This is a genomic window from Ancylobacter defluvii, from assembly GCF_018390605.1.
Classification (GTDB): domain Bacteria; phylum Pseudomonadota; class Alphaproteobacteria; order Rhizobiales; family Xanthobacteraceae; genus Ancylobacter; species Ancylobacter defluvii.
On the sequence record NZ_JAHBGD010000028.1, the window covers coordinates 208368 to 265119 of the forward strand.

General features: G+C 67.9%; 51 protein-coding genes, 1 tRNA gene and 1 pseudogene (2 of these 53 only partly in view). 27 read left to right on the forward strand and 26 right to left on the reverse strand.

Annotated elements, in window-relative coordinates:
- Window positions 1-774, reverse strand: partial view of a helicase-related protein gene (locus KHC24_RS24360; protein ID WP_213366936.1) — the start only. Its footprint begins 2820 nt before the window's first position; 774 of the gene's 3594 nt are visible here — the first part of the coding sequence; its start codon is at window positions 772-774; its stop codon lies beyond the left edge, outside the window.
- Between the two features lie 131 nt (window positions 775-905).
- Here KHC24_RS24360 and KHC24_RS24365 point away from each other — a divergent pair, with 131 nt between their 5' ends.
- The gene (locus KHC24_RS24365) at window positions 906-1403 is read left to right on the forward strand and encodes a DUF4269 domain-containing protein (protein WP_213366938.1); all 498 of its coding nucleotides are present in this window, start codon (window positions 906-908) and stop codon (window positions 1401-1403) included.
- Window positions 1404-1477: 74 nt separating this feature from the next.
- On the forward strand, window positions 1478-2056 hold the full coding sequence (locus KHC24_RS24370; RefSeq protein WP_213366940.1) for a fasciclin domain-containing protein: 579 nt from the start codon (window positions 1478-1480) through the stop codon (window positions 2054-2056).
- A 142-nt stretch (window positions 2057-2198) separates the two neighbouring features.
- Here KHC24_RS24370 and KHC24_RS24375 read toward each other — a convergent pair whose 3' ends face one another.
- Entirely contained in the window at window positions 2199-3113 is a 915-nt protein-coding gene (locus KHC24_RS24375; protein WP_213366942.1) for a DUF3108 domain-containing protein, read from the reverse strand.
- Window positions 3114-3458: 345 nt separating this feature from the next.
- Between KHC24_RS24375 and rpmB the strand changes: the two genes are divergently transcribed.
- Window positions 3459-3755 (forward strand): 50S ribosomal protein L28, encoded by a 297-nt coding sequence (gene rpmB / locus KHC24_RS24380; protein ID WP_213366944.1) that lies wholly within the window; start codon window positions 3459-3461, stop codon window positions 3753-3755.
- Window positions 3756-3770: 15 nt separating this feature from the next.
- Window positions 3771-4406: a queuosine precursor transporter gene (locus KHC24_RS24385; RefSeq protein WP_213366946.1), complete on the forward strand. Its 636-nt coding sequence runs from the start codon at window positions 3771-3773 to the stop codon at window positions 4404-4406.
- Window positions 4407-4486: 80 nt separating this feature from the next.
- On the opposite strand, the gene KHC24_RS24390 is transcribed toward KHC24_RS24385, so the two are convergent.
- Complete coding sequence (locus KHC24_RS24390) at window positions 4487-5590, reverse strand: esterase-like activity of phytase family protein (protein ID WP_271180539.1); 1104 nt, start codon at window positions 5588-5590, stop codon at window positions 4487-4489.
- On the opposite strand from KHC24_RS24390, the gene rutR reads away from it, so the two are divergent.
- The 6 genes and pseudogenes from rutR (at window position 5571) to KHC24_RS24420 (ending at window position 10198) form a co-directional block, all read left to right on the forward strand.
- Window positions 5571-6290: an HTH-type transcriptional regulator RutR gene (rutR, locus tag KHC24_RS24395; RefSeq protein WP_246547640.1), complete on the forward strand. Its 720-nt coding sequence runs from the start codon at window positions 5571-5573 to the stop codon at window positions 6288-6290. The two genes, KHC24_RS24390 and rutR, sit on opposite strands and share 20 nt — an antisense overlap.
- 62 nt (window positions 6291-6352) lie before the next feature.
- The gene (locus KHC24_RS24400) at window positions 6353-6991 is read left to right on the forward strand and encodes a DsbA family protein (protein WP_213366950.1); all 639 of its coding nucleotides are present in this window, start codon (window positions 6353-6355) and stop codon (window positions 6989-6991) included.
- A gap of 45 nt (window positions 6992-7036) precedes the next feature.
- Window positions 7037-8113 carry a threonine aldolase family protein gene (locus tag KHC24_RS24405; protein WP_271180543.1) on the forward strand — a complete coding sequence of 359 codons (1077 nt, stop codon included), beginning with the start codon at window positions 7037-7039 and terminating at the stop codon, window positions 8111-8113.
- A 156-nt stretch (window positions 8114-8269) separates the two neighbouring features.
- Window positions 8270-8344: transfer RNA gene (locus tag KHC24_RS24410), tRNA-Gly, on the forward strand.
- Window positions 8345-8431: 87 nt separating this feature from the next.
- Window positions 8432-8976, forward strand: a pseudogene (locus tag KHC24_RS24415) (toprim domain-containing protein); the annotation flags it as partial.
- A 301-nt stretch (window positions 8977-9277) separates the two neighbouring features.
- Complete coding sequence (locus KHC24_RS24420) at window positions 9278-10198, forward strand: DUF2493 domain-containing protein (protein WP_246547643.1); 921 nt, start codon at window positions 9278-9280, stop codon at window positions 10196-10198.
- 55 nt (window positions 10199-10253) lie between these two features.
- On the opposite strand, the gene KHC24_RS24425 is transcribed toward KHC24_RS24420, so the two are convergent.
- From KHC24_RS24425 to KHC24_RS24460, 8 genes are all read right to left on the reverse strand, one after another.
- Window positions 10254-10616, reverse strand: a complete 363-nt coding sequence (locus KHC24_RS24425; protein ID WP_213366956.1) for an MmcQ/YjbR family DNA-binding protein — start codon at window positions 10614-10616, stop codon at window positions 10254-10256.
- Window positions 10617-10738: 122 nt separating this feature from the next.
- Window positions 10739-12193, reverse strand: coding sequence for an NAD-dependent succinate-semialdehyde dehydrogenase (locus KHC24_RS24430; RefSeq protein ID WP_213366958.1), 1455 nt, complete (start codon window positions 12191-12193; stop codon window positions 10739-10741).
- Between the two features lie 84 nt (window positions 12194-12277).
- The gene (locus KHC24_RS24435; protein WP_213366960.1) at window positions 12278-13435 is read right to left on the reverse strand and encodes an iron-containing alcohol dehydrogenase; all 1158 of its coding nucleotides are present in this window, start codon (window positions 13433-13435) and stop codon (window positions 12278-12280) included.
- An 80-nt stretch (window positions 13436-13515) separates the two neighbouring features.
- Window positions 13516-14178 (reverse strand): ABC transporter ATP-binding protein, encoded by a 663-nt coding sequence (locus KHC24_RS24440; protein WP_213366962.1) that lies wholly within the window; start codon window positions 14176-14178, stop codon window positions 13516-13518.
- On the reverse strand, window positions 14171-14932 hold the full coding sequence (locus tag KHC24_RS24445; RefSeq protein ID WP_213366964.1) for an ABC transporter ATP-binding protein: 762 nt from the start codon (window positions 14930-14932) through the stop codon (window positions 14171-14173). The genes KHC24_RS24440 and KHC24_RS24445 overlap by 8 nt, the downstream gene beginning before the upstream one ends.
- Window positions 14929-15882 (reverse strand): branched-chain amino acid ABC transporter permease, encoded by a 954-nt coding sequence (locus tag KHC24_RS24450; protein ID WP_213366966.1) that lies wholly within the window; start codon window positions 15880-15882, stop codon window positions 14929-14931. The genes KHC24_RS24445 and KHC24_RS24450 overlap by 4 nt, the downstream gene beginning before the upstream one ends.
- Window positions 15879-16775 carry a branched-chain amino acid ABC transporter permease gene (locus KHC24_RS24455; protein ID WP_213366968.1) on the reverse strand — a complete coding sequence of 299 codons (897 nt, stop codon included), beginning with the start codon at window positions 16773-16775 and terminating at the stop codon, window positions 15879-15881. Before KHC24_RS24455 ends, KHC24_RS24450 begins: the two co-directional genes overlap by 4 nt.
- A gap of 108 nt (window positions 16776-16883) precedes the next feature.
- Window positions 16884-18176, reverse strand: a complete 1293-nt coding sequence (locus KHC24_RS24460; RefSeq protein WP_246547645.1) for an ABC transporter substrate-binding protein — start codon at window positions 18174-18176, stop codon at window positions 16884-16886.
- A 171-nt stretch (window positions 18177-18347) separates the two neighbouring features.
- Here KHC24_RS24460 and KHC24_RS24465 point away from each other — a divergent pair, with 171 nt between their 5' ends.
- The gene (locus KHC24_RS24465; RefSeq protein ID WP_213366970.1) at window positions 18348-19121 is read left to right on the forward strand and encodes an IclR family transcriptional regulator; all 774 of its coding nucleotides are present in this window, start codon (window positions 18348-18350) and stop codon (window positions 19119-19121) included.
- Window positions 19122-19325: 204 nt separating this feature from the next.
- On the opposite strand, the gene KHC24_RS24470 is transcribed toward KHC24_RS24465, so the two are convergent.
- A complete protein-coding gene (locus KHC24_RS24470; RefSeq protein ID WP_213366972.1) occupies window positions 19326-20648 on the reverse strand; it encodes a PQQ-dependent sugar dehydrogenase in 1323 nt (440 codons plus the stop codon).
- A 341-nt stretch (window positions 20649-20989) separates the two neighbouring features.
- On the opposite strand from KHC24_RS24470, the gene KHC24_RS24475 reads away from it, so the two are divergent.
- From KHC24_RS24475 to KHC24_RS24490, 4 genes are all read left to right on the forward strand, one after another.
- The gene (locus KHC24_RS24475; RefSeq protein ID WP_213367125.1) at window positions 20990-22057 is read left to right on the forward strand and encodes an HlyD family secretion protein; all 1068 of its coding nucleotides are present in this window, start codon (window positions 20990-20992) and stop codon (window positions 22055-22057) included.
- A complete protein-coding gene (rbbA, locus tag KHC24_RS24480) occupies window positions 22054-24885 on the forward strand; it encodes a ribosome-associated ATPase/putative transporter RbbA (protein ID WP_213366974.1) in 2832 nt (943 codons plus the stop codon). The genes KHC24_RS24475 and rbbA overlap by 4 nt, the downstream gene beginning before the upstream one ends.
- Before the next feature lie 2 nt (window positions 24886-24887).
- Window positions 24888-26000, forward strand: a complete 1113-nt coding sequence (locus KHC24_RS24485; RefSeq protein ID WP_213366976.1) for an ABC transporter permease — start codon at window positions 24888-24890, stop codon at window positions 25998-26000.
- A gap of 195 nt (window positions 26001-26195) precedes the next feature.
- Complete coding sequence (locus KHC24_RS24490) at window positions 26196-27083, forward strand: RNA polymerase factor sigma-32 (RefSeq protein WP_213366978.1); 888 nt, start codon at window positions 26196-26198, stop codon at window positions 27081-27083.
- Window positions 27084-27122: 39 nt separating this feature from the next.
- On the opposite strand, the gene KHC24_RS24495 is transcribed toward KHC24_RS24490, so the two are convergent.
- The 8 genes from KHC24_RS24495 to KHC24_RS24530 all read right to left on the reverse strand — a co-directional run bounded on the left by KHC24_RS24495 (window position 27123) and on the right by KHC24_RS24530 (window position 36941).
- Entirely contained in the window at window positions 27123-28616 is a 1494-nt protein-coding gene (locus KHC24_RS24495) for a M48 family metalloprotease (protein ID WP_213367127.1), read from the reverse strand.
- Window positions 28617-28653: 37 nt separating this feature from the next.
- On the reverse strand, window positions 28654-29493 hold the full coding sequence (locus KHC24_RS24500) for a thermonuclease family protein (protein WP_213366980.1): 840 nt from the start codon (window positions 29491-29493) through the stop codon (window positions 28654-28656).
- Between the two features lie 96 nt (window positions 29494-29589).
- Complete coding sequence (gene uraD / locus KHC24_RS24505; protein WP_213366982.1) at window positions 29590-30474, reverse strand: 2-oxo-4-hydroxy-4-carboxy-5-ureidoimidazoline decarboxylase; 885 nt, start codon at window positions 30472-30474, stop codon at window positions 29590-29592.
- 8 nt (window positions 30475-30482) lie between these two features.
- Window positions 30483-31862, reverse strand: coding sequence for a guanine deaminase (guaD, locus tag KHC24_RS24510; protein WP_213366984.1), 1380 nt, complete (start codon window positions 31860-31862; stop codon window positions 30483-30485).
- Window positions 31859-34573: a molybdopterin-dependent oxidoreductase gene (locus KHC24_RS24515; protein WP_213366986.1), complete on the reverse strand. Its 2715-nt coding sequence runs from the start codon at window positions 34571-34573 to the stop codon at window positions 31859-31861. The genes guaD and KHC24_RS24515 overlap by 4 nt, the downstream gene beginning before the upstream one ends.
- Window positions 34570-35394 (reverse strand): FAD binding domain-containing protein, encoded by an 825-nt coding sequence (locus KHC24_RS24520; RefSeq protein WP_213366988.1) that lies wholly within the window; start codon window positions 35392-35394, stop codon window positions 34570-34572. Before KHC24_RS24520 ends, KHC24_RS24515 begins: the two co-directional genes overlap by 4 nt.
- Before the next feature lie 13 nt (window positions 35395-35407).
- Window positions 35408-36247: a factor-independent urate hydroxylase gene (gene pucL / locus KHC24_RS24525; RefSeq protein ID WP_213366990.1), complete on the reverse strand. Its 840-nt coding sequence runs from the start codon at window positions 36245-36247 to the stop codon at window positions 35408-35410.
- Window positions 36248-36452: 205 nt separating this feature from the next.
- The gene (locus KHC24_RS24530; protein WP_213366992.1) at window positions 36453-36941 is read right to left on the reverse strand and encodes an HPP family protein; all 489 of its coding nucleotides are present in this window, start codon (window positions 36939-36941) and stop codon (window positions 36453-36455) included.
- A gap of 302 nt (window positions 36942-37243) precedes the next feature.
- Here KHC24_RS24530 and KHC24_RS24535 point away from each other — a divergent pair, with 302 nt between their 5' ends.
- The 3 genes from KHC24_RS24535 to KHC24_RS24545 all read left to right on the forward strand — a co-directional run bounded on the left by KHC24_RS24535 (window position 37244) and on the right by KHC24_RS24545 (window position 39591).
- Window positions 37244-38047, forward strand: a complete 804-nt coding sequence (locus KHC24_RS24535; protein WP_213366994.1) for an SDR family oxidoreductase — start codon at window positions 37244-37246, stop codon at window positions 38045-38047.
- A gap of 74 nt (window positions 38048-38121) precedes the next feature.
- Window positions 38122-38778 (forward strand): TenA family protein, encoded by a 657-nt coding sequence (locus KHC24_RS24540; protein ID WP_213366997.1) that lies wholly within the window; start codon window positions 38122-38124, stop codon window positions 38776-38778.
- A gap of 345 nt (window positions 38779-39123) precedes the next feature.
- Window positions 39124-39591: a Ros/MucR family transcriptional regulator gene (locus tag KHC24_RS24545; protein ID WP_213366999.1), complete on the forward strand. Its 468-nt coding sequence runs from the start codon at window positions 39124-39126 to the stop codon at window positions 39589-39591.
- A 137-nt stretch (window positions 39592-39728) separates the two neighbouring features.
- Here the strand turns inward: KHC24_RS24545 and KHC24_RS24550 are convergent, their stop codons facing one another.
- Window positions 39729-40991, reverse strand: a complete 1263-nt coding sequence (locus tag KHC24_RS24550) for an FAD-dependent oxidoreductase (protein WP_271180544.1) — start codon at window positions 40989-40991, stop codon at window positions 39729-39731.
- A 237-nt stretch (window positions 40992-41228) separates the two neighbouring features.
- Between KHC24_RS24550 and hutC the strand changes: the two genes are divergently transcribed.
- On the forward strand, window positions 41229-41969 hold the full coding sequence (gene hutC, locus KHC24_RS24555) for a histidine utilization repressor (RefSeq protein ID WP_213367002.1): 741 nt from the start codon (window positions 41229-41231) through the stop codon (window positions 41967-41969).
- A gap of 73 nt (window positions 41970-42042) precedes the next feature.
- On the opposite strand, the gene KHC24_RS24560 is transcribed toward hutC, so the two are convergent.
- The 5 genes from KHC24_RS24560 to hutI form a co-directional block, all read right to left on the reverse strand.
- Complete coding sequence (locus tag KHC24_RS24560; protein ID WP_213367004.1) at window positions 42043-42633, reverse strand: HutD/Ves family protein; 591 nt, start codon at window positions 42631-42633, stop codon at window positions 42043-42045.
- An 11-nt stretch (window positions 42634-42644) separates the two neighbouring features.
- Window positions 42645-44312, reverse strand: a complete 1668-nt coding sequence (gene hutU, locus KHC24_RS24565) for a urocanate hydratase (RefSeq protein ID WP_213367006.1) — start codon at window positions 44310-44312, stop codon at window positions 42645-42647.
- Window positions 44309-45139, reverse strand: coding sequence for an N-formylglutamate deformylase (hutG, locus tag KHC24_RS24570; RefSeq protein ID WP_213367008.1), 831 nt, complete (start codon window positions 45137-45139; stop codon window positions 44309-44311). Before hutG ends, hutU begins: the two co-directional genes overlap by 4 nt.
- Before the next feature lie 220 nt (window positions 45140-45359).
- Window positions 45360-46901, reverse strand: a complete 1542-nt coding sequence (hutH, locus tag KHC24_RS24575; RefSeq protein ID WP_213367010.1) for a histidine ammonia-lyase — start codon at window positions 46899-46901, stop codon at window positions 45360-45362.
- Window positions 46898-48100 (reverse strand): imidazolonepropionase, encoded by a 1203-nt coding sequence (gene hutI / locus KHC24_RS24580; RefSeq protein WP_213367012.1) that lies wholly within the window; start codon window positions 48098-48100, stop codon window positions 46898-46900. The genes hutH and hutI overlap by 4 nt, the downstream gene beginning before the upstream one ends.
- A 102-nt stretch (window positions 48101-48202) precedes the next feature.
- On the opposite strand from hutI, the gene KHC24_RS24585 reads away from it, so the two are divergent.
- The 8 genes from KHC24_RS24585 to KHC24_RS24620 all read left to right on the forward strand — a co-directional run.
- Complete coding sequence (locus tag KHC24_RS24585; protein ID WP_213367014.1) at window positions 48203-49582, forward strand: formimidoylglutamate deiminase; 1380 nt, start codon at window positions 48203-48205, stop codon at window positions 49580-49582.
- 68 nt (window positions 49583-49650) lie between these two features.
- Window positions 49651-50946 (forward strand): PAS domain S-box protein, encoded by a 1296-nt coding sequence (locus KHC24_RS25585; RefSeq protein ID WP_213367016.1) that lies wholly within the window; start codon window positions 49651-49653, stop codon window positions 50944-50946.
- 114 nt (window positions 50947-51060) lie between these two features.
- Window positions 51061-51651 carry an ANTAR domain-containing response regulator gene (locus tag KHC24_RS24595; RefSeq protein ID WP_213367018.1) on the forward strand — a complete coding sequence of 197 codons (591 nt, stop codon included), beginning with the start codon at window positions 51061-51063 and terminating at the stop codon, window positions 51649-51651.
- On the forward strand, window positions 51648-52808 hold the full coding sequence (locus KHC24_RS24600) for a CmpA/NrtA family ABC transporter substrate-binding protein (protein WP_213367020.1): 1161 nt from the start codon (window positions 51648-51650) through the stop codon (window positions 52806-52808). Before KHC24_RS24595 ends, KHC24_RS24600 begins: the two co-directional genes overlap by 4 nt.
- Window positions 52809-53196: 388 nt before the next feature.
- Window positions 53197-54552, forward strand: coding sequence for a CmpA/NrtA family ABC transporter substrate-binding protein (locus KHC24_RS24605; protein ID WP_213367022.1), 1356 nt, complete (start codon window positions 53197-53199; stop codon window positions 54550-54552).
- A gap of 73 nt (window positions 54553-54625) precedes the next feature.
- Window positions 54626-55564, forward strand: a complete 939-nt coding sequence (ntrB, locus tag KHC24_RS24610; protein WP_213367024.1) for a nitrate ABC transporter permease — start codon at window positions 54626-54628, stop codon at window positions 55562-55564.
- An 11-nt stretch (window positions 55565-55575) separates the two neighbouring features.
- On the forward strand, window positions 55576-56370 hold the full coding sequence (locus KHC24_RS24615; RefSeq protein ID WP_213367026.1) for an ABC transporter ATP-binding protein: 795 nt from the start codon (window positions 55576-55578) through the stop codon (window positions 56368-56370).
- Between the two features lie 10 nt (window positions 56371-56380).
- Window positions 56381-56752: the 5' portion of a globin family protein gene (locus KHC24_RS24620; RefSeq protein WP_213367028.1), read on the forward strand. Its footprint extends 90 nt past the window's final position; only the first 372 of its 462 coding nucleotides appear in the window; its start codon is at window positions 56381-56383; its stop codon lies beyond the right edge, outside the window.

Below are 56752 nucleotides of genomic sequence, written 5' to 3' on the forward strand. Positions count from 1 at the left end.
GGCGACATGGTCGACGTCGAGATTCAGCCCCATGCCGATGGCGTCGGTGGCGATCAGGTAATCCACATCGCCGTTCTGGTATAAGGCTACTTGCGCGTTGCGGGTGCGCGGCGACAGCGCGCCCAGCACCACCGCCGCGCCGCCGCGCTGGCGGCGCACCAGCTCGGCGATGGCGTAGACCTCGTCGGCGGAGAAGGCGACGATGGCCGAGCGGCGCGGCAGCCGGGTGATCTTCTTCTCGCCGGCAAAGGTGAGCTGCGACAGCCGCGGGCGCACCAAAATGTTCGCGCCGGGGATCAGCTTCTCGATCAGCGGCCGCATGGTGGCGGCCCCGAGCAGCAGCGTCTCCTCGCGGCCGCGTCGGTTGAGCAGCCGGTCGGTGAAGACGTGGCCGCGGTCGAGATCGGCGGCGATCTGGATTTCGTCCAGCGCGACGAAGGCGACGTCGAGGTCGCGCGGCATCGCCTCCACCGTCGCCACCCAGTAGCGGGCATGCGGCGGCTTGATGCGCTCCTCGCCGGTCACCAGCGCCACCTGGTCGGCGCCGGCCCGCTCGACGAGGCGCTGATACACCTCGCGGGCCAGCAGCCGCAGCGGCAGGCCGATCAGCCCGGAGGAGTGGCCGAGCATGCGCTCGATGGCGAGATGGGTCTTGCCGGTATTGGTCGGTCCCAGCACGGCGGTGACGCCGCGCGCGCGCATGCGCGGCGGCAGCGGGGCGAGGGAGGCGGCATTGGCGGCGCGGGCGATGTCCGGCGGGGCGGCAATGTTCATAAGGTAGCGTTCACCAGGCGACCGTTCCATCGAACCGGAAGGGTGGCCGTTCTAGCATAGGGACCGCGCCATCGGCGAATCGCGCCGACGGGCGAGGCAGAGGACGCCGGACGAGACGGCGGGGAACCCGCATGAGCACGCCGCCGCCCGGCCTCGATCTCGGCGGCAGCGACATCGATATCGTCTGCCGCGCGCCCGATCCGGACGCCGTCGCCCGCCTCATGTGGGATCATTTCGGCGATCGGCAACAATTCCTGCTGTGGCGGTGGCGCGCCGGCGACCGCCCGGTCGTCGCCTGCTTCACCGCCGCCGGCTGGCCGTTCGAGGTGTTCGCCGCGCCGCGTCCGGTGGCGGAGCAGGCCGGCTGGCAGCATTTCCGCGTCGAGCAGCGCCTGCTGGCGCGCGGCGGCGAAGAGTTGCGCAGGGCGGTAATGGCGCGCCGGCGGGCAGGCATGAAGACCGAGCCGGCCTTCGCGGCGGCGCTCGGCCTCGCCGGCGATCCCTATGCCGCGTTGCTGGAACTCGGCGGCTGCGACGCGGCGCTCGACCGGGCGCTGGCGGCGGCCGGCTTCAGCGGTGCGGGCCAGCTTCCGGATGGCTTGGGGACATGCCGCATCACGAATGGATGATCGGTTGAGCTGCCCGCCGGGCGGGTTCGTACAGGTTGCGTCATGCCGAGAGCATGCAGCAATGGAGACGTCCCATGTCCCGCACAACAACGCCGCTCGCCTTCCGCAAGTTCGCCGTTTCGGCGGCGGCCGCCGGCTTCCTGATCGCGGTTCCCGCGCTCGCCGCGACCACGGTGATGGTCGGCGGCGCGCCGATGATGTCCGATGCGCGGATACCCGCCAATGCCTCGAAGGCGAAGAACCTGACCACGCTGGTCGCCGCGGTGAAGGCGGCCGGGCTGGTCGACACGCTCAATGGCGATGGCCCCTTCACCGTGTTCGCCCCGACCAATGCCGCGTTTTCCAAGCTGCCGGCCGGCACCGTGGACAAGCTGGTCGAGCCGGGCATGAAGCAGCGGCTGACCGAGATCCTCACCTATCACGTCGTGCCGGGCCGGCTGACCGCCGCCGACCTCAAGGCCCAGGCGATGAAGCATGGCGGCAAGGCGACGCTGAAGACCGTCGAGGGCCAGACGCTGGTGGTCGAGGAGAAGATGGGCAAATGGGTGGTGGTCGACAAGGCCGGCCATGTTGCCGCCATCGAGACCCCGGACGTGCTGCAGGCCAACGGCGTCGTGCATGTGATCGACACCGTGCTGATGCCGAAGTCCTGACGTGTCCCGAACGCCGATGACGTGACGATCGTCACCCGGCACAGGCGAGGGCCGCTCCAAGGCGGCCTTTTGTCTGGGCGCCCGGCGGTGGCGGCAAGGCGGTGTCGCGGTTGGTGCCTGTCTTGCGGTCGGGGGCGGTACGCTACGGCGCCGCCGCCCTCGACGGCGTGCCGCCCTTGGGGACCATCGGCTCGGTCTGGAAGGAGACCGCCTCGATCTGCGCCACCCCGATGGCGGTCGCCACCGAGGCGCGGAACGGGGCGAGCACGCGGGTGCCGGCCACCGGGGCCAGCCAGACATACATGTCCTTGTTCCGCGTCATGTATTTCACGCTGGTGCGGTTGGCGCGGTGCCCCGCCACCGGCTTGTAGGAGATGCGGCACACCAGCGCCGGGCCGGCATAGCCCTTCTCCGCCTTCACCTGGTCGACGCGCTCGAAGCTGAGGTCGAGATCGTAGCGCTGGCGCCCGTCATAGATCGGCAGCAGCCGCTCGCAGTTCTTCGGCGCCATCAGGTCGCCCGAGCCGGGCGCCAGGAACAGCGCCGCCGTCATCGGGTCGAGCACGCCGCGCTTGTCCTTGTCGGATACCGGCACGCGGTCGGCGGCGGCGGGCACCGGCGGCTCCACCTTGGTGTCGGTGACGTTGCCGCCGGCCAGCGACAGGCGGATCGCCTCGGCCTTCCTGTCGGTCTCCGCCTCCATGGCGAAGGAGCGCGGCATCAGGCCGTCACGCTGCACGGCGCCGCGCGCGCCCGCCGATCCCTTGCCGGAGGACACCGCCTGCACCACGCCGGTAAGCCGGGCGCTGCCGGAGGCGGTATAGGAGCCGTCATCCACCTCCAGCAGGAAGGCGGCGCGGCCGAGTTCCAGTCCGGCGAGCGACAGCTTGTAGCGGGCCTCCAGCTTGCCGTCGGCAAAAGCGGGGGGCGCGCCCGCCAGAATGCCGGCCAGAATGCCAGCGGCGCCGCCGGCGGTCGCCAGCGAACGCGGCAGGCGCGAAGGCGACGGCAGGCGCGGCAGGTGGGACGGCAACAGGCGCGACAAGGGACGCGACATGACGGACAGGCTCCGGCCGCCGCGGGACATGGGCGGTGAATCACAATGGGGAATCAGTCTATTATGATTCCCGATGGCGGTCGAAGCCGGCGGAACTGTGACGTTTTCGCTACGGGGGCATCACCTGTGCGCGAGACGCGCGCGGGCTAGCCATGATACATGATCATGTGACCTGCCGGCGGCGGCCGTCGCGGCCTGGCGTTGTCATGGCTGTGTCTTGAGCCTTGACGCGCGCGGGCCGCTTGCCTATAGGAGCGCACTCTTTCACGGATGCTGCCTGCAAGAACGCAAGGCTCGATATTCGGGTCCGGCGCGCGGTAGCTGCGAACATTAAGGAATTCCACGATGTCTCGTCGGTGCGAACTTACCGGGAAGGCGGTTCTGACCGGCAATCTCGTGAGCCACTCCAACCGCAAGACCCGTCGGCGTTATCTGCCGAACCTGGTGAATGTCACGCTCACCAGCGACGTGCTGAAGCGGTCGGTGAAGCTGCGCGTGAGCGCCAATGCCCTGCGGACCGTCGATCATCGCGGCGGTCTCGATGCGTTCCTCCTCAAGGCCCGTGCCGAGGAGCTGTCGCAGAAGGCCGTCGAGCTGAAGCGCGCGGTGCAGAAGGCCTCGGTCGAAGTCGCGGCGGCGTGATCCGGACCTGAGCCGATGCTGATCGCCGGAACGCGGGTTTCGCTGCGCGCGCTGGTGCTGCCCATTGCCGCCATGATGGCGGTGGTGGCGGCATCGAACGTGGCCGTCCAATATCCCGTCCGGCTGTTCGGTCTTGAGGAGGCGCTCACCTGGGGCGCCTTCACTTATCCGCTCGCCTTTCTCGTCAATGACCTGACCAACCGGCGCTTCGGCCCGGCGGTGACGCGTCGCGTCGTCTATGCCGGCTTCGCCCTCGCGGTGCTGCTGTCGGTGTGGCTCGCCACCCCGCGCATCGCGCTCGCCTCCGGCAGCGCCTTCCTGGTCGGCCAGCTCCTCGACATCACCGTCTTCAACCGCCTGCGCCGCATGAGCTGGTGGCAGGCGCCGCTTGCCGGCAGCCTGCTCGGCTCGGCGCTCGACACGGTGCTGTTCTTCTCCCTCGCCTTTGCGGGGGATGCCGACATGTCCTTCCCCGTCACCTATGCCTCGACCGGCATCACCGTGCCGCTGTGGGTGGGCCTCGCCTATTTCGACTTCCTGGTGAAGCTCGGCTGCGCGCTGGTCGCCCTGGTGCCCTATGGCGCGCTGATGGGCCGGATGAAGCCGTGGGCGGCGCCGAATTCGACGCCGATGTCCGGCACGTCGGCCTGAATCGGGCCTGAGCTCGGCCTGATCCGGTCGCACCGGCCATTTTCAGTCGCCGATCGGCCTGATCGTACACCTCATCATCCTCACTGGACGACGGCGAAGCGCAGCAGCACGGTCCGCTGCAGCGGCGAGAAATTGTCGTCGGAGAGCACGGTGAGGACGATCTCCCCCGCCGCGTCCCGCGTCACCGCCAGCGCCTCCATGTTGTCGATGGCGGCAGCCCGGTGGGCTTCCATCAGGACATCCCCGGAAAGCCGAGCGCCATCAACCAGTTGCGCAAGCTCGAACCGGCGGATTCGCATGGCGACGCCGCGCAGCGGATCATAGCGCCGTTCCAGCAGATAGACCTTGCCGTCCGGGCCGACGGACATGTCGGTGGCGCTGAATTCGTCAATTCTTTCAATGGCAAAGCGCCCGACCAGCACCGGCTTGTCGAGTGGGGAGAACAGGAAGCCGGGCAGGAGGCTCGGGTCCTTCGGATCCTGTTCGGCAATGGCGATCAGCGCCGCCGGCTTGCCGGCGGGAGGGGCGGCGAGCGCCTCGATACCCTCATTGAAGCCAAGATCGGCTATCCCCTTGAAGGATATGAGCTGTTTCCCCTTGGAGGCCAGCGGGTCCGGGCCGGGGAACCGCCAGATTTCGTGGCGCCGCTCGATGCCGACCACCACGCCCTCGCCGGTGACGGCCAGCGATTCGCTGTCGCCCAGCCCCCGGGAATCCAGGTTTCGCCCATCCGTCGCCATCAGCGGGGCCATGCGCACATTCGCGAGACCCGCCGGTCGGCCATCCCTGCTGGTAAGGGTGGCGGAGAGCCAATAACCCTTGTCCGTCAAGGCGATAAGCTTGTCTCCGGTCGCGTCGAGCGCCATGCCGGACAGGCCGCCAAAATTTCCGTCCGGCGAAGTCAGCGCCAGGCCGCCGCGAAATTCCACCGCGCCGATCCGTATCCGTCCGCTGGCGTCGAAGGCCTCGATCGGCGTCGCCCGCACCTCGACCGGAATCGTCTGAGCCGTCGCGGCAAATGTCCAAATGGATAAAAAGCCGATTAAAGTCAATGACCTGACATCGATCATCGTCAACTCCGAAACCCGGGATCCAGCTTCATATTGCGACGCCGTTGATTTCCATGTCATGTCAGTCTGGGGCATGAAAAGGGAGCATCGGTCGTTGGCACGCAGCGCGGTCACGCGGGATCCACCCGGCAAGGGGGCGTCGCCCGCGACGCCCAAATCCCGGCCCGGCCAGCGTTCCGCGCACCCGAAAACCCCGCGCCGGCTCAAGCAGATCGAGGCCAAGCGCACCGCCATGCTCGATGCCGCCCTCGGCCTGTTCTCCCGCGCCGGCCTGCACGGCACCACGGTGGAGCAGATCGCCGAGGATGCCGGCGTCTCCAAGACCAACCTCTTCTATTACTTTGCATCCAAAGAGGAAATTTACGTCGCGGTGCTGAGCCGCCTGCTCGACGAATGGCTGGCGCCGCTGCGCGCCATCGAGCCGGACGCCGATCCCGTGGTCGCCATCGGCGAGTATATCCGCCGCAAGATCCTGTTCTCCCGCACCCAGCCCGCCGCCTCGCGCCTGTTCTGTCTCGAGATCGTGCAGGGCGCGCCGCTGTTGAAGCGCGAGCTGGAGACCTCGCTCAAGCAGCTGGTCGACGCCAAGGCGGCGATGATCCGTGGCTGGACGGCGGCCGGCAAGCTCGCCCCGGTCGATCCGCACCACCTCATCTTTGCCATCTGGGCGACGACGCAGCATTATGCCGACTTCGCCGGCCAGATCGACGCGCTGCTCGGCACCGGCCTCGACGACGAGGCTTTTGCCAATGCGGCAGCCGAGAATGTCAGCCGTATCATTCTTGAAGGAATTCGTTTCCGCCCAATCCCTTAGCGGCTATCGCCGCCTTGTCCGCGCCCGTTGTGTGCCGGTTGCGCGCCTCTTGGAGATGTCCGATGCACCGTCGCACCTTCCTGCGCTCCGCCATGGGCGTCTCGCTCGGCGCGGTGCTCGCGGCACCGCTGGTGGGCGAGGAGGCGCCGGCGGCGCCGGCGCTGGATGTTGAGGCGCTGCTGTTCGATCCGGCGGCGCCGGTCGGTGGCAATCCGGCCGGCGACGTCACCATCGTCGCGTTCTTCGACTATAATTGCGGCTATTGCAAAGGCTCGGCGCCGGCATTGGCCAAGCTGCTCAAGACCGACGGCAAGATCCGCCTCGTCTACAAGGACTGGCCTATCCTGCACAAATCGTCGGTGACGGCCGCTCGCCTCGCTGTCGCCGCCAAGTACCAGAACCGCTACGAGCCCGCGCATCACGCTCTTATGGGATTGCAGAGCCGTTCCATGAACGAGGACGGCATGGCCAAGGCGCTGAAGCGTGCCGGCCTCGACCTGGCCCGGCTGAATGCAGATGTGGAAAAGCATGTCGAACCGATCGCCGGACTGCTGAAGCGCAACAACGAGCAGGCGGTGGCGCTGCAACTGCCCGGCACGCCGGTCTATCTCGTCGGTCCCTACAAGGTCGCCGCGGCGCTGGATTATCAGGGCTTCGTGGATGTGGTCGCGGACGCCCGCCGCCGGGCGGCGGAGCGATAGGCGTCCAGTGCGTCGACCAGGCATGGAAAGGAAGTTGCCGTGACCATTTCACTCTCTGGGCGCAACCGCATGCCGGCTTTCGGCAGCGACAACATGGCCGGCGTGTCGCCGCAGATATTGGAGGCGCTTGCCCACTGCAACGATGGCCCGGCACGATCCTATGGCGCTGACGAGGTGAGCGCGCGGCTGGAGCGCCGCTTCGCCGAACTGTTCGAGCATGAAGTCTCGGTGCTGCTGGTCTCCACCGGCACGGCCGCCAATACGCTGTGCCTCGCCGCGGCGACGCCGCCCTGGGGTGCCGTGCTCTGCCACCCGCTGAGCCATATCGAGAACGACGAATGCGGCGCTCCGGAGTTCTTCACCGGCGGCGCCAAGCTGGTGCCGGTGGAGGGGCCGCTCGCCAAGATCGATCCTGACACCCTGCGGCTGAGGTCGCGCGCGGGAAGGGGCGATGTGCATTCCGTCCAGCCCGCTTGCGTCAGCATCACTCAGGCGACCGAGCTCGGCACGCTTTATACGCCGGACGAGGTCGCGACGCTTGGCGCCATCTGTCGCGAATCCGGACTTGCGCTGCACATGGACGGTTCGCGCTTCGCCAATGCGGTGGCGGCGCTCGACGTTTCGCCGGCGGAGATGAGCTGGAAGGCGGGGGTGGATCTGCTCTCCTTCGGCGCGACCAAGAATGGCGCCATGGGAGTGGAGGCGGTGCTGTCCTTCGCTCCGGAACGGGGCCATGAGCTGGCGCTGCGGCGCAAGCGTGGCGGCCACCTCACCTCCAAGATGCGCTTTCTCGCCGCGCAGATGGAGGCCTATCTCGCCGACGATCTGTGGCTTGCCAATGCCCGCCATGCCAATGCCATGGCAGCCCGGCTGGGGCGGGGGCTGGCCGGCATCGAGGGCGTGGAGGTGCAGGAGGGCGCGCAGGCCAATATCCTGTTCTGCAAGCTGCCCGAGGGCATGGCGGCGGCGTTGCTGGAGGCAGGCTTTTATTTCTATGCCGACCGCTGGGCGCCGAACGTGGTGCGGCTGGTCACCTCCTTCGCGACGGCGGTGACGGATATCGATTTGTTTGTCTCCGCCGCGCGAAGCTTCGGTATGGGGCCGATTGCCGGGCGGAGTTGAGGCGGGTGCGAGCGCCTTCGGATCGCGCCTGCTGGGCGCCGACATTTCCACAGGCTTCGTGAAACCGTGACAAAGGGCGTTGCAATCCGGCTCGGCATGGGGCATAGAGGCGCCCGTTCGGACCGCGGCGCTGCCAGCGGGTTCGACAGGAGCGGTGCGGGTGTAGCTCAGGGGTAGAGCACAACCTTGCCAAGGTTGGGGTCGTGGGTTCGAATCCCATCGCCCGCTCCAGTTTTATGAAGAAAATCAAGATGATACAGGATGGTCGCCCTTGGGCGGCCTTTTTGTTTGGCGATTATATACTTGACGAACCACGACTTTCGTCCCGACGAGCACGCACCGACTGAAACCTGGCCGGCGATGATCGCCGTGGTCACCGATCTGGGCGGGAAGGTCACCGGCGCGCACCGCACCTGGCCAGATCCGCGGCACCGCGACAAGGCACCGATCGATACGCCGCGGCGGGCCATGGGCGACCTTCTCAGCAACGCGGTGCGCTTCGGCCTAGGCAGCGGTGTCATGGCGGCCTGCGAAGGTATCGAGACTGTCCTGTCGCTCCGTCAGGTTCTGCCCGACATGCCGATGCTGGCGGCGCGCTCGGCGGCTCACCTCGCCGCCATACGGTTTCCGGACACACTGCGCCGGCTCTACATCGTCCGCGACAACGATCCGGCCGGGAACAATGCCCGGGACAGCCTGATCGGACGCGCAAATGCGGTCGGCATCGAGGCGATTGTCCTCGCACCCCGGCTCGGCGACTTCAACGAGGATCTCCGGCGGCTCGGCGTCGATTCGCTCCGGACGCTGGCGCGTGTGCAGGTCGCCCCTAGGACGTCGCCCGCTTCATGGCGTTGGCGGCATAGTCCGAAGGAGGAAGCGGACGGCATTCGCCGCCGTGCTCGCGCGGACGCATCCCACCGCCGAAGAGGACCGCGCCTCGGCCTTCATGGCGGCGGAAGCCCATAAGCCGGCCGGCCCGGCAATGGCGGCGGCCAACGATTTTCCAGCGCGCGGGAAAGCCCGCGCGTTCCATCGCGAAACAAAATCACCGGCCTTGGCCATCAAGGCCCCCGCGCGAGCGCGAGGGCTGCCAGGCCCGCCCGCCCATGGGCTTCCGCCGCCATGAAGGCCGCGAGGGTCGCGGTCCAACCGACGGAGCCTTCCATGAGCGAGCACGACGACGAACCGCATCACGCCTCGTCCCCGACCGACCATGTCCTCACCGAACTCCAGCTCTATGGCTACCGGCCGTTCCGGGACGAGCCCGACCCGCGTCCGCTGCCCGAGGCCATCGCGGTCGCCGGCATCGTCGCCCATATCTTCAGCGGCCTGATCATGAGCCTGGGTGACACCCGCTTCGAGCCCGACCTCGACGACCTGCTCTGGTCAATGGCCAATGTCTTCCACCGTGCCACCGGCCGCATCGAGCGCGAACTCGACGACAACGAGCAGATGCAGCGCCGCTCGCAGCAAGAGCAGGACGGCAGCGAAGTCAAATCCGTCGAACTTGAGCGCCTCATCGCCGAAGGGCAGACCCTGATCGAGCGCCGCGACGGCTTCGAACTGATGCGCGACGAGGCCGCCGACCATTATGAACGCTACGCTGGCGCGCCCTGGCGTCCGCGCTCGGGGTCGATGGTCAACCACAAGGCCATGACCGCGGCGATGATCGACAGCCGCGACTTCCTGATGGCGAGGAAGCGCGCTGAGCAGGAGGTGCTTCTGCCGCCAGGGCCGAAGGTAGCCTTCTCCGGCGGGCTCGACTTCAACGATCACCGCCTTATCTGGGATGCGCTCGACAAGGTGCACGCCAAGCACCTGGACATGGTGCTGATGCACGGCAAGTCGCCGAAGGGCGCCGAAAAGATCGCCGCCCGTTGGGCGGACACCCGCAAGGTGCCACAGATCGGCTTCGCTCCCGACTGGGCGAGACACGGTCGCGCCGCCCCCTTCAAGCGCAACGACCAGATGCTCGCAGTGCTGCCGATTGGGGTCATGGTCTTCCCCGGCACCGGCATCCAGCAGAATCTCGGGGACAAGGCGAGGAAGCTCGGCATTCCGGTCTGGAGGTTCGGCGACGCGTGAGCGCCGTCAGCCTTCTGCCGATCATGAGCCGGCAACGTACGCCGATGGGCCTATCCTATGTCGGCAGCAGCCCTAGTTCGATGCGCAGCTTCTTCGTGAGGCCCTGCGCGACGATTCCATGCGACTGCCGGATATAGTCGCGCAACTCCGCGTCCGAGAGGCCCGGCTTCGCGTAGTGCTGAATCCACTTCAGCCCGCGCGAGGCGAGATAAGGCGCCGGGCGCAGGCCCGACTGCGCCTTGAGCACTTCGTACGAAATGTCGCTGACCTTGAAGGTGAAGCGCGGGTCGTCGTCTTCCCAGCCGCCGATGGCGAATACCTTGCCGCCGACCTTCCAGACATGCGATCCGCCCCACTGCACGACATGGGTCGTAGCCGGCAGTCCGGCGCAGAAGGGGTTGAACTCCTCACAGGTCATGTTCCGTCCGCCTTCGGCCTCACCACCACGCTGATAGTCGCCATCGTCATCGTCCGCGCTGAAGACGGCAACCTCTCAATCATGCCCGGGCGCCTCATTTCGCCTCGGGCAGGATCGGCGACCTATAGGCCGCCGAGGCTGATATACTTCATGTTCAGATAGTCATCGAGCCCGTGCAGCGAGCCTTCGCGACCCATGCCACTTTCCTTGACGCCGCCGAACGGCGCCACCTCGGTGGTGATGATGCCCTCGTTCACGCCGACCATGCCGAATTGCAGCGCATCGGTGACGCGAAACGCGCGGGCGAGGTCCTTGGTGTAGAGATAGGCGGCGAGGCCGAACTCGGTGGCGTTGGCGCTGGCGATGGCTTCCGCCTCGGTCTCGAAGCGCACAAGCGCCGAGAGCGGACCAAAGGTCTCGTCGGTCATCACCAGCATGCCGGGCTTCACGTCGGCAATCACAGTCGGGGCGAAGAAGGTGCCGCCGAGCGCGTGGCGAGCGCCGCCGGTGAGCAGGCGGGCCCCCTTGCCGAGCGCGTCGGCGACATGTCGCTCGACCTTCTCGACGGCCGCCGCGTTGATGAGCGGGCCCTGCTCGACGCCGTCGTCGAAGCCGTTGCCGACCTTCATCGCCGCCGCGCGGGCCGCGAGCTTTTCGGCGAAGGCGTCGTAGATGCCGGCCTGTACGAAGAAGCGGTTGGTGCACACGCAGGTCTGGCCGGAGTTGCGGTACTTTGCCGCCAGTGCGCCCTCGACCGCGCGGTCGAGATCGGCATCATCGAAGACGATGAAGGGCGCGTTGCCGCCGAGTTCCATCGAGAGCCGCTTCACGGTCGCCGCGGACTGCTCGATGAGGATCTTGCCGACGCGGGTCGAGCCGGTGAAGGTGATTTTCTTCACCAGCGGGCTCGAGGTGAGCGCGCCACCGATCGCCTTCGCGTCGCCGGTGAGCACATTGACGACGCCGTTCGGAATGCCGGCCATTTCGGCCAGCACGCCCCAGGCGAGTCCGCAATAGGGGGTAAATTCGGAAGGCTTCACCACGATGGTGCAGCCTGCGGCCAAAGCCGCGCCGAGCTTGCGGGCGATCATCGAGAAGGGGAAGTTCCACGGTGTGATGGCACCGACAACGCCCACCGGCTCGCGGGTGACGAGAATCTTGCGGCCCTTCCACGGCGAGGAGATCACTTCTCCATAGACGCGGCGCGCCTCTTCGGCGAACCACTGGACATAGGCGGCGGCGATCATCACCTCGCCCTTCGCCTCCTTCAGCGGTTTGCCTTGCTCGCTGGTCAGCAGCGCGGCGAGCGCGTCGGCATTGGCACGGATGTGGTTCGCCATGGTCAGGAGCTTTTCGGCGCGTTCCGCGGCGAGCAGGCTCGACCAGCCGGGGAAGGCGGCGTCGGCGGCGGCGATGGCGCGCCCGGTTTCCGCGGCACCGACGTCGGGAATGGTACCGAGCGTGTCGCCGGTTGCCGGATCGGTGACGGCGATGGTGGCGCCGCTGTCGGCGCCCACCCAGGCGCCGTCGATCAGCACGGCTTCGCGGAGGAAGGGGTTCTTTGCGCTGGACGTCATGTCACATGTCCTGGTTGCGGTCGGCGCGTCGCTCGCGACGGCGCGTCGGCCAAGACGAAGGCAGCAATGTCGGGAGGAAGACGCTCAGAACGCTTCCTCATAGATGGCCAGCACGTCGGCTTCGGTCATCTCACGCGGGTTGTTGACGAGCAGCCGCGTCTGCTTCATCGCGTCGCGGGCCATCATCGGCAGCGCGTCGCGCGGGATCTGCACCTCGTGCAGGCCCTGCGGCACCTTCAGGTCGCGGCCGAGGTCGGCGAGCTTTTCGACAAAGGCCTCGCCGCGCGCCGGCTCCGCCACCGAAGCGAGCTCGGGGAAGGCGTCGGCCGCGATCTCGGCATAGACATGCGCCGCCTTGGGCAGGTTGAAGCGCAACACCGGGGCCAGCACCAGCGCATTGGACAGGCCATGCGGCACATGAAAATGACCACCGATCGGATAGGCGAGCGCATGGACGGCGGCCACCGGCGAGTTCCCGAAAGCCTGGCCGGCGAACAGTGCGCCGAGCAGCATTGCCGCCCGGGCTTCGCGGTTCTGGCCGTTGAAGGTCGCCTCGCGGATATTGGCGCCGAGCAGACGCAATGCCTGGCGCGCGAGGCCTTGCGAGATCGGGTTGTTGTTCGCCGAGGTCGAGGCGTAGGATTCGATCGCATGCACCATGGCATCGATGCCGGTGGCAGCGGTGACCGCCGGCGGCAGGCCGACGGTGAGTTCGGCGTCGAGCACCGCGATGTCCGGTAGGAGCAGCGGGGAGACCACGCCGGATTTCATCGCCTCGCCGGTGGTGATGATGGCGACGGGCGTCACCTCTGAGCCAGTGCCGGCGGTGGTCGGCGCCAGCACCAGCGGCAGGCGCGGGCCCTTGGCCTTGTTGACGCCGTAGACATCGGGGAGCGCTTCGCCGCTGCCGGCGATGAGCGCTGCCACCTTGGCGACATCCATCGGCGAGCCGCCGCCGATGGCGAGCACGCCGGTGGCCTTGTGGTCGCGGATGCTGGCGACGAGGGACAGCACATTCTCTTCCGGCGGATCGGCGACGACATTGTCGAAGATCTCGACCGCGATGCCCGAGGCTGCCAGCGAGGCGAGCGCGGGATCGAGCAGGCCCGCCCGTCGCAACCCGGCATCGGTGACGAGCAGGATGCGCGTCCCGAGCACCGGCTTCACGATCTCGCCGATCCGCGCCGTGGCGCCGACCTGCGAGATGATGGTCTTGGTGGTGCTGAAGATGAAGTCGTTCATGTCCGTCGTCCGTTCAGGTCCGCGTCTGTTAGCAATCGGCCTTGGCCCGATGGCCGTCAGGTCGTCGAATCGGCATTGATCTAGGAGGCGTCGACTTGGCCGCGATCGATGCGGTAGACCCTGTCGAGGCTGGCGCCGGCGTGCTGGAGATCGGCGCCTGACAGCAGCACCGACAGCCCGAGCGGACGAAGCGAGGCAACGACCTCGGCGATGCGCTTGGACAGGGCTGGCGCGACGCCTTCGAAAGGCTCGTCCAGCATCAGCAACCGGGTGCCGACCATGTGGGCGCGGCCGATGGCGACCAACTTCTGCTGCCCGCCGGAAAGCTGCAGCGCCCGGCGGTTGCGAAACTCGCGCGCCTCGGGGATCAGCCGATAGGTGCCCTCCAGGCGTTCCTGGGCGTCCCTGTGATGGTTCGCCCAGGAGGGGAGCAGGAGGTTCTCTTCCACGGTGAGTTCGGGAATGAGCCGGCGATCCTCCGGCGCGAAGCCGATGGCGCGGCCGGCGCGCTTGTGGGCCGGCTCACGGGAGACATCGGCGCCGTCGAAACGCACCGCTCCCGCCTGGAGCGGCAGCAGACCCATGATGGCGCGCATGATGGTGGTCTTGCCGGCACCGTTGCGGCCGATGATGCCGACCATCGCCCCCTTGGGGACCGCCAGCGATACCTTGCGCAGGATCTGAACCTGGCCGATGGCGACATCTATGCCGTCGACCTCGAGAAGGGGCTTCACCTCAGCCATGGGCCTTCTCCTCGCCGATGATGAGGGTGCGCACCTGCGTATCGTTCATGACGACGTCCGGCTTGTCGTCGATGAGCACGCGGCCCTCGAAGAAGGCGAGCACGCGGTCGGAATAGCGCCGCACGATTTCCATGTCGTGCTCGACGAACAGCATGCTCATATTGTCGGCACGGGTCGCAGCGATCACCCGATCCATGATCGGGAACTTTTCCTCGCTGGACACGCCGGAGGTCGGCTCGTCGAGGAAGAGCACACGCGGGCGCGCCACCATCGCCACCGCGATGTCGAGCAGCTTGCGGATGCCCTCCGGCATGGTGCCGGCGAGGGAATCGCCGAAGCGCTCCAGACCGAAGCGCTCGAGCGTCGCGCGGGCGGATTTCTCCAGCGCGCTGTCCGGCAGCATGGCGAAGCCGGCAAAGCCCCGGCTGCGAAGCGCGGCTTCCGCCAGAGTGAGGTTTTCCACCGCGGTGAGCGAGTTGAACAGCTGCGGGATCTGGAACGAGCGGGCCACGCCTCGGCGGGTGACGTCGCGCGGGGTGAGGCCGACGATCTCGCCGCCCTCCAGCAGGATCGAGCCTTCATCCGGCTGAAGATAGCCGGTGATCATGTTAATGAACGTGGTCTTTCCCGCGCCGTTGGTGCCGATCAGCCCCGAAATCGTGCCGGGCATGATGTCGACATTCACGTCGTTGGCGGCAACCACCGCGCCGAAGCGCTTGCGCAGCCCCTTGGCGGCGATGATGGGAGCGGTCATGACTTCTCTCCCGCATTCACGGCGCGTGGGCCGCGGCGCACCAGGCCCGACAGGCCCTGCGGCAGGAACAGGATGAGGGCGAGGATGATGAGGCCGAGCACCAGCTGCCAGGTGTTAGGGGCGTACTGGTAGGCGAAGGAGCGCACCACCTCCAGCACCACCGCCGCGACGAACGGTGCGAGCACGCCGCCGGTGCCGGCGAGGATGGCGATCACCACGAATTCGCCGGACGTGGCCCAGAAGGCCATCTCCGGATCGATGTGGCCGACGATGATGCCGCTCATGGCGCCGCCCAGCGCCGCCATCACCGCGGCGAGCACATAGGCAATCAGCACGGCGCGATCGGCCGAGGCGCCGAGATATTCGACGCGGATCTCGTTGTCGCGCACGCCGGCGAGAAGCCGTCCGAAGGCGGTAGCGCCGAACAGCCCGAGATTGATCGCGCCCAGCACACAGACGGCGATGAGCAGCAGCAGCCCGTTCATCCGATCGGCGCCGGTGAGCGGGATGCCGAACAGGGTTATGCCGTGGACGTTGAAGCCATCGGTGCCGCCAAGCTCGGTACTCTTCACCAGGATGCCGTAGAGCAGCATGGAGAGCGCCAGGGTCAGCATGGCGAAGAAGATGTCGCGATAGCGCGACAGCAGCAGGCCGACGACGAAGGCCACCAGAGCCGAGCCGATAGCCGAGATGACCAGCAGTGCCGCGGCGTCCTTCAGCCCGAAGTACTGGGAGGCAAGACCGACGGTATAGCCGCCCAGCGCGTAATAGAGGCCCTGGCCGAAGGAGACGAGGCCGCCGCGCATCAGCAGCACCAGGCCGAGAACCGGCAGGCCCTTGGCGAGGCCGATGGCCAGCACGAAATTCCAGCTCGGCAGGAACCAGGCAATGAGCGCGATAAGCGCCGCGCCGCCCAGAAGCGGCGGCAGGAAGGTGAACGTCCGGTTCATATCTTGCGCAACTCCACGCCGGCGAACAGGCCCTGCGGACGGATTGCCAGCACCAGCGCCATCACCGCGTAGACGCTGAACACTTCCAGTTCCGGCCAGTAATGCACCGCGAAGGAGCGGACGAAGCCGACGATGAGGGCGCCCACGACGGTGCCGGGGATCGAGCCGAGGCCACCAATGACGACGACCGCGAACATCATCACCACTACTTCGACGCCCATGCCGGGCACGACGGAAATGGTTGGCGCGGTGAAGGCGCCGCCGAGCGCGGCCAGCACCGAGCCGGTGATGAAGGCGATGAGGTTCCACCGCCCGACATTGATGCCCATGGACCGCGACACTTCGGGATCATGGATCACGGCGCGCAGGATCTTGCCTTTCGCCGTGAACTGCAGAAACCAGGTGAGCAGGCCACCGACCACCGCCGCGACGACGACGATGAAGAGGTTGTAGGTCGGGTAGATCAGTTCGCCGAACTCGACCTGGCCGAACACCCAGAGCGGATCGGAGGCGATCCAGGGATCGACGCCCCAGATCAGCTTGATCACATCCTCGAGGATGAGGAATAGGGCATAGGTGACGAGCAGCAGCACGATCGGATCGCGGCCGGCGAAACGGGCGAGAATGCCGCGTTCGACCACCACCCCGAGCACCAGGCCGGCGACGAGGGCGGACAGGATCATCACCGGAACGATGCCCCAGGGAGGCAGCCCCTGCGCGAACCACCAGCCGAGCAGCGTCACCGCGACATAGGCGCCGACGGCGTAGAAGGTGCCGTGTGCCATGTTGAGGATCTTCATCACGCCATAGATGAGCGTCAGCCCCACGGCGATGATGAAGAGCCAGGCGGAATAGAGGATGCCGTCGACGACGGCGCCGAGAAGTCCGTTCATGTCCTGCTCATTCGAGAGGGCGGGTGCACCGGGCGCGGCGCGTCCCGCAGGTCCAGCCGGCCGCCGGTGAACGAACCTCTCCGGCCTGGTGGCCGGAGAGGTGTAGCGTCAGTTGGCGGCCTTCAGCCCGGCCTTGATCCAGTCGGCGGAGGAAACGCCCTCCGGCGGGTTCACGCGCTCGGGAGCGTAGCGAACCACGTCGACGAAGCCGATATTGCCGTCGGCGTCCTTCTTCACGCGGCCATAGACCATTTCCTGCACCGCCTGATGGCCCTTGCCGAGGCTCATCTCGACCTTACCCGAGGGGCCCTCGAAGCTGAGGCCGGTCAGCGCCTTGGCAACGTCTTCCTTGGTCGGCACCTTGGCGGCATCGCCGCCCTGGGCCTTCTCATAGGCGAGCTTGGCAGCCATCAGCGACTGGACCATGTGGTAGGACGGATAGCTCGGCCATTCCTTGGTCTTGTCGTTGTAGGCCTTGCGGAACCAGGTGTTGTAGGTGTTCTCCGGCGCGAAGATTCCGTTCGGGCCGCGAGCGCCGATGATGGTGCCATCGGGAATCTGCTTGGCTTGACGGTGGAGCGCGGTTTCGCCCGAGGTGAGCACGACGACCGAGTTCTTGAACAGCCCGCGCGGGGCACCCTGCAGGATCAGGCCCTCGAGATCGCCGCCCCAGAAGCTGGAATGCACGACATCCGGCTTGGAGCCGAGGATCGCCGAGATCTCGGCATTGTACTGGCCCGCGCCGAGCTTCGGCATCTGCGAGGTGGTGAGCTTGGCATCCGGCTTTGCGGACTTCAGGGTACCCTCGAAGTCCGCCCAGGCGTCCTGGCCCCACGCATAGTTCTGGTTGATGCCGGCGTAGCTCTTGAACTCCGGCAGCTTCTCCGAGACGTAAAGCGCGGCGCCGACATTATCCATGGTGGCGGTGGCTACCGGGCGGAAGACGTACTGGTAGTCCGCCGCCTCGAAGATGCGCGGGGTGCCGCAGTCGAAGAACAGCGTGAGCGTCTTCATCTCCTCGGCGACCGGCGCCACGGCGAGGCAGTCGCCCGACGAGGTGTAGCCGACGACCATGTCAACGCCCTGCTGCTCCACCAGATTGCGGAACTCCGACACCTGCTTGGTGGTGCCGCCAGCCTCGTCGATCACCACGAGCTCGATCGGACGGCCGCCAAAGCCCTTTTTGTCGTAGGGGGCGGGGAGCTCCCCGGCATTGGCGGCGGCGGCGAATATCTCGGCGGCGTTCTTGGCCGGGATGCCGAACGGGCCGGCGGCCGCGCCCGACAGGAAGGTCGGGACACCGATCTTGAACGGCTTGTCCGCCTGGGCATGCGCCGCGAGAGGCGCAGCGGCAACGAGTGCGGTACAGGCAAGCGACGTCATCAGTCGGGCGAAATTCATACTTTCCTCCTGCGGATCCGATCCGTGTGCGCGTCCCGGTGCAATTGTCGGGTTTCTCGTTCTTGAGTGTTCAATATGTTGAACGTTGTTCCGTATTGTGTATAAAAATTTCTCAAAAGGCAACCGCCAGACCCTCCTCATAAGGGAGTAGAAAGGCGAGGAGGGAACCCGATGAGTGCTGACGAACACCATGCAACCAAGGACGTGCCGGCGGTCAGCCGCGCCGTCGCCATTCTCGACCTTGCCGCGCGGAGCGACGAGCCGCTCACGCTCGCCGATGTCGCGCGCGCGCTCGGCCTTCCAAAGAGTTCGGCGCATGGCCTGTGCGCGACCCTGGCCAATCTCGGGCTGTTGCGCCGGCGGGGCGGCGCCTTCGTGCTGGGCGGCCATGTCATGCGATGGGCCAACGCATTCGCCGCCCGCTCCGACGTCGCGGAGGAATTCTCCCGGCTATGGGACGAGACGCCGGCGCTTCGCGTCGAGACTTTGACCCTGACGATTCTCGACGGGGCCGATGTGGTCTACATCGCCTCGCGCCATGGCGAGGACCCGCTCGGCATCACCTTCCGCATCGGTATGCGGCTGCCCGCCGCCTTCACGGCGACCGGCAAGGCCATGCTGAGCACCATGGAGATCAATGAGGTGCGCGGCCTCTATCGGCGCGGCCTGCCTGCGCCGATGACGGAGCGAACGGTCCGCACCCTCGATGTCTTGGAGGAAGAACTCGACGAAGTGCGCCGGCGGGGCTTCTCCATCGACGATCACCAGGTCCGCGACGGCATGGTGTGCGTTGGCGCGCCGGTCTTTGACTTCTCCGGCGAACGCGCCATCGGCGGCTTTGCGATCTCGATTCTCGATCCGAATGTGGAGACCGATCGGATCGCGACATTGGGTGCCGACGTCATTCGCTATGCCCGCCTCCTGTCGCAGCGCCTGGGTTCCTGAGGGCGTCTGGGCGAGGGGATCGTGATCCGCTCGGCGTGTCGGCCAAGTGGCGCCCGGCCGGGCGGTGAAGCTACGCCGCCCCTCCTCGAACGCGAGGATCGGCGCGGCGATTTCCGGCCGGCGATCGGTCGCTGGTCTGCCGGCCATCGCAGCTGCTGCTGTTGAAGCCATTCTTCTAAGTGCCGGCCAAGGTTTGTGGCGGGCTCAGGCCTGCGTCGCGCGCCAGATGCAGTCGCCTACGTCATCGACCACCAGCAGCCCGCCTCGCTGATCGACGAGCACGCCGACCGGCCGGCCGAGCGCCTTGCCGTCCACCCGGAAGCCGCCGAGGATCTCCTCCGGCGGCCCGGCGGGAACGCCGTTGGAGAAGGGAATGAAGATCACCCGGTAGCCGGAGGGCGGGTTGCGGTTCCATGAACCGTGCTGCCCGATGAACACCCCGCCCTTGAACCGCGCGCCGAAGCGTTCGTCATCGACGAAGGTCAGGCCGAGCGAGGCGGTGTGGGAGCCGAGCGCGTAATCCGGTTTCCGCGAGGCGGCCACCAGATCCGGCCGCTGCGGCTTCACCCGTTCGTCAACGATCTTGTCCCAGTAGCAATAGGGCCAGCCATAGAAGGCGCCGTCCTTCACCGACGTCATGTAGTCCGGCACCAGGTCGTCGCCGATCTCGTCGCGTTCGTTGACGCTGGTCCAGAGCTCGCCGGTCGTCGGGTTCCAGTCCATGCCGACCGGGTTGCGCAGCCCGCCGGCGAAGACCCGTACTGACCCGGTCGCGATGTCGACCTCAAGGATGGCGGCGCGGTTCTCCTCCTCCTGCATGCCGAATTCGGCGACGTTGGAGTTGGAGCCGACGCCGACATAGAGCTTGGTGCCGGCCTTGTTGGCGACGAGGCTCTTGGTCCAGTGATGGTTGCGGCCGGCCGGCAGGTCGCACAGCTTCACCGGCGTGGCATCGATGCGGGTCGCGCCCGGCTGGTAGGGAAAGCGCACGATCGCATCGGCATTGGCGACATAGAGCTGGTCGCCGACCAGGGCCATGCCGAAGGGCGAGAACAGGTTCTCGATGAAAGGAAGCTTGATCTCGGCAATGCCGTCGCCATCAGCGTCGCGCAGCAGCGTGATGCGGTTGGCGCTCTTGACCCCCGATCCCGCCCTCACCATCACGAAACCCATGACCCACCAGCGCAGGCTGAAGATGCCACCCGGCGTGGGAGGAGAGGCCGTCTCGGCGACGAGGATGTCGCCGTTCGGCAGCTCATAGACCCAGCGCGGATGGTCGAGCTGCTCGGCGAAGGCATCGACCTTCAAGCCCGTTGCCGGCTTAGGTTTCTGGCCCTTGGCCCAGCCGACCGCTGGCGCGATCTTCATGATGGGAATGAGGGTGGGCTTCGGCTTGGGCAGGCTCGGCAGGTCGCCATAGCCGGCGTCCTCGGCCAGGGCGGGGGCTTTGCGCAGGTCGGCGAGCAAGTGCGCCACGCCGGTGATGCACGCGCCGATAAGGCCGCCGATCTTCGCGTAGTTGGCCATGGTGGCTCCGGATTCGGGACTGTCCCATCTGATCCCGGAAAGCCATCGGCGCGCAATGCCCGTCGAACGGAAGCGATGGTATCATCGGCACCGATTGCGCCGTCCTGCCTGCCACTTGCCGGGATGTGGCTACGCTGGGGCTCCCCCAAAAGTCGGGATCGGCGACATCCCGATATTCTTCTTTCCGGCAACTGGCTGTGCAACACATTGTGGATGGGCCGTCGCGAGAGGCACGGGCGTCGATCCCGTTCGGAACGCGGTCTTGCTCCGCGAAACGAGCGTCCATGGCGACATTCACCGGCCATGTTCTGGCAATCGGCCATGTTCTGGATTGGAAGATGATGAAAGCGTCGAGGAACTGGGTCCTGGTCGTCATCGGCGCGTTGTTGATCGCGGGGGCCTATTATGGCTGGCGGTACTACGCCGGAGATGGTTTGCCGGCCGGCATCGCCAGCGGCAATGGCCGAATCGAGGCTACCGAAATCGACGTCTCGACCAAGGCGGCTGGTCGCATCAAGGAGATCCTCGTCAACGAGGGCGATTTCGTCACCGCCGGCCAGATTCTGGCTCGCATGGACACCGCCCAGTTGCAGGCGCAGCGCCGGCAGGCCGAGGCGCAGCTCAAGCGGGCCTTGATCGGCGTCGACACCGCCAAAAGCCTCGTCGAGCAGCGCGAGGCGGAGCATACCGCCGCCGCCGCGGTCATCACGCAGCGTGAGGCCGAGCTGGATGCGGCGGAGAAGCGGCTGGCGCGCTCCTCGCAACTGGTGCTGACGAATTCGGTGTCGCAGCAGACGCTCGACGACGACCGTGCCAGCGAACAGAGCGCGAAGGCGGCGGTCGCGGCCGCGAAGGCCCAGCTTGCCGCGGCGGAGGCGGCGATCGGCTCCGCGAGGGCGACGGTGGTCGATGCCGAGGCGGCGGTGGATGCGGCCCGCGCCGCGATCGAGAGCATCGAAGCCGACATCGACGACAGCACGCTGACGTCCCCTCGCGACGGGCGCGTCCAATACCGCGTTGCCCAGCCGGGAGAAGTCCTGTCGGCCGGTGGACGCGTGCTGAATCTGGTCGATCTCGAGGATGTCTACATGACCTTCTTCCTGCCGACCGCCCAAGCCGGACGGGTGGCGATCGGCGCGGAGGTGCGGCTGGTGCTGGATGCTGCGCCGCAATATGTGATTCCCGCCAAGGTGAGTTTCGTTGCCGACGTCGCCCAGTTCACCCCGAAGACCGTCGAGACCGAGGAGGAGCGTCAGAAGCTGATGTTCCGCGTCAAGGCGAAGATCCCGCAGGAACTGCTGCGCAAATACATCCAGTATGTGAAGACCGGGCTGCCGGGCATGGCCTATGTCCGCCTCGACGCCGGCGCCGCATGGCCGGCCAGCCTGACCGGGAACCTGGTGCAATGAACCGGCCCGCCGTGCCGTCCGGGGCGATTCCGGTGCCGCCGGTGGTGCGCCTCGACCGGGTCGGTCTTTCCTATGGCACGACGCGCGCCCTCGACGAGGTGACGCTCGATATTCCCTCCGGCTTGATGGTCGGGCTGATCGGACCGGACGGGGTCGGCAAATCGAGCCTGTTGTCGCTGATCGCCGGCGCCCATGTGGTGCAGGGCGGCCATGTCGAGGTGCTGGGCGGCGACATCGCCGACCGGGAACATCGGCGCCTGACCTGCCCGCGCATCGCCTATATGCCGCAGGGCTTGGGCAAGAATCTCTATCCGACGCTGTCGGTGTTCGAGAATGTCGATTTCTTCGGCCGGCTGTTCGGCCAGGATCGGGAGGAGCGGCACCGCCGGATCGCCGACCTGCTCAAGGCGACCGGCCTCGATCCGTTTCCGGACCGTCCCGCCGGAAAGCTCTCCGGCGGCATGAAGCAGAAGCTCGGCCTGTGTTGCGCCCTGATCCACGATCCAGATCTGCTCATCCTCGACGAGCCGACCACCGGCGTCGATCCGCTGTCGCGCCGGCAGTTTTGGCAGTTGATAGACACCATTCGGCTCGACCGGCCGGGCATGAGCGTGATGGTGGCGACGGCGTATATGGAGGAGGCGCAGGGTTTCGACTGGCTGGTTGCCATGGATGGCGGGCGTATTCTTGCCACCGGAACGCCGGGCGAACTGATGGAGCGCACCGATACGCTCAATCTCGACGCCGCCTTTATCGCATTATTGCCGGAGGAGAGGCGACGCGGTCACCGGGAGGTGGTCATTCCGCCGCGGGTCGATGGTCCCATGGCGGACGTCGCCATCGAGGCCGAGCATCTCACCATGCGCTTCGGCGACTTCGTCGCCGTCGACAATGTCAGCTTCCGCATTCCGCGCGGAGAGATCTTCGGCTTCCTCGGCTCCAATGGCTGCGGCAAGACCACGACGATGAAGATGCTGACCGGGCTTTTGCCGGCGAGCGAGGGCACGGCGCGGCTTTTCGGCCGCGAGGTGGATCCGAACGATATCGAGGTGCGCCGCCGCGTCGGCTATATGAGCCAGGCCTTCTCGCTCTATACCGAGCTGACGGTGCGGCAGAACCTCGACCTGCATGCGCGATTGTTCCGGCTGACACCGCGGGCCATTCCGGCGCGGATCGCGGAGATGGCGGCGAGGTTCGGTCTCGAAGACATCATGGAGACCCTGCCGGACGCGCTGCCGCTCGGTATCCGCCAGCGCCTGTCGCTCGCTGTGGCGATGATCCATGCGCCGGACATACTGATTCTCGACGAGCCCACCTCGGGCGTCGATCCGGTGGCGCGTGACGCCTTCTGGCAGATCCTTTCCGACCTGTCGCGCAAGGACAGCGTCACCATCTTCGTCTCCACCCATTTTATGAACGAAGCCGAACTCTGCGACCGCATCTCGCTCATGCATGCGGGCCGGGTGCTGGTGAGTGATACGCCGGCGGCCATCGTCGAGAAGCGCGCGGCACATTCGCTTGAGGAGGCGTTCATCGCCTATCTCGAAGAGGCGATCAGCGAACGGGCGGCAGGTGGTTCCCCGGTCGCCGCTCCCGCCACCGTGTCGCCCGCCACCGTGTCGGGTGGGGCTTTCGCTGTCACGCCGGTGCCGGCCGCCGGGCCGGCGGTGGCGGCGACGCACCAAGCCGCCCCCCGCCGTTTCGATCCGCGCCGCATGTTTGCCTATACACGGCGTGAGGCGCTCGAACTGCGTCGCGATCCCATCCGCGCCACGCTCGCGCTGCTCGGCACCGTGATCCTGATGTTCGTCGTCGGCTACGGCATCAACATGGATGTCGACAACCTGTCTTTCGCGGTGCTCGATCGCGACGACACCGCCCTGAGCCACGACTATGTGCAGCAGATCGCCGGATCCCGCTATTTCATCGAAAAGCCGCCGATCACCGACTATGCCGATATGGACCGGCGGATGCGCGAAGGTGAAATCAGCCTCGCCATCGAGATCCCTTCCGGTTTCGGCCGCGACGTCGCGCGCGGCAACAAGACCGTGGAGATCGGGGCCTGGATAGACGGGGCGATGCCCTCCCGCGCCGAAACCGTGCGAGGCTACGTTCAGGGCATGCATGCCGCCTGGCTTACCCAGAAGGCGCGCGAACTCTACGGCAACGCCGCCACCGTCGGCGATTTCCAGATCGCCCTGCGCTACCGCTACAATCCCGGCGTCCAGAGCCTGGTGGCCATCGTGCCGGCGATGTTGCCGCTTCTGCTGATGATGATTCCCGCCATGCTCGCCGTGCTCAGCGTGGTGCGGGAAAAGGAGCTCGGCTCGATCACCAATTTCTACGTGACGCCGGTCACCCGCTTCGAGTTCCTGGTCGGCAAGCAACTGCCCTATGTCGCCCTCGCCATGCTGAATTTCGCGATGCTGGTGGCTTTCGCGGTCTTCATCTTCCGGGTGCCGCTGACCGGCAGCCTTCCCGCGCTGAGCGTGGCGGCCCTGCTCTATGTCTTTGCCGCCACGGCTCTCGGATTGCTGCTGTCGACCTTCATGAGCAGCCAGATCGCCGCGATCTTCGGCACGGCGCTGCTCACCCTCATCCCCGCCGTCAATTATTCCGGCATGATCGATCCGGTCTCTTCGCTGCAGGGGGCGGGCGCCTTCGTCGGCCAGATCTACCCGGCGACCTATTTCATGACGATTTCGCGCGGGACCTTCTCAAAAGGGCTCGGTTTCGCCGAGCTCGCCGACGCCTTCATTCCCTTGCTGATCGCAGGCCCGGTTCTGCTCGGCCTCGGCATCGCGCTTCTCAAGAAGCAGGCGAACTGACGATGCGCGCCGCCAACATCTTCCAGCTCGGGATCAAGGAATTGCGCGGGCTGGCGCGCGATCCGATGCTGCTGGTGCTGATCGTCTATTCCTTCACGGTCTCGATCTACACCGCATCGAGCGCCATGCCGGAAACGTTGAACCGGGCGGCGATCGCGATCGTCGACGAGGATCAATCCCCGGTCTCCTCACGCCTCATCGCCGCATTCTATCCGCCCTATTTCGCCGTTCCCAAGCTTATCTCGCAATATGAGATGGACCGGCGCATGGATGCCGGGCTCGATACCTTCGCGCTCGATATTCCGCCGAATTTCCAGCGCGATCTCCTCGCCGGCCGCTCGCCGACCATCCAGCTCAACGTCGATGCGACGCGGATGTCACAGGCGTTTTCCGGTGGCGGCTACATCCAGACCATCGTCTCCGACGAGGTCGGCGAGTTCCTGAACCGCTATCGCGGCGGTGTCACGGTGCCGGTCGATCTCGCTCTGCGCGCCCGCTTCAACCAGCAGCTCAGCAAGGGCTGGTTCGGCGCCATCACCAATGTCATTTCCTCGATCACCATGCTGTCGATCATCCTGACCGGGGCGGCGCTGATCCGCGAGCGCGAGCATGGCACCATCGAGCATCTGCTCGTCATGCCGGTCACCCCGACCGAGATCATGTTGAGCAAGATCTGGTCGATGGGGCTGGTCGTGCTGGTGGCATCGAGCGCGTCGCTGGTCTTCATCGTCCAATGGGCGCTCGACGTGCCGCTCAACGGTTCGCTGTCGCTGTTTCTCGTCGGCACCGCCCTGCATCTGTTCGCCACGACGTCGATGGGCATCTTTCTCGCCACCATGGCCGGCACCATGCCGCAGTTCGGGCTGCTGCTGATGCTGGTGCTGCTGCCGCTGCAGGTGCTGTCCGGTGGCTCGACGCCACGCGAGAGCATGCCGCAGATCATTCAGGACATCATGCTGGCGGCGCCGAACACGCATTTCGTGATGCTGGCGCAGTCCATCCTGTTCCGAGGCGCGGGGCTTGAGGTGGTGTGGCCGCAATTCCTGGCGCTCATCGTCATCGGCGTAGCGCTGTTCCTGCTCGCCTTGCGGCGGTTCAGGCAATTCCTGAGATAGCCGTCCTCCGACGGCGGTGGCGCAGGCCATCGCCCGCTGTATCTGGGTTCGCGGGATACCGGCGCGAATCCGTCCATGCGTGGAACCGAACCGCCTCCCACGCGTTCTGCGCATGTCACTTCGTCGGGCCCCGCCCCGGACGGCGCTTGTCTGCGCCTGATGCGCCGCGGGTCCGCATGATCCGGGGAGGCGCGCATGGGCGATCTGGGCGGTCAATCAGTGGTTCCCTCGACCTTTCTCGCAAGGGCGGCCAGGGCCGAGCCGCTGCTCGCGCGCGAGCAGGAATTCGAACTCGCTCGCCGCTGGAGCGAACAGCGCGACGAGCGGGCGCTGCATCGCCTCGTCCAGGCGCATATGCGCCTCGCCATCTCGATTGCCCGCCGCTTCCGCCATTACGGCCTGCCCATGGCCGATCTTGTCCAGGAAGGCCATATCGGCCTGATGGAGGCGGCCGCCCGCTTCGAAGTGGCGCGCGATGTGCGGTTCTCGACCTATGCCACCTGGTGGATTCGTGCCGCCATCCAGGATTACGTGCTGCGCAACTGGTCGATCGTGCGCGGCGGCACTTCCTCGGGGCAAAAGGCGCTGTTCTTCAATCTTCGCCGGGTGCGGGCGCGACTGGAAAAGGCCGAGGAGTTCGCCCACGCGACCCGCGATGAGATGTATGATGCGGTGGCCGATGCGCTCGGCGTGCCCGCCGTCGAGGTGGCGCGCATGGATGCCCGGCTGACCGCGCCCGACCTGTCGCTGAACGCCCCGCTTTCCGCCGGCGCGGAAGAGGGCGCCGCGCGGCTCGACCAGCTGATGGCGGACGACCCGCTGCCCGACGAGCAGGTCGCCGAGAGCATCGACGGCGAGCGTCAGCGGCGCTGGCTCTCGCTGGCGCTGCGTTCGCTCTCCGACCGCGAGATGCGCATCATCCGCGCACGGCGTCTTGCCGAGGAAAGCGAGACGCTGGAGACGCTGGGCGCGCGGCTCGGCATCTCGAAGGAGCGTGTGCGGCAGATCGAGAACCGGGCCATCGAGAAGCTGCGCGCCACGCTGGTCAGCGGTGCGGGAATGCCGGCGGGGGCATTTGCCTAGCTTATCGCATCGCCGATGGCCGCTTCGGACAAGGGAGCGCTATTCCGCGACGACCTTCACCAGCTCGCCATATTTCAGCTTCGCGCCCTTTTCCAGCCCGTTGAGGATGAGGAAGCGCTCCAGCGGCCGGTCCGGCACGTCCATCTTCGCGGCCAGCGTATCGGGCGTGTCGGTCAGGCCGACCTTCACGGTGCGGATGCGCAGCGGCCTTACCCGCTCCGCCTCCTCGATGGAGACACGGCGGAAGGTTTCCGCCGCCTCGCGGAACTGGCGGTCGAGATCCGGCGTCAGGTCCCGCGCCGCGAAGATCAGCCGGTAGACGTCGCTGCCGAAGCGGATGGCGAACATGCGGAACGACCATTGCTCGCCCCGCGCCACCGCCGTGGCCGCCGGGAAGCCGTTCAGCACCAGGCTTTCCACCGAGGAGATCTCGACCCCCTCGATCCAGCCGGAGGACAAATACTGTGCCAGCGACTGGTCGCCGGTGACGCGCACCGCGTCGAGCCGGAGCGCCTCGGCGCCGGAGGCGTCGGCCCCGAGCACCGCCTGCGAGGTGTTCTCCAGCGCGAAGCCTTCCGGCGCGGTGAAGGTGAAGCCGAGTTTCGGATGGAAGAAGCGACGCCCGCGGATGAAGCCTTCCTTGGGGTCGTCGCCATAGACCAGCCCGTCAATGGCGGTGAGATATTGTTTGGCGTCGCGCTCGCCCGGCTTGTTCGGCGAGGCATATTCGCGGGCATTCGCCATGACGATGGAAATGCGCTCGGGCGTCGCCGGATGGGTGGCGAGGAAGTCGGCGGCGTCGGTCGAGGCGGTGCGGCTCATCGGACTCGACGCACGGAGCGCCTGCTGGCGGCCCATCGTGGTGAGGAAGCGCTCGGCGCCATAGGGGTCGAAACCGGCGCGGGCGCTGATGCCCACCCCGATGGCGTCGGCCTCGAGTTCCTGCGCCCGCGAGAAGCTCGCCAGCGACATGCGGCTCTTGGCAAGCGCCAGCGCCCCGAGATCAGGGTCGTTCACCACATCGGAAATGACGCGGCTGACCAGCACCGCCTGCTTCACCTGGTCCTCACGGATGGCGGCATGGTTGGCGATGACATGCGCCATCTCATGCGCCAGCACCGAGGCGAGCTCGGCATCGTCGTCGGCCAGCGCCAGCAGGCCGCGGGTGACGTAGATCGAGCCGTTCGGCAGGGCGAAGGCGTTGATCGCCGGCGAATTGAGGATGGTGACGCGGTATTTCTGATCCGGCCGCTCGGACGCGGCGACGAGGCGCGTCACCGTCTCTTGGATCATGCCTTGCAGCTTGGGGTCGTTATAGGCGCCGCCATAGGAGGAGACGAGCCGGTCATGCTCCTTGCGCTGGGTCGGAGTCAGCGTGTCCTCGAAGGAGGGGGGCGCCGGCGCCGCGGCGGTGGACGGCGTCTCCTGCAGATTGGAACAGCCGGAGAGGACGAGGCCGGCAGCGAACAGGAGGGCAAGCGCCAGCGCGCGCCGCGCCGGGAAAGCGACGCACGGCCCCTGATCCTGTCCCATCCAGCGCGCCGTTTCGTTCACCGGCCCGTCATCCCCGTCACGGCTTCGCAGCCTCCGCAACCACTTCCATCTGTTCGGCCCAGCGCAGATCGATGAGCGGTCCGTCGACGAGATCGACGTCACCGCGCAGCATCACTTCGCGTCCGGCGAGCGACGCCACGTCAAGGCCGTGAGCCTGGAGCGCGGCGCGTCCGGATTCGTCCACCCTCACCGTAGTGTCCTGCCGCCAGACTGGGCCGAAATTGAGATAATCAAGTCGGCGGGTGCTGCCAACTGTCAGCACCCGGCCGGTAACGACGGAAAAGTGACCGGCCGCGCTGGCGAGAGCCTCTGGCGGCGCGGCCTTCAGCGGCAGGCGCGCCCACACGCCGAGACCGGCGGTGCGGGCCGGCTGTTCGGCGGCAATGAGCGCCGGCATGCAGCCAATATAGCCGGCCTCCGGCCGCGCGACGGCAAGGCCCTCCTCCAATGCGGCCTGCTGGAGAAGCTTGCCGTCCGGCAGGCGGGCGAGGGCGGCGAGGCGGCCATAGCGATCCGGCGTCGAATCGGCGATGGCGAGGGTGAGCGTCCGCCCGGCAACGAGCCGATCCAGCGCCGCCCGGCGGGCTGGATCTGGGGAGGCGGTGATGTCCGCCAGCGCGGCGAGGCGTATCGTGCGACCATCGGCGAGCGCGATGTCGCCATGCGCATCCAGGCCGCGTGCCACGACGCTGGTGTCGAAGGCCGTGGGACAATCGGCGGCACCGGCGGCAGCGGGAAACAGGGCGGCAAGCGACGCCAGGACGTGGCACAGCCGGGCAAGGCAAGCCGAGCCGCCGCCGGAACGACGGAAACGCCTCATCATCGGCCGTTGGCTGAAAGCGCCATCGGTCGGCATGTTCGGCTCGTTCGGCGACATAGGGCGTCCCGGCCACCATGAGTACCCGCGAAGAGCATAGCGGAAACGCGCCCGATCGCCCAGAAGAGTCGTGCGTCAGCTTCCCCGATAGGTTGAATAACTCCAGGGGGTGGCGACGAGCGGAACGTGGTAGTGGCCCTCGGGTTCGGCGATCGAAAAGCGCACCGGCACCTCGTCAAGAAAGGGGCGCTCGGGCAAGGGCAGGTCGCGGGCGGCAAAATACGGCCCGAGATGGAAGACCAGCTCATAGGTGCCGATGCGCAGCGGCGCGTCCGCGAGCAGCGGGGCACCGGTTCGCCCATCCGCATTGGTCATCCGCACGGCGAGCCTGGCGCGGCCGGAGGCGCCGACCTCATAGAGCTCGACCTTGACCCCCGCGGCCGGCCCGCCCTTGTGGGTATCGAGCACATGGGTGGACAGGCGCCCGGTGGTGGGCGGCGCGCCCGGCCCCTCGACACGTTCGACGAGCCGCAGACGGGTGATGAAGCCGATCTCGGCGAGCGCCGCGGCCACCTCCTCGTCCGGCGAGTTGGCGAGCCGGGTCTTGAAGGCGTCGAGCACGGCGTCGCGGGTCTGTCGGCGCACGCAGATGACGAAGGGAAAGCCGAACCGGGCGCGATAGGCGTCGTTGAGCGCTTCGAAGCGGGTGAACTCGGCATCCGAAAGCCGGTCGAGCCCGAGCCCGGCCTGTTCGAAAACCGATTCGGCGGCGATGGAGCCGGCGCGTGCGGCCTTGCCGGCGAGATCGGGATGGGCGGCGATGAAGGCGATGCGCTCGCCCGGCGGGCGGGCCTCGACAGCGGCCATCAATCCCTCGTGCAGGGCGGCGAGGGTCGGGTAGGGGCGATGGGCGGCGGCGGCTTCCGCGACCCAGGGCGAATGCTCGAAGATGCCATCGAGCGCGGCGACGAAGCCGGGTACGTCCGTGGCGTTGAGGGCGGCGAGCGTGATGGCGGCCATGGCGGTCCTCAGGCGTGTGTCGGGTAGCGGAAGCGCTCGCCGGTGCGGTCGCGATCATAGACCGGCGCGCCGGCGACATAGGTGGCGCGCACCGCGCGGTCGTCGCCGAGCGTCATCAGCACGAAGACCAGTTCCTCGATGCTGTTGCAATAATCGGTGCGGAAGCCGAGCAAGGGCGTCGCCTTCGGGTCCAGTACCACGATGTCCGCCTCATATCCGGGGGCGAGGCGGCCGAGCCGGTCGTCGAGATGCAGCGCCCGGGCGCCGCCGAGCGTCGCGAGATAGAGGCCCTGCACGGCATTGAGCTTGTGGCCCGTCAGCGCCGCCACCTTGTAGGCCTCGTTGAGCGACTGCAACTGCGACAGCGACGTGCCGCCGCCGACATCGGTGCCGAGCCCGACCCGGACCGGGCGTCGCGGGTCGACGGCCTCGAACAGCCGGAACAGGCCGGAGCCGAGGAACAGGTTGGAGGTCGGGCAATGGGCGAGGCCGGCGCCCGCCTGGTGGCAGGTGCAGAAATCGCCCTCATGCACGTGCACGGCGTGGCCGAACATCGAGCGCGGGCCGACGAGGCCGGCCGCCGCATAGACGTCGAGATAGGAGGCGCGCGCGGGGAACAGCTCGCGTACCCATTCCACCTCACCGGGGTTCTCGCAGAGATGTGTCTGCAAAAACAATCCGTTAGCTTCATGGAGCAGGGCGCCGGCGGCGTCGAGCTGCGCCTCGGTCGAGGTCGGGGCGAAGCGGGGGGTGACGCAATAGAGCTGGCGGCCGCGCCGGTGCCAGCGGGCGATCAGCGCGGCGCTTTCCTCGAAGCCGCGCTGGGCGGTGTCGAGCAGCGGCGCCGGGGCGTTGCGGTCCATCAGCACCTTGCCGGCGATCATGCGGGTGTTGAAGCGTTCGGATTCGGCGAAGAAGGCATCCACCGAATGGGGGTGCACCGTGCAGTAGACCATAGCGGTAGTGGTTCCGGCGCGCAGAAGCTCGCGCAGGAACAGGCCGGCGACCCGCTCGGCATGGGCGGCGTCGGCGAAGCTCATCTCGGCCGGGAAGGTGTAGGCGTCGAGCCATTCGAGCAGCTGCGTGCCATAGGCGCCGATCATCTGCAGCTGCGGGTAATGCACATGCGCGTCGATGAAGCCGGGGACGATGAGGCCGGTGCGGTGATCGATGAGATCGATTTCCGGTGAAAGTCCCGGCGCCAGATCGGCATAGGGGCCGATGGCGGCGATGACGCCGTCCTCGATCACAATCAGCGCGTCCTCGATATGGTCGAGGCAGTCGCCGGCCGGCAGGGCGAAGGGATCGGCCTTCAGGCTGAGCGCGGGACCGCGAAGCGCGATGCGCGCGGGTGGGGTGCGCGCGGGTGGGGTACGCTCGGGTGTCATGCGTCCTCCGCCGGCGCGAAATGACCAGGGATCAGCGCGTAGAGCTCGTCCGCCTTGAACGGCGTGGCGCGCAGCCGCACGCCGGTGGCATCGAAGATCGCGTTGGCGAGCGCCGGCGCCACCGGATTGTACGGGCTCTCGCTCATCGACTTGGCGCCGAGCGGGCCGAGGGTGTCATGGGTATCGGCAAAGAACACCTCGGTGCGCGGCACATCGGCGAAGGTCGGGATGTGATAGCTGCGAAAGGTCGGATTGGCGACGGCGCCGGCGGCGTCGACCAGCAGGTCTTCGTAGAGCGCGGCGCCGATCGCCTGGGCGACGCCGCCCTCCACCTGGCCGCGGCACTGCATCGGGTTGATGACCACGCCGGCATCGGCGGCGTGCAGCGAGCGCAGCAGGCGGATCTCGCCGGAACGGCGATGCACGCCGACCTCGAAGGCCTGGACATTGAAAGCGATCGAGCGCGGCGAGCCGTCGGCGCGGCCTTCCGCCTCCAGCGGGGCGAGGTCGGCGAGCGGGATGTGCGCCGCGCCGGCAACGACATGCCCACCCTCGATGCGGCAGAGATCGGTGACGACGCCAGCGCGGGCGGCGGCCATGGCGAGGATGCGCCCGAGCAGTTCCTGCGCGGCGCGGCGGGTGGCCTCGCCGGCCACCACCGTGCCGGTCGAGCCATAGGCGCCGGTGTCATGCGGCACATGGTCGGTGTCGGACTGGCGGATGCGGATATCGGCGCTCGCGATCCCCAACACCGTGGCGGCGATCTGCGCGTGCACGGTGGTGGTGCCGTTGCCGAATTCGGCGGTGCCGACCTTCAGCTCGAAACCGCCGTCCGGCATCAGGGCGAGGCGGCTCATGCCGACATGGCCGCGCGGCGGGACGGTGTCGATCATCGACGCCGCCATGCCGCGCCCGACCAGCCAGTCCGGCCCCGGATCGGGCTTCGGCGCCGCCCGGAGCGCCGCCTCGACCAGATCGAGACACTGGTCGAGGCCGTAGGAGCCGAACTCGACGTCGTGCGGATGGTCGTCATAGGCGACCAGCGCGTCGCCGGGCACGACGACATTCCGGCGCCGCAGCGCGAACGGGTCGATGCCGAGCGCGTGCGCCAGTTCGTCCATCGCCGATTCCACCGCGAAGATGGTCTGGCTGAGGCCATAGCCGCGAAAGGCGCCGCTCGGCGGGGTGTTGGTGTAGACGGCATAGCCATCCACCTGCTTATTGGCGCAGCGATAGAGGGTGAGGCACTCATTGGCGCCGTGGAACAGCACGCCGGCGGCGTGATTGCCATAGGCGCCGGTGTTGGAGACAATGGTGAGGGCGAGGGCGGTGAGGGTGCCGTCCGCCCTGGCGCCGATCCGCACATCGATGTTCATCGGGTGGCGGCAGGTGGAGGCGGCGAACTGCTCGGCGCGGGTATATTCCAGCTTCACCGGCCGGCCGGTCTTCAGTACCGCCAGCGCCACGATGTCCTCGACCAGCATTTCCTGCTTGCCGCCGAAGCCGCCGCCGACCCGCCCGGTGATGACGCGCACCTTTTCACGCGGCAGGCCGTAGAGGCTGGCGAGGGCGTCGCGGGTGAGGAATGGCGTCTGCGAGGAGGTGCGCAGCACGAGGCGCCCCTCGCCGTCGCGCCAGCCGATGGCGCCGTGGGTTTCCAGATGCGCGTGCTGGACGCGCTGGGTGCGGTAGGTGGCCGCGAAGACGTGGTCGGCCTGCGCCAGCCCCTCCGCGATGGAGCCGATCTCGCCATGAAGCTCGGCGACGATGTTGCGCGCGGGATCGGCGATGCGGGAGCAGGCCGGCTTGTCGTGCAGCACCGGCGCGCCCGGCGCCATCGCCTCGAGGGGATCGAACACCGCCGGAAGAAGCTCATAGGTGACGTCGATCAGGGCGCAGGCGGCCTCGGCCACCGCCTCGCTCTCGGCGACCACGGCGGCGACGCGCTGGCCGACATGGCGGATCACCGGATCGAGCACCCGTGTATCGTCGACATCGTCGGTGGCGTGGTGGTGGCGGGCGGTGGAGAACAACGCCTCGGGCGCGTCGGCATGGGTGAGCACCGCCACCACGCCGGGCAGCGCGAGCGCCGCCGCCGCGTCGATCGCCACGATCCGCGCATGGGCGTGCGGTGCCCGCAGGATCTTCATGTGCGTGAGGCCGGCGAGCGCGCCCTCCGGCGCCACGTCCATGGTGTAGCCGGCGCGGCCGGTGACGATGGCCGGGCCGGCGGGGGCCGGCAGGCTGCGGCCGCAGGCGGCGCCGGGGGCATCGGCCTCGACATGGGCGACGCCATCGATCGCGTCGGCAATGGCGCGGTAGCCGGTGCAGCGGCACAGATTGCCCTTGAGCGCGTTCGGCAGGTCGCGGCGCTGCGCCTGGTCGAGGGCGGCGGCGGTCATCACCATGCCGGCGGTGCAGAAGCCGCATTGATAGCCCTGGGCGTCGAGGAAGGCCTGCTGCATGGGATGCAGGCCGCCCTCCGGCGCCAGGCCCTCGATGGTGGTGACGCTGGCGCCCTCGGCCCGGAAGGCGGGATAGAGGCAGGAATGCACCGGCCGCCCGTCGACATGCACGGTGCAGGCGCCGCAATCCCCCGCATCGCAGCCCTTCTTGACGCCGAACCAGCCGAGCTGGCGCAGCAGCGTCCGCAGGCACTGGCCGGGGCGGGGGTCGATGGCGACGGCGGCGCCGTTGACGACGAGATTCATGCCGCTTCTCCCAGAAGCTCGGCACGGATTTCCTCGGCGAACAGCTGGGTCATGTGCCGCCGCCAGTCGGGGCGGCCGTGAACGTCGTCATAATACAGCGCCGGCGGGAGTTCGGCGGCGAGCCGCGCGGCGAGGGCGGCGCGGTCGAGCGGCGCCGGAAAATCCAGCCGCTGCGGCCGTCGCGTCGCCGCCGTCACCGTCAGCCGGAGGCTGCCGTCGCGGTCCAGCGTGCCGATGACGAGCACGCCCGAGCGCCCGAGCGGGGTCAGCGACGCCCGGCGGAAGGCAAAGCGGCGGGCCAGCGCGGCGGCCGGCAGCTCGATGCGGCGCAGCAATTCGCCGGGCGCCAGCGCGTTCTCGCGCGGGCCGCGCACGAAATCGAGGACGGGCAGGCGGCGCTCGCCACCGTCGCCGGCCCACAGGACGCAGCTGGCATCGAGCGCGGCGGCGAGCGAGATCATCGGCCCGGCCGGCAGGCCGAGGCAGATGTTGCCGCCGACCGTCGCCATGTTCCACACCTTGAACGAGGCGAGGAAGGCGCGGCAGCACTCGCCGATCAGCGCCGCTGCCGTCCAGCCGGCGGGCGCCTCGAAGGCATGGAGCTCGGCGATCGTGCAGGTGGCGGCGATGTCGAGCCCGGCGTCGCCGGCCGATAGCGGCGCCCAGCGCAGCTTCGACAGATCGATGAGCCGGCGCAACTCCGGCTGCGGCTCCGAGAACAGGAAGGTGCCGCCGCCAAGAAAGGCGTCGCCCGGCCGGGCGGCGGCGATCTCGTCGCGTGCGCGGGGGCGCAGCACCTCGGTGACGGTATTGATGTCCATGGGCCTCCGCCGCTCAGCTGCGGGCGATGGTGCACTCGATCTGGCCGTGCGGCTCGTCGGTGGGGGTGAACACCTGCCCGTCGAAGGCGCGGCCGAAGGGCGACAGATCGATGGGCAGATAGTGCTTGTTGGGGCAGGCGAAGCTGATCTCGGCGATCTCCGGCACCGCCGCCAGCACCGCCTCGCCCATGAGATAGAGCGTGTTCTGCACGCCGGGGCTGTAGGTGGTGGCGAACACCTTCAGCGCTTCGGCCAGCACGGCGGCATTGGCCTCGGGATAGGAGGCGGGCGGCTGCGACCAGCGCCAGCTGGCTTCCATCGCGGTGGCGAACAGGCGGTCCGCCGTCGGCTTCAGCGTGGTGGCCTCGTCGAACCAATAGTCCTCCCAGCCCGATTCGGTGGTCTTGAGGAAGGTGAAGCCGGAAATCCCGGAGACGATCGTGGTGCCGGCGCGCGACGCTGAAACCTTGACCACGGGATGGCCATTGCCATCGAGCACATAGGCATGGTCGTGCGGGGCGCCGTCGACGGCGATGCGCACCCATCTGGTCTCGCTGGCGGTGATCTCAACCGCGTCGACATGCTCGTAGCGGTCGAGGAAATATCGGGCGAGCACCTCACAATAGGCCTCGTTGTCGAGGCCGACATGGTCGCGGGCGACGATGTTGACGATGTTCTTGATCGAATCGGTGGCGACGACCTTGCGGTTGTCGCCCGCGGTATAGGCGGCGTCGAAGGCGCCGGTGAGCATGCACTGGACCGTCAGCTCGCGGACCTGGTGGCGGGGGCTGTCGCGGTCGACGCGCATGATGCGCACCCGGCCCTTGCCATAGCTGTTGCGGATCAATGGCATGTCGGTCTCCCCTTCTGCAGCCCTCCGGCGAGGCGAAGCAATGCGCATGCCGTTACCGGACCCGTTGTTCCGTCGCGACGGACTGGGACGCAGAGTTCGCTATTGCGGGCGCGGCGGCAATGCGCCCGCGCAAAATACCGCCGGGCGCGGTTAAGCGCCGCATGGGGAGACTCCGCTCCGCACCGGGGCGCGGAGCGGCCGGGCGTCAGGGCGCCTTCAGCGGATAGACGGTGCCGGTGAGCCGGTGGAACACGGCGGCGATCACCACCAGGCTGACCGAGCCGATCAGCACCGGCATCGCCAGGAAGCCCCAGTTGGGGTCGGCGGCGAAGACCAGCAGCGGGTCGGCCCCCGCCGGCGGGTGGGTGACGCGCAGCAGCGCCATCAGCGTGATGGCGAGGCCGACGGCGAGCGCCGCCGCCCACCACGCGCCCGGCAGCAGCATGTGCAGGCCGAGGGCGATGGCGCTCGACACGACATGGCCGCCGACCACGTTCATCGGTTGCGACAGCGGACTGCCCGGCAGCGAGAACAGCAGCACGCAGCTGGCGCCGAACGGCGCGATGAGCAGCGGCACGCCGGCATGCAGGCTGAACGCGCCGGTGACGCCGATGGCGGCGAGGCCGCCGAGGCCGGCGAGCAAGGCGATGTGCGGCCGGTGCGGCGGCTGATGGCGGACGAAGAAATGACGCATGATGTCTTGCCCCGACGGGGCTCCTGCCCTGTAGGCGGCCCGGCGCTCGGAGCCGGCGGGCCGCCCGGAATGGTCGTGCGTGCGATCTCGGGGGATCGGCGGTGGCGGCGCAACCTATTCTGCGGAGGAGGTGCCGTCCCGCTTGTTTCTGCTTCGATCGGTAACGTTGTGCGCCCATTACCGTCAAGTCCGCGGCAAATGACAGGCGTAGCCGAGAACGGGTGGTACACATCAGAAGAAAGATGCAGAGGGGGAGTATTCGCTCTTCGCAGAAGCCCCGTCCCTCCACGGAGAAACTTGCCATGACCGCCGAATCCCAGGTCTCCGCCGCCCCGTCGATCCGCGCGCCGTTCCGTCTCGATGGAAGGGTGGCGCTGGTCACCGGCTCCGCCCGCGGGCTCGGCTTCGAGATGGCGAAGGCGCTGGCGCAGGCGGGGGCGAGGGTGACGATCAACGGGCGCGACCATGGGCGGCTCGCCGCCGCGGCGCAGGCGCTCGCCGCCGCGACCGGCTGCGAGGTGGAAACCGCGGCCTTCGACGTTGCCGATCTCGCGGCGGCGTCGGCCGCGCTCGCGGCGCTGCATGCGCGACATGGCCGGCTCGACATTCTCGTCAATAATGTCGGTGCCCGCGACCGGCGCGCCCTGGAGAATTTCACCGCGGAGGAAGCGGAGCGGCTGCTGGCCACCGACCTTCTGGCGCCGATGCTGCTGGCGCGCCAGGCGGCCGGCTACATGGCGGCGCAAGGGCACGGCCGGCTGATCGCCGTCACCTCGATCGCCGGGCAGGTCGCCAATCGCAACGACCCGGTCTACACCGCCGCCAAGGCCGGATTGACCGGGCTGATGCGGGCGCTCGCGGTGGACTACGCCCGCGACGGGGTGACCAGCAACGCCATCGCCCCCGGCATGTTCGCCACCGAGACCAATCAGGGTCTGGTGCACGATGCCGCCTTCTCCGCCTTCGTCGATGTGCGGGTGCCGATGGGGCGCTGGGGGCGACCGCATGAGATCGGCGCCGCGGCGGTGTTCCTCGCCTCCGACGAGGCGTCCTTTGTCAACGGCCATGTCCTGACCGTCGATGGCGGCCAGACGGTGCGCATGTAGCTTGCCCGCCGGCACTCTCGACGCCGCGCCTGCGCCGCTGCATACAGCGGCGAGGACGACAGGGAGCAGCCGACATGTCTGGATTCAGTGACCAGCTTCGCGAGGACAACAACGCCAACTGGAGGGCATCGACCCATCACCGTTTCGTCGACGAGATCTTTTGCGGCGCGGTGGCGGAAGATGTCATGCGCCGCTATCTCATCCAGGATTATCAGTTCGTCGACCGTTTCGTGGCGCTGATCGGCGCCGCGATTACCACGGCCGACCGCTTTGAATCGCGGGTACGCTTCTCGCAATTCGCCGCCATGATCACCAGCGACGAGAATACCTATTTTCTGCGCGCCTTCGACACGCTCGGCGTGCCGGAAGACCAGCGGCTGGCACCGGCATTGACCGCGCCGACCCGCGCCTTTCAGGATCTGATGGAGGAGGCGGCGGGCGAGCGCAGCTATGCGTGCTGTCTCGCCGTGCTGTGCGTGGCGGAGTGGCTGTATCTCGACTGGGCCGACCGGCCCGGTGCGGCGCTGCCGGACGATTTCGTGCATGCCGAGTGGATCACCCTGCACAACAATGATGGTTTTCGTGCATTCGTGACCTGGCTGCGCGGGGAGCTCGATCGTGCCGGCGCCGCGGCGGACGAACAAAATCGGGCGCGTGCTGCCGATCTGTTCCGTCGTGCTGTTGCCTGCGAGCGAGATTTCTTCGATCACGTCTACGCTAGCGGTATGTGAGCGGACGCAACCAATAAAATCACCTGTCCGCACGGCGTGATTGATCGCGAATGCCGGATTTTCGCCAGAATTGCCGAAACTATTCCGGAGGGTCGGAAAGTGAGGCGCCACAATAGTTCGACGGCTGCACTACATCCGCCAGCACCGGAATGCGCCGCGCGTTGCTGCAATCGCAGGCAGTCCTTCCGGGCGGGTGTATCAACTGATGCGGGTGACGTTAGGCAAGGCCGATGCCGGGCGGCGTGGAGGCTTTATTTCCGTATCGGGAAGGTTTTTCACAACTTTGCTTGTTGACCTTTCTAAGGGAGGTGTTACACCGAATCAAAACTTGTATGGAGAAGATAGATGTCTGGAACAGAAGATTCGTCGGTGGATTATCTCGGTCTTACGGCGGATGTGGTTGCCGCTTTCGTCGGCAACAATTCCGTGCCGGCGTCTGAGTTGCCTGATCTGATTTCCAAGGTGCACACGGCACTGCTTCGCCTGAACACGCCCGCCCCGGTGGTGGTGGAAGAAGTGCTGAAGCCTGCCATCCCGGTGAAGAAGTCGGTGACGCCGGAGTTCATCGTGTGCTTGGAAGACGGGCTGAAGTTCAAGTCGCTCAAGCGTCATCTGCGCACGAAGTACAATATGACGCCGGAAGAGTACCGCGCTAAGTGGGGCCTGCCGAACGACTATCCGATGGTTGCACCGAGCTATGCCGAGGCACGCTCCAACCTCGCCAAGAAGATGGGCCTCGGCCAGCAGCGCAAGAAGCCGGCGCCGGTCGCTCCCGCCAAGCCCCGCGGCCGCAGCCGCAAGGCAGCGGCCTGAACGCCAGACGTTACGCGCCATGGCCATCGGGTCGTGGCGTGAGGATGTCGCCGACGAAATCAACGACCGGGCCCGAGGCCCGGTCGTTTTCGTTTCCGCCGTCCATTCCTCTGCCGTCGCTTCCGGGCATCGGGCGCTCACCGGTCCGGGCGTTCAGGCTCCGGCCGTAGGTACTCCTGGCGCATATGCTCGGGCTTCACATGCTCGGGCCGGAAACCGAGGCCGATCAGCCGGCCGGCGAGATGCGCGAGCACCGGCCAGCGGGCAATGGCCTTCAGGAAGCCGGGCGGCCCGCTGCGGCTGGCGCTGCGCGGCTTGCTGGGATTGCGGCGCATCATCAGCTGGAGCTTCTGCGTCGCCCAGGTGGGAAAGCGCCGCCGCGCTTCCACCGCCGCGAGATCGGCATCGGCGAGCCGGCCGGCCTTCAGTGGCGCGATGAGGCGGTTGGCGGCGGCCACCGCGTCCTGGATGGCAAGGTTCACGCCGACCCCGCCGATCGGCGACATCGCATGCGCGGCATCGCCGATGCAGATCAGCCCCGGCCGCCACCAGCGCGTCAGCCGGTCGATGCGCACGCTGAGCAGGTGGATGTCGTCCCAGGACGCGATCTCGCCGGCCCGCTCCGCCGGCAGCGGCGAGACGGCGGCGACGGCGGCGCGGAAGGCATCGAGCCCCTGGGCCTGCACATCGGCATAGCTGCCCTTTCGCACCACATAGCCGCATTGCCAGTAATCGCCGCGGTCGATGAGCACGAAGCCCTGCCGCGGCCCGGCATGGGCCATGGTCGGGCTCGGGTCGCCCGGCCGGTGCGACAGCTTGAACCACAAGACATCGCTCGGGCTGCCGAACTGCGTTACTTCCAGCCCCGCCAGCGCGCGCACCCGCGAGCCGCGTCCATCGGCGCCGACGGTGAGAGCGGCCCGGATCGGGGTCTCGCCCTCCGGGGTACGGATGACGAGCCCGCAGATGTGACCGGCTTCCTCGATCAGTCCGGTCACTTCGGCGTTCATGATCAGGCGGAAGCCGGGGAAGCGGGCGGCCTCGCGGGCGAGAAAGCCCAGGAAATCCCATTGCGGCATGAAGGCGATGAAGCGGGCCCGCACCGGCAGCCGCGAGAAATCGGCAAGGGTGACGTCCGTCCCGCCGATCTCGGCATGCAAGGTCGGTGCGCGGGTGTGCGGCAGCTTAAGCAGCGCCTCGGCGAGGCCGAGCTCGTGCATCACCTCCAGCGTCGAGGGATGGATGGTGTCGCCGCGAAAGTCGCGCAGGAAGTCGGCGTGCTTCTCGACCAGGGTGACCCTGAGCCCGGCGCGCGCCAGCAGCAGCGCCAGCATGAGGCCGGCCGGGCCGGCGCCGGCGATGACGCAATCGAGGTTTGGTACCCCGTCGAGGTCTTGCACGTCGTCAAGGTCTTGAACGCCGTCGAGATCTTGGACGCCGTCGAGATCATGGTCGTTTCGATGAGGGGCAGGCACGATGGCAGCTTTCTCGCGATCGGACAGTGTCGCCCGAAGATATAAGCTTGGCAGAGTAAGCATAAACCTCGGCTCGTGCATTGGCAGCCGCCGCGCTCATGTCTACACATATGGGCGAGTGGGTCGCGTCGGCGGGGCGCGGCGAAGGGAGTGGCTGCCGGAGTGACCGTTTCCGCCAAAACCGTGCCGCCGGCCGAGCCGACCACGCTGCACCAGCGCATCCGTGCCGATCTCGAGGGCAAGATCCTCTCCGGCGAGTGGAAGCCGGGCCACCGCATTCCGTTCGAGCACGAGTTGATGGCGCAATATGGCTGCGCCCGCATGACGGTGAACAAGGTGATCGCCGGGCTGGTGGCGGCCGGGCTCATCGAGCGCCGGCGGCGGGCCGGCTCCTTCGTCATCCAGCCGCGCATCCAGTCGGCGGTGCTGGAGATCCCCGACCTCGCCAACGAGATCGCCGCGCGCGGCGAGACCTATGGCTACCGGCTGCTGTCGCGCCGGCTGCGGGTGGCGGGAGGCGCCGACCCGGCCGAGAGCGGCATGGCGGCCGGCGAGGGGGTGGTGGAGCTGCGCTGCCTGCACCTCTCCAATGGACGGCCCTTCGCGGTGGAGGACCGGCTGATCGCGCTCGCCGTGGTGCCGGAGGCGGCGTCGGTGGATTTCTCGCAGACGGCGCCGGGATCCTGGCTGCTGGGCCATGTGCCGTGGACGGCGGCCGAGCACCGCATCTCCGCATTGGCGGCGGGGGCCCGCGAGGCGCGCGACCTCGACGTGAGCAAAGGCGCGCCGTGCCTGTGCCTGGAGCGGCGCACCTTCCGCGCCGAGCAGACCATCACCTATGCGCGCCAGCTGTTCCGGGGCGATGCCTATAATCTCGTCGCCCACTTCTCGCCGAAGGGGTGAGGCGGCGTCAGCCGCCGGCGCCGGTCGTTTCGGCGCGGTGGGAGGCCAGCCGCATCGGCAGGAAGCGGAAGCCCTATCGGCCGGACGCGGCACCGTCGGTGCGGAACAGCTCGATCAGATAGAATTCCGAAGCACCCGACGGCGTCAGTTGCGCCGGGGTATCGATGAGGACGGCATCGTCGATGCCGAGCTCGGTGTGCTCGCCGTTGCAGGCGATGCCGAGCCCGGCGCTGCGCGACACGATGAGTGTCACCTCGGCTGAAGGGGCCACCTCATAAGGGCCAGCCGTCACGATGCGGCCGAGCCGATGCCGGAAGGCGTCGCGCCGGCTCATGACGTTGAGGTCGCGCACCCGGCCGCCGATCAGCCGGCACTGGGCGGGCGTGTCGGCGGGAAAGGCCAGCGGGGCGCTGGCGCGGGTCAGGCGCGCGCCGGGGCGGCCTTCGATGTCGAGCAGGATGCCGTCGCCCCCGATGATGGCGAGCGAGCGGTCGATGCCGTCAAAAGTGGAGAACGGACCGTCCTCCACCACGTCGGCCATGCTGATGCGCCAGTCGAAGGCGTCGAGACCGGCGCCGGGTGGGGAGATGGCGAGCTCGGTGGTCGCGCCGCCGCCATTCTTCCACGGCATCAACCGGTGGTCGGCGGCGCGCAGCAGACGCATGCCCCGCCCCCTCAGCCCAGTATCCCCGGCAGGTCGAGCTGGTGCTCGCGGGCGCAGTCGAGCGCGATGTCGTAGCCGGCATCGGCATGGCGCATGACGCCGGTGGCCGGATCGTTCCACAGCACGCGGGCGATGCGGGCATCGGCTTCCGCCGTGCCGTCGCAGCAGATCACCATGCCGGCATGCTGCGAGAAGCCCATGCCGACGCCGCCGCCATGGTGCAGCGACACCCAGGTGGCGCCGGAGGCGGTGTTGAGCAGGGCGTTGAGCAGCGGCCAGTCGGAGACGGCGTCGGAGCCGTCCTGCATCGCCTCGGTCTCGCGGTTGGGCGAGGCGACGGAGCCGGAATCCAGATGGTCGCGGCCGATGACGATGGGCGCCTTCAATTCGCCGTTGCGCACCATCTCGTTGAAGGCGAGGCCGAGCCGGTGGCGGTCGCCGAGGCCGACCCAGCAGATGCGCGCCGGCAGGCCCTGGAACTGGATGCGCTCGGCCGCCATGTCGAGCCAGTTGTGCAGATGCGGATTGTCCGGGATCAGCTCCTTCACCTTGGCGTCGGTCTTCGCGATGTCCGAGGGGTCGCCGGACAGCGCCGCCCAGCGGAACGGGCCGATGCCGCGGCAGAACAGCGGGCGGATATAGGCCGGCACGAAGCCGGGGAAATCGAAGGCGTTGGCGACGCCCTCCTCCAGCGCCATCTGGCGGATGTTGTTGCCGTAGTCGACGGTGGGGATGCCGGCGTGGAAGAAGTCGAGCATCGCCTGCACATGCACCGCCATCGAGGCCTTGGCCGCCTTGGCGACGCCCTTGGGATCGGCCTGCTTGCCGTTCTCCCACTGCTCCAGCGTCCAGCCGGCGGGCAGGTAGCCGTTCACCGGGTCATGGGCGGAGGTCTGGTCGGTCACGGCATCCGGCCGGATGCCGCGCTTCACCAGCTCGGGCAGCACCTCGGCGGTGTTGCCGAGCAGGCCGACCGACAGCGGCTTGCCCTCGGCGCAGGAGCGCTCGATCATCAACAGCGCCTCGTCGAGGCTGGTGGTCGAGGTGTCGAGATAGCCGGTGCGCAGGCGGAACTCGATGGAGGAGGGCCGGCATTCCACCGCGAGGCAGCTTGCCCCGGCCATGGTGGCGGCGAGCGGCTGGGCGCCGCCCATGCCGCCAAGACCGCCGGTGAGGATCCACTTGCCCTTCAGCGAGCCGCCGAAATGCTGGCGGCCCATCTCGACGAAGGTCTCGTAGGTGCCCTGCACGATGCCCTGGGCGCCGATATAGATCCACGAGCCGGCCGTCATCTGGCCGTACATCATGAGCCCCTTCTTATCGAGCTCGTTGAAGTGCTCCCAATTCGCCCAGCGCGGCACCAGGTTGGAATTGGCGATCAGCACCCGCGGCGCGTCCTTGTGGGTGCGGAACACCCCGACCGGCTTGCCGGACTGCACCAGCAGCGTCTGGTCGTCGTCCAGCCGGCGCAGCGCGGCGACGATGCGGTCGAAGCTCTCCCAATCGCGGGCGGCGCGGCCGATGCCGCCATAGACCACCAGCTCGCCGGGCTTCTCGGCGACGTCGGGATCGAGATTGTTCATCAGCATGCGCAACGGCGCTTCGGTGAGCCAGCTCTTTGCCGACAGCTCGGTGCCACGGGCGGCGCGGATGGTGCGGCTGTTGTCGATACGGGTCATGAACGGGCTCCCTGCGAGCGTGCAAAGGCGAGACAGGCGTTGAGGATGGCGATCAGCGCCGCGCGCACCGGGGCGGCAAAGGCGGGATCATAGGGCGCCGGCCAGTTGTCCGGGCCGAGGGATCCGGCCGGGTCCGGCATATAGCTGCGGCAGGCGAGTTCCATCTGGACCGCGTGCACGCCGCGTTCCGGCGCGCCGTAATGCCGGGTGATGTAGCCGCCCTTGAAGCGGCCATTGCTGACGTGCGAGAAGGCGGTGGCGTCGCAGATCGCCTCGACGGCGGCTTGCAGTTCGGGGGCGCAACTGGCGCCGGAATTGGTGCCGATGTTGAAGTTCGGCAGCGTGCCCGGAAACAGCCGCGGGATCACCGAGCGGATCGAGTGGCAATCATAGAGCACCATTGTGCCATGGACGGCGCGGGCGTGCTCGATCTCGGCTTCGAGCGCGGCATGGTAGGGGTCGAAATACCCCGCGCGACGGGCGGCGACGTCCGGCGCCTTGCCGGGCTTGTACAGCGGCTCGCCGTCGAAGCTGGTGGTCGGGCACAGCTCGGTGGTCGCCTGTCCCGGATAGAGCGAGACGCCGGAGGGATCGCGGTTGACGTCGATGGCGGTGCGGGAAATCGAGGTGCGCACCACGCTGGCGCCCATGCCGGCGGCGAAATCATAGAGACGCTCGATCCACCAGTCGCAATCCTTGCGGGCGAGCCAGGGGGAGACGAGGTCGTCGGCGAACGCGTCGGGGATATCGGTGCCGGTGTGCGGCAGCGACACCACCAGCGGGGCGGTGCCGCGGATGACAGTGAGGAAGGCGGGATGAGCGGTCATGCGCGAGGCTCCTCGAAAGCACGACACGGCCCCCTCTCCCCGCACGGAACCCGGCTGTTGCCGAGTTCGGCATTCGGCATGGCCAACATCGGAGACATCCGATGTTGGCGGAGAGGGGCGGGGTGAGGGGCCTTCGTCGCTCCGCAAGCGTGCGCCCCCTCACCCGCCGCTTCGCGCCGACCTCTCCCCCACGGGGAGAGGTAAGACAAGGCGTCGCTCATCACTTCGTCTCCCCGCTGATCGTCGGCAGCAGGTCGGCGGCGAGCGCGGCGATGGCGCCGGCGCGGATGAGCGCGTTGGCCGCCTCCATGTCGGGGGCGAAATAGCGGTCGTCGTCGAGATGCGGCACCCCGGCCCGGATCGCCGCGCGCACCGTCTCCAGCACAGGGGAGGAGGCCAGCGGGGCGTGGAAGTCGCAGCCCTGCGCGCTCGCCAGCAATTCGATGCCGATCACCGCCACCGCGTTCTCCACCATGCCCAGCAGGCGGCGGGCGCCATGGGCGGCCATGGACACATGGTCCTCCTGATTGGCCGAGGTGGGAATGGAATCGACGCTGGCGGGATAGGCCTTCTGCTTGTTCTCCGAGACCAGCGCCGCCGCCGTCACCTGCGGGATCATGAAGCCGGAGTTGAGGCCGGGCTTCGGCGTCAGGAAGGCCGGCATGCCCGACAGCGCCGGATCGACCAGCATGGCGATGCGCCGCTCGGCCAGCGAGCCGATCTCGCACACGGCCAGCGCGATCATGTCGGCGGCGAAGGCCACCGGCTCGGCGTGGAAATTGCCGCCGGACAGCGCCACGCCATCCTCGGCGAAGATCAGCGGATTGTCGGAGACGCCGTTGGCTTCGGTGGCGAGCGTGGTCGCGGCCTGCCTGAGCACGTCGAGCGCCGCGCCCATCACCTGCGGCTGGCAGCGCAGGCAATAGGGATCCTGCACCCGCTCGTCGCCGATAAGATGCGAGGCGCGGATCGCCGAGCCGGTCATCAGCCTGCGCAGCGCCTCGGCGGTCTCGATCTGACCCTTATGCCGGCGCAGCGCGTGGATGCGCGGGTCGAACGGCGCGTCGGAGCCGCGGGCGGCATCGGTGGAAAGCGCGCCGGTGACCAGCGCCGAGCGGTAGAGGTTTTCCGCCTCGAACAGCCCGGCCAGCGCGTTGGCGGTGGAGAACTGGGTGCCGTTGAGAAGCGCGAGACCTTCCTTCGGCCCGAGCTCGACGGGAGCGAGGCCGGCATCGGCCAGCGCCACGGCGGCCGGCAGCCGGCTGCCGTCGACGAAGATCTCGCCGACGCCGATCATGGTGGTGGTCATGTGCGACAGCGGGGCGAGGTCGCCGGAGGCGCCGACCGAGCCCTGGCATGGCACCACCGGGGTGAGGCCCTTCGCCAGCATGGCTTCGAGAAGCGCCAGCGTCTTCGGCTGGATGCCGGAGGCGCCTTGGGCGAGGCTGGCGAGCTTCAGCGCCATCATCAGCCGGGCGACCGGCACCGGCATCGGCTCGCCGACGCCGGCGGCATGCGAGAGCACGATGTTGCGCTGGAGGGTGGCGAGGTCGGCATCGCCGATCTTCACCGTGGCCAGCTTTCCGAAGCCGGTATTGATGCCGTAGACCGGCTGGCCCTTGGCGAGGATGTCGGCCACCGCCTTGGCCGAGCGCTCCACCGCCGGCAGGCAGGCCGGATCGAGGCTGGCGCTGGCACCCTTGTAGACGGCGCGCCAGTCGGCGAGCGAGACGGCGCCGGGCTTGAGGACGATCTCGGTCATTTTCCCCTCCACACCCGCGCATGCAGCGGGTTGAAACCCATGCGGTAGACCAGCTCGGCCGGGCGCTCGATGTCCCAGATCGCGAGGTCGCAGGACTTGCCGGCCTCCAGCGTGCCGATGTCGTCGAGGCGCCCGAGCGCGCGGGCGGCCTCGCGGGTGACGCCGGCAAGGCACTCGTCCACCGTCAGGCGGAACAGCGTCGCGCCCATGTTCAGGGTGAGTAGCAGCGAGGTCAGCGGCGAGGTGCCGGGATTGCAGTCGGTGGCGAGTGCGATCCGGGTGCCGTGGCGGCGGAAGAGGTCGACCGGCGGCAGCTTGGTCTCGCGGATGAAGTAGAAGGCGCCCGGCAGCAGCACCGCCACCGTGCCGGCCTGCGCCATGGCGGCCGCGCCGTCATCGTCGGTATGTTCGAGATGATCGGCGGAGAGGGCGCCGAACTCGGCGGCCAATTTGGCGCCGTGCAGATTGGAGAGCTGGTCGGCGTGCAGCTTCAGTTTCAGGCCGAGGGCGCGGGCGGCGGCGAACAGCCGCGCCACCTCGTCGGGCGAGAAGGCGATGCCCTCGCAGAAGGCATCCACCGCATCGGCGAGCTTTTCTTTCGCGATGCGGGGCAGCAGCGCGATGACCTGATCGATATAGCCGGCCTTGTCGCCCTTGGCCTCCGGCGGCAGCGCGTGGGCGCCGAGATAGGTGGTGGCGACCGAGACCGGGCGGGCCTGCCCGAGGGCGCGGGCGGCCCTGAGGCTCTTCAGCTCGGCGTCGTCGGACAGGCCGTAGCCGGACTTGACCTCGATGGTGGTGACGCCCTCGGCAATCAGCGCGTCGAGCCGGGGCAGGGCAGCGGCGACCAGTTCGGCCTCGCTGGCGGCGCGGGTGGCCTTCATGGTGGAGACGATGCCGCCGCCGGCGCGGGCGATCTCCTCATAGGAGGCGCCGGCGAGGCGCAGCTCGAATTCATGCGCGCGGTCGCCGCCAAAGACCAGATGGGTGTGGCAATCTATGAGGCCGGGGGTGATCCAGCGCCCCTCGACATCGAGGGCCTCCTCCGCCTCGAAGGCGGGAGCCTCGGTGGCGGGGCCGGCATAGAGGATGCGGCCATCCGCGGCGGCGACGATGCCGTTCTCGACGATGCCGAGCCCCGGCCGGGCCGCGTCGAGGGTGGCGAGGCGGGCACCGCGCCAGATACGCTCGCATCTCATGTCCGGGCTCCCGGCAAAGTCGTTGGCAACGGCATCAATATGTATATACATAAATGCAGCGAAGGCGGCTTGTCCATATCGAATCGGCGAAAGGCGGCGGCGATGACTGTGTTGTGGTGCGGCAGCGTGCTGCTTCCCGAGGGCTGGGCGCGGGAGGTGCGTGTCACCCTAGCCGATGGACGCATCGTCGGCATCGCCGCCGGAGTGGCGCCGCAGGCCGGCGACGAGCGGCACGCGGTGGTGATTCCCGGCCTGCCGAACCTGCACAGCCACGCCTTCCAGCGGGCGATGGCCGGCCTCAGCGAGGTGCGCGGCCCGGCGGGCGACAGTTTCTGGACCTGGCGCGACCAGATGTATCGCGCGGTCGACCGGCTCGATCCCGAGGATGTCGAGGCGATCGCCGCGCTCGCTTATGTCGAGATGCTGGAAGCCGGCTTCACCCGTGTCGGCGAGTTCCACTATCTGCACCATGATCGCGACGGCACCCCCTATGCCGATATTGGCGAGCTTTCCGCCCGCATCGCCGCCGCGGCCTCGTCGACGGGCATCGCGCTGACCCTGCTGCCGGTGTTCTACGCCCATGGCGGCTTCGGCGGCGCGGCACCGGGCCATGGGCAGCGCCGCTTCATCAACGATGTGGCGGGCTTCGGCCGGCTGATGGAAGCGGCCGGGCGGGCGATCCGGGATCTGCCCGACGCCGTGCTCGGCCTCGCGCCGCACAGCCTGCGCGCCGCGACGGCGGAGGAGATCGCCGCCATCCTGCCGCTGACAGACGGGCCGATCCACATCCATGTCGCCGAGCAGATGAAGGAGGTGGAGGACTGCCTTGCCTTCAGCGGTGCGCGGCCGGTCGATTATCTCTACGACCACGCCCCCGTCGATGAACGCTGGTGCCTGATTCACGCCACCCACATGACCGAGGCCGAGACCCAGCGGCTGGCAAAGAGCGGTGCGGTGGCGGGGCTGTGCCCGATCACCGAGGCCAATCTCGGCGACGGCATCTTTCCCGGCGGGCGCTTCGCCGAGCTGGGCGGGCGCTATGGCGTCGGCTCGGATTCCAATGTGCGCATCGACGCGGCGGAAGAGCTGCGGCTGCTGGAATATTCCCAGAGGTTCAGCCAGCGGGCACGCAATGTGATGGCGCTGGCGGCGGGCGCCTCGACCGGGCGGCTTCTGTTCGACACCGCGCTGGCAGGTGGGACGCAGGCACTGGGCGCGCAGGCACTGGGTTCGCAGGTGCTGGGCGCCGAGGCGGGGATCGCGGTGGGGCGGCCGGCCGACCTTGTCAGCCTCGATGCCGGCACGCCGTCGCTGCATGGCAAGGCGGGCAACGCGCTCATCGACGGCTGGATTTTTGCTGGTGGCGCGCCGGTCGATGCGGTGTGGCGCAACGGCGCCAAGCTGGTCGAGGGCGGGCGTCATCAGGCGCGGGCAGCGGTGGAGGCCGGCTACCGACGGGTGCTCGACAAGCTGGCGGGCTGAGCCCGCCTCTTCCGGGGTCGCCCCAATCTTGTATTTGGTATACATCAAATCGGAGTGGAGGAGCTCCGATGCGTGACAACGAACAGGCGGCGCAGCCCGCTATCCCGAACGACGCCGGCGCGGCGCGCGATTACCGCATTCGCGCGCGCCGGAAGGAAAGCGAAATCGTCACCTCCTTCGAGCTGGCGCCCACCGATGGGGCGCCGCCGCCCGTCCATGTCGCCGGGCAGTACCTGACGCTGTTCGCCGCGATTCCCGGCCTCGGCGAGACCAAGCGCAACTACACCATCTCCACGGCGCCGAATGGCGAGCATCTGCGCATTTCGGTGAAGCGCGAGCCGCAGGGGCAGGTGTCGCGCTGGCTGCACGACGCGGCCGAGGTCGGCACCGGGCTGAAAATCGCGCCGCCGGCGGGGAGCTTCGTGCTGCCGGCGACGTGCACGCGGCCGATCGTGATGGTGAGCGGCGGCGTCGGGCTGACGCCGATGATCGCCATGCTGGAGGCGCTGGCGGCGGAGAAGGCGCGCGTGCCGGTGCATTTCGTCCACTGCACCCGCGACGGCGCCACCCACGCCTTCGCCGCGCATGTGAAGGAGCTGGTCGCGGCGCTGCCGAATGCCCGCGCCACCATCCTCTACAGCCAGCCGCGGCCGCAGGACCGGCAGGGCAGTGATTTCGACCTGCCCGGCCGGCTCACGGTCGACTGGCTGACGGCCGAGACGGCGCTGGCCGAGGCGGAGTATTATGTCTGCGGCCCGCTCGGCTTCCTGCGGGCGCTGGTGCCGGCGCTCGCCAAGGCCGGTGTCCCGGCCGAGCGGCTGCATTACGAGTTCTTCGGCCCGGTTGAGGACCTGTTCGACGCGGAGGGCGGCGCGTCGGCGCCGGTGCCGGCTTCGGGCGACGCGGTGGAGGCCTATCGGGCCAAGGCGGAAGGCGGCTTCGCCCGCGACGAGATTGCCGAGGGCCTGATCGACGGCGCCGCCGATGCGGTGGTGGCGAGCGACCGCGAGGGGCGGATCGTGATGTGGAATCCCGGTGCCGCGCGCATTTTCGGCTTCAGCGAGGCGGAGGCGCTCGGCCAGTCGCTCGACATCATCATCCCCGAGCCGTTTCGCGCCCGCCACTGGGAGGGCTATGCCGAGACGGTGGCGAGCGGCAAGAGCCGCTATGGCGCCGGCGACCTGCTGGCGGTGCCGGGCCTGACCAAGGACGGAAAGCGCATTTCGCTCGAATTCACCATCGTTCTGCTCAAGGATGCGGCAGGGCAGGTGCGCGGCATGGCCTCGGTGCTGCGCGACGTCACCCGCCGCTTCGAGGAGACGCGGGCGCTCAAGAAGGAGCTGGCGGCGCTGAGGGGCGGCTGACCGCCGCACCTTGCGGTTGCGGCCCAGGCCTTGCTTCGCAGCGAAGGATGTCCCAGTGCGTGGTGCCGATGCTCCGTTGCCGTTCGCCTTTGAAACCGATGATGGCACGCCCCCATGCCGGTTGACCCGGGCCTGAAGATCGTCATCGTCGACGAAAGCCCGCTGCGCGCCGCCATCCTCGACGAGGGGCTGCGCGAGGCGGGCTATGTCAACGTGATCTGCCTGAAGGAGCGGCACAATCTGCTGGCGCGGCTGCACGCCATCGACCCCGACGTGATCGTCATCGACCTCGAGACCCCCTCGCGCGACGTGGTGGAGCAGATGTTCCAGGTCAGCCGCGAGGTGAAGCGGCCGGTCGCCATGTTCGTCGACCAGTCGGATTCATCCACCATCGAGGCGGCGATCGATGCCGGCGTCTCCGCCTATATCGTCGACGGGCTGAAGAAGGAGCGGGTGAAGCCGATCCTCGACATGACCATCAGCCGCTTCCGCGCCTTCGCCAAGCTGCGGGCCGAGCTGGAGCAGACCAAGACCCAGCTCGAGGAGCGCAAGACCATCGACCGCGCCAAGGGCATACTGATGCGGCTCAAGGACCTCGACGAGGCGACAGCCTATGCGCTGATGCGGCGCACGGCGATGAACGAGAAGAAGCGGCTCGCCGATATCGCCCAGTCCATCATCACCGCGGCGGAAATGCTGAAATGAGACGGCTCGCGATAGGCTTCATCCCGCTGACCGATGCCGCGACGCTGATCGCCTGCGCCGAGCGCGGCTTCGCCACCGCCGAGGGGCTGGAGATCGACCTGCACCGCGAGGTCTCCTGGGCCAATATTCGCGACCGGCTGAATGTCGGCCTGCTCGACGGGGCGCATATGCTGGCGCCGCAGGCCATCGCCTCCTCGCTCGGCCTCGGCCATGTGCGGGTGCCGCTGGTGGCGGCCTTCGCGCTCAATCTCAATGGCGGCGCGATCACCGTCGCCCCGGAACTGCATGCGGCGATGGGCGCGACCGGCGAGGATCTCGCCACCGGCGAAGGCACGGCGCGGGCGCTCGGCGCGGTGGTGCGGCAGCGGGCGGCGGCGGGGCAGGAGCAGCTGACCTTCTCCTCGGTCTACCCGTTCTCCACCCACACCTATGCGCTGCGGCACTTGATGGAGGCCGGCGGCATCGATCCCGATCGCGATGTGCGCCTGGTGGTGGTGCCGCCGTCCTACACGGTGGAGAACCTGCGCTCGGGGCTGATCCACGGCTTCTGCGTCGGCTCGCCCTGGAACAGCGTCGCAGTGGAGGCCGGGGTGGGGCGCATTGCGCTGCTCGGTACCGAATTGTTCGCCCGCGCGCCGGAAAAGGTGCTCGGCGTGCATGCCCGCTTCGCCAATGCCGAGCCGGACGTGCTGCGCCGGCTGATCCGGGCGCTGGAGGCGGCGGCGCGCTGGAGCGAGGCGCCGGAGAATCGCGGCGACCTCGTCCGCCTGCTCGCCGAGCCGCGCTTCCTCGGCGTGCGCGCCGACATCATCGAGCGCACCCTGACCGGGCGGCCGGATGTCGGGCCGGGCGGCACCGCCCGCACCGATCCCGACTTCCTGGTGCTGCACCGTGGCGGCGCCACGCGGCCGGATCCGCGTCACGCCCTGTGGATCTATGCGCAGATGGTGCGGGCCGGCCAGGTCGGCTACGCAGCGGATGCGGTGCAGGAGGCGCAGGCGGTCTATCGACCCGATCTCTACGATGCGGCTCTCGGGCTTGCCGCGCGCCCGGCGGCGGCGGAAGGCGATCCGGTCGGCACGCGTTTCGGCGAGGCCTTCGATGCCGGGGACAGCGACAGCGTCGTGGCTTATCTGGCGCGGCTGGGAAGGCGCTGAACGCTGGCGCGATGCTTCCGGCGATGCATTCTTGCGCGCATGCAAGAAATATCCTCACGAAATGGCGCGCCTTGCTCACATTTTGAGCGCGTGAAAAGCGGTCGAAAACCGCTCTCCGAGGCGATGTTTTCGGCCGTAACTGGTTGAAATAATTCCAGATAAATCGTGCAAGCCTCTGTTTTTGCGATGTTGGCACGATTTGTGTATGTTTAGTGTCGCCGTTCGGTCAACGACGATCACGGTTTCCCAGATTCCGCCCAGCGATGGGTTGCAGCAAAGCCGCTGCCAGCATGACGGATCATCTCCGTCAACGCCGTGGCTTGCTTGCGTTTCATCGCCGCGCTCGGAACTGGGCGCGGCTTCTCAAAATTTCCCGAGGGGCACGTTCATGACCGACCGCAACACCTCCGACCGTTTCAAGTCCGCCGGCAAGGCCGTTGTCGCCGGCACCGTGGTTTCCCGCCGCTCCTTCCTCAAATCCGGCGCCGCCGCCTTCGGCACCGCCGCGCTGGTCGAGAGCCTGCGCGTGGCGTTCCCCGGCGGGGTGCCGTTTGCCCATGCCGCCAGCCCGGAAACCACCAAGGCGGTGCTCGGCTATATCGCGCTCACCGATGCGGCGCCGCTGATCGTCGCCAAGGAGAAGGGCCTGTTCGCCAAATACGGCATGCCGGATGTCGAGGTGGCGAAACAGGCGTCCTGGGGCGCCACCCGCGACAATCTGGTGCTCGGCGGCGAGAGCAACGGCATCGACGGCGCGCATATCCTCACCCCGATGCCGTATCTGATCTCCACCGGCAAGGTGACGCAGAACAACGTGCCGACGCCGATGTACATCCTGGCGCGGCTCAATCTCGACAGCCAAGGCATCTCGGTCGCTTCCGAATATGCCGGGCTGAAGGTCACCGCCGACGCCTCGCCGCTTAAAGCCGCCTTCGCGGCGAAGAAGGCGGCCGGCAAGGAGGTGAAGGTCGCCATGACCTTCCCGGGCGGTACCCACGATCTGTGGCTCCGCTACTGGCTGGCCTCGGCCGGCATCGATCCCGACAAGGACGTCTCCACCATCGTGGTGCCGCCGCCGCAGATGGTGGCGAACATGAAGGTCGGCAACATGGACGCCTTCTGCGTCGGCGAGCCGTGGAACGAGCAACTGGTCAACCAGGGCATCGGCTTCACCGCCTGCACCACCGGCGAGATCTGGAAGCATCATCCCGAGAAGGCGCTCGGCATGCGCGCCGCCTGGGTCGACAAGAACCCCAACGCCACCCAGGCGATCCTGATGGCGGTGATGGAAGCCCAGCAATGGTGCGACGCCATGGCCAACAAGGACGAGATGGCGCAGATCCTCGGCCGCCGGCAGTGGTTCAACGTGCCGCCCAAGGACGTGCTCGGCCGGCTGAAGGGCGACATCAATTATGGCGACGGCCGCGTCGCCACCGGCACCGACCTCTACATGAAGTTCTGGCAGGACCACGCCTCCTACCCCTTCAAGAGCCATGATGCCTGGTTCGTCACCGAAGACATGCGCTGGGGCAAGTTCGAGCCGTCCACCGACGTCAAGGCGCTGGTCGACAAGGTGAACCGCGAGGACATCTGGCGCGCCGCAGCCAAGCAGCTCGGCGTCGCGGCGGCCGACATCCCGGCCTCGACCTCGCGGGGCAAGGAGACCTTCTTCGACGGCAAGGTGTTCGATCCCGACAACCCGTCGGCCTATCTCGCCAGCCTCGGCATCAAGCGGATCGCCTGAGCCCTTTCGCCCGTTCCGGCGGAAGCCCCGCCAAATCCACTCGATACCCCGCCTCTCGCTCCGGGAGCTTCGCATGCCCATAACCGCATTGAAGGGCGAGGCCATCGCCTCGCCGGCCGCCGACGCCAAGGCGCCCGCCGCCAAGGCTTCCGCCGCCAAGGCCAAAACCGCCGAGATCGTCCGGCTGACGCCGGCGCGGCCGGCCGCTCGTCCCAATCGCTTTGCTGGCTATGCACATAGTGCCGCCGTCGCCATCGTGCCGCCTTTCGTGGTGCTGGTGGCGCTGCTCGGCCTGTGGGAGCTGCTCTGCTCCGGCCCCGGGGCGACGCTGCCGCCGCCCTCCACCATCTGGCAGGACTCCTACGACCTCATCGTCAACCCGTTCTTCGTCAACGGGTCGCAGGATATCGGCCTGGGCTGGCGGGTGCTGATCTCGCTGCAGCGCGTCGCCATCGGTTTCGGCCTGGCGGCGGTGGCGGGCATCATGCTCGGTGTCGTCGTCGGCCAGTCGGTGTGGGCGATGCGCGGCCTCGACCCGATCTTCCAGGTGCTGCGCACCGTGCCGCCGCTGGCCTGGCTGCCGATCGCGCTGGCGGCATTCCGCGACTCAAATCCCTCGGCGATCTTCGTGATCTTCATCACCGCGATCTGGCCGGTGATCATCAACACCGCGGTCGGCGTGCGCAACATCCCGCAGGACTACCGCAACGTCGCGCAGGTGCTGCGGCTGAACCCGCTGGAATTCTTCGTGAAGATCATGCTGCCCTCGGCGGCGCCCTACATCTTCACCGGCCTGCGCATCGGCGTCGGCCTGTCCTGGCTCGCCATCGTCGCGGCGGAAATGCTCACCGGCGGCGTCGGCATCGGCTTCTTCATCTGGGACGCGTGGAACTCCTCGCGCCTGTCCGACATCATCGTGGCGCTGGTCTATATCGGCGTGGTCGGGTTCATCCTCGACCGCCTCGTCGCCGGCATCGGCGCCTTCATCACCCGCGGCACCGCGGCAGCCTGAAGGAGGATCCGATGACCGCCTATCTCAAGCTCGATCATATCGACAAGTCCTTCGCCCGTGGCGGCAGCGTCACCGAAGTGCTGAAGGAAGTCTCGCTCGACATCGCCAAGGGCGAGTACATCTCCGTCATCGGCCATTCCGGCTGCGGCAAGTCGACCCTGCTCAACATCGTCGCCGGGCTGACGCAGGCCACCAATGGCGGCGTCATCCTCGAGGGCCGGCAGGTCGACACCCCCGGCCCGGACCGCGCCGTGGTGTTCCAGAACCATTCGCTGCTGCCCTGGCTGTCGGTCTACGACAATGTGCGCCTGGCGGTCGACAAGGTGTTCTCCGGCGTGAAGAGCCGCGCCGAGCGCCATGACTGGACGCTGCACAATCTCGATCTGGTGCAGATGGGCCACGCGAAGGGACGGCGCCCGTCCGAGATCTCCGGCGGCATGAAGCAGCGCGTCGGCATCGCCCGCGCGCTGGCGATGCAGCCGAAGGTGCTGCTGCTCGACGAGCCCTTCGGCGCGCTCGACGCGCTGACCCGCGCGCATCTGCAGGACTCGGTAATGCAGATCCACGCGGCGCTGGGCAATACGGTGATCATGATCACTCATGACGTCGACGAGGCGGTGCTGCTCTCCGATCGCATCGTGATGATGACCAACGGGCCTTCCGCCCGCATCGGCGAGGTGCTGGACGTTCGGCTGCCGCGGCCGCGTCGGCGGCTGGAGCTGGTCACCGACCCCTCCTACCTCGCCTGCCGCGAGGCGGTGCTGAAGTTCCTCTACGAGCGCCACCGCTTCGTCGAAGCCGCGTGAGGGGGCGAGGATGACACCCGACGCTATCGCTCTCCTGCGCGAGAGCTTCGCCAAGGTCCGCCCGATCTCCGACCAGGCGGCGGCGCTGTTCTATGGCCGGCTGTTCGAGATCGCTCCCGAGGTGCGCCCGCTGTTCAAGGGCGACATGGCCGAGCAGGGCCGCAAGCTGATGGCCACGCTCAGCGTGGTGGTGAGCGGCATCGACGACCTGCCGGCGCTGTTGCCGGCGGTGCGGCGGCTCGGCGCCCGGCATGCCGGCATGGGGGTGACCGCCGAGCATTTCGCGCCGGTCGGCGCTGCGTTGATCTGGACGCTGGACCAGGGGCTGGGCGAAGACTTCACCCCGCCGGTGCGCACGGCCTGGACCGAGGCCTACCAGCTG

Coding starts and splice junctions, on each gene's coding strand:
- KHC24_RS24495 (WP_213367127.1), bottom strand. CDS start 28,616: ATGGGACAGGATCAGGGGCCGTGCGTCGCTTTCCCGGCGCGGCGCGCG.
- hutI (WP_213367012.1), bottom strand. CDS start 48,100: ATGAGATGCGAGCGTATCTGGCGCGGTGCCCGCCTCGCCACCCTCGAC.
- KHC24_RS24440 (WP_213366962.1), bottom strand. CDS start 14,178: ATGGCTGAGGTGAAGCCCCTTCTCGAGGTCGACGGCATAGATGTCGCC.
- KHC24_RS24490 (WP_213366978.1), top strand. CDS start 26,196: ATGGGCGATCTGGGCGGTCAATCAGTGGTTCCCTCGACCTTTCTCGCA.
- KHC24_RS24535 (WP_213366994.1), top strand. CDS start 37,244: ATGACCGCCGAATCCCAGGTCTCCGCCGCCCCGTCGATCCGCGCGCCG.
- pucL (WP_213366990.1), bottom strand. CDS start 36,247: ATGCCATTGATCCGCAACAGCTATGGCAAGGGCCGGGTGCGCATCATG.
- KHC24_RS24585 (WP_213367014.1), top strand. CDS start 48,203: ATGACTGTGTTGTGGTGCGGCAGCGTGCTGCTTCCCGAGGGCTGGGCG.
- KHC24_RS24365 (WP_213366938.1), top strand. CDS start 906: ATGAGCACGCCGCCGCCCGGCCTCGATCTCGGCGGCAGCGACATCGAT.
- KHC24_RS24530 (WP_213366992.1), bottom strand. CDS start 36,941: ATGCGTCATTTCTTCGTCCGCCATCAGCCGCCGCACCGGCCGCACATC.
- KHC24_RS24425 (WP_213366956.1), bottom strand. CDS start 10,616: ATGACCTGTGAGGAGTTCAACCCCTTCTGCGCCGGACTGCCGGCTACG.
- guaD (WP_213366984.1), bottom strand. CDS start 31,862: ATGACACCCGAGCGTACCCCACCCGCGCGCACCCCACCCGCGCGCATC.
- KHC24_RS24445 (WP_213366964.1), bottom strand. CDS start 14,932: ATGACCGCTCCCATCATCGCCGCCAAGGGGCTGCGCAAGCGCTTCGGC.
- KHC24_RS24560 (WP_213367004.1), bottom strand. CDS start 42,633: ATGCGTCTGCTGCGCGCCGCCGACCACCGGTTGATGCCGTGGAAGAAT.
- KHC24_RS24465 (WP_213366970.1), top strand. CDS start 18,348: ATGAGTGCTGACGAACACCATGCAACCAAGGACGTGCCGGCGGTCAGC.
- KHC24_RS24400 (WP_213366950.1), top strand. CDS start 6,353: ATGCACCGTCGCACCTTCCTGCGCTCCGCCATGGGCGTCTCGCTCGGC.
- KHC24_RS24370 (WP_213366940.1), top strand. CDS start 1,478: ATGTCCCGCACAACAACGCCGCTCGCCTTCCGCAAGTTCGCCGTTTCG.
- hutG (WP_213367008.1), bottom strand. CDS start 45,139: ATGACCGCTCATCCCGCCTTCCTCACTGTCATCCGCGGCACCGCCCCG.
- KHC24_RS24615 (WP_213367026.1), top strand. CDS start 55,576: ATGACCGCCTATCTCAAGCTCGATCATATCGACAAGTCCTTCGCCCGT.
- KHC24_RS24375 (WP_213366942.1), bottom strand. CDS start 3,113: ATGTCGCGTCCCTTGTCGCGCCTGTTGCCGTCCCACCTGCCGCGCCTG.
- KHC24_RS24595 (WP_213367018.1), top strand. CDS start 51,061: ATGCCGGTTGACCCGGGCCTGAAGATCGTCATCGTCGACGAAAGCCCG.
- KHC24_RS24385 (WP_213366946.1), top strand. CDS start 3,771: ATGCTGATCGCCGGAACGCGGGTTTCGCTGCGCGCGCTGGTGCTGCCC.
- KHC24_RS24485 (WP_213366976.1), top strand. CDS start 24,888: ATGCGCGCCGCCAACATCTTCCAGCTCGGGATCAAGGAATTGCGCGGG.
- hutH (WP_213367010.1), bottom strand. CDS start 46,901: ATGACCGAGATCGTCCTCAAGCCCGGCGCCGTCTCGCTCGCCGACTGG.
- KHC24_RS24430 (WP_213366958.1), bottom strand. CDS start 12,193: ATGACGTCCAGCGCAAAGAACCCCTTCCTCCGCGAAGCCGTGCTGATC.
- ntrB (WP_213367024.1), top strand. CDS start 54,626: ATGCCCATAACCGCATTGAAGGGCGAGGCCATCGCCTCGCCGGCCGCC.
- rpmB (WP_213366944.1), top strand. CDS start 3,459: ATGTCTCGTCGGTGCGAACTTACCGGGAAGGCGGTTCTGACCGGCAAT.
- KHC24_RS24470 (WP_213366972.1), bottom strand. CDS start 20,648: ATGGCCAACTACGCGAAGATCGGCGGCCTTATCGGCGCGTGCATCACC.
- KHC24_RS24475 (WP_213367125.1), top strand. CDS start 20,990: ATGAAAGCGTCGAGGAACTGGGTCCTGGTCGTCATCGGCGCGTTGTTG.
- KHC24_RS24450 (WP_213366966.1), bottom strand. CDS start 15,882: ATGAACCGGACGTTCACCTTCCTGCCGCCGCTTCTGGGCGGCGCGGCG.
- KHC24_RS24520 (WP_213366988.1), bottom strand. CDS start 35,394: ATGGACATCAATACCGTCACCGAGGTGCTGCGCCCCCGCGCACGCGAC.
- KHC24_RS24420 (WP_246547643.1), top strand. CDS start 9,278: ATGAGCGAGCACGACGACGAACCGCATCACGCCTCGTCCCCGACCGAC.
- KHC24_RS24500 (WP_213366980.1), bottom strand. CDS start 29,493: ATGCCGACCGATGGCGCTTTCAGCCAACGGCCGATGATGAGGCGTTTC.
- KHC24_RS25585 (WP_213367016.1), top strand. CDS start 49,651: ATGCGTGACAACGAACAGGCGGCGCAGCCCGCTATCCCGAACGACGCC.
- KHC24_RS24460 (WP_246547645.1), bottom strand. CDS start 18,176: ATGAATTTCGCCCGACTGATGACGTCGCTTGCCTGTACCGCACTCGTT.
- KHC24_RS24455 (WP_213366968.1), bottom strand. CDS start 16,775: ATGAACGGACTTCTCGGCGCCGTCGTCGACGGCATCCTCTATTCCGCC.
- KHC24_RS24540 (WP_213366997.1), top strand. CDS start 38,122: ATGTCTGGATTCAGTGACCAGCTTCGCGAGGACAACAACGCCAACTGG.
- KHC24_RS24515 (WP_213366986.1), bottom strand. CDS start 34,573: ATGAATCTCGTCGTCAACGGCGCCGCCGTCGCCATCGACCCCCGCCCC.
- KHC24_RS24545 (WP_213366999.1), top strand. CDS start 39,124: ATGTCTGGAACAGAAGATTCGTCGGTGGATTATCTCGGTCTTACGGCG.
- uraD (WP_213366982.1), bottom strand. CDS start 30,474: ATGGCCGCCATCACGCTCGCCGCCCTCAACGCCACGGACGTACCCGGC.
- hutU (WP_213367006.1), bottom strand. CDS start 44,312: ATGACCCGTATCGACAACAGCCGCACCATCCGCGCCGCCCGTGGCACC.
- rbbA (WP_213366974.1), top strand. CDS start 22,054: ATGAACCGGCCCGCCGTGCCGTCCGGGGCGATTCCGGTGCCGCCGGTG.
- KHC24_RS24435 (WP_213366960.1), bottom strand. CDS start 13,435: ATGAACGACTTCATCTTCAGCACCACCAAGACCATCATCTCGCAGGTC.
- KHC24_RS24605 (WP_213367022.1), top strand. CDS start 53,197: ATGACCGACCGCAACACCTCCGACCGTTTCAAGTCCGCCGGCAAGGCC.
- KHC24_RS24600 (WP_213367020.1), top strand. CDS start 51,648: ATGAGACGGCTCGCGATAGGCTTCATCCCGCTGACCGATGCCGCGACG.